Origin of the sequence: Streptomyces sp. NBC_01707, from assembly GCF_041438805.1 — a bacterium.
Taxonomy (GTDB): Bacteria; Actinomycetota; Actinomycetes; order Streptomycetales; family Streptomycetaceae; genus Streptomyces.
Genome location: NZ_CP109190.1, coordinates 3,333,309 through 3,387,088, shown reverse-complemented (window position 1 = coordinate 3,387,088; position 53,780 = coordinate 3,333,309). Strand labels below are relative to the sequence as shown.

At 69.0% G+C, this 53,780-nt stretch carries 66 protein-coding genes and 2 pseudogenes (2 of these 68 cut by a window edge); 48 read left to right on the top strand and 20 right to left on the bottom strand.

Annotated features, from left to right (window positions below):
* Window positions 1–474 carry the 5' portion of a glycerophosphodiester phosphodiesterase gene (locus OG963_RS15155; protein ID WP_093778572.1) on the bottom strand. Its footprint begins 231 nt before the window's first position, so 474 of the gene's 705 nt are visible here — the first part of the coding sequence; it begins with the start codon at window positions 472–474; the stop codon falls past the left edge of the window.
* Between the two features lie 23 nt (window positions 475–497).
* A complete protein-coding gene (locus tag OG963_RS15150) occupies window positions 498–1,532 on the bottom strand; it encodes an adenosine deaminase (RefSeq protein ID WP_030928302.1) in 1,035 nt (344 codons plus the stop codon).
* Between the two features lie 133 nt (window positions 1,533–1,665).
* On the opposite strand from OG963_RS15150, the gene OG963_RS15145 reads away from it, so the two are divergent.
* Window positions 1,666–2,376, top strand: a complete 711-nt coding sequence (locus OG963_RS15145) for a DUF4190 domain-containing protein (protein ID WP_371799142.1) — start codon at window positions 1,666–1,668, stop codon at window positions 2,374–2,376.
* Window positions 2,377–2,484: 108 nt separating this feature from the next.
* On the opposite strand, the gene OG963_RS15140 is transcribed toward OG963_RS15145, so the two are convergent.
* Window positions 2,485–3,024 (bottom strand): NADAR family protein, encoded by a 540-nt coding sequence (locus tag OG963_RS15140; protein WP_037823072.1) that lies wholly within the window; start codon window positions 3,022–3,024, stop codon window positions 2,485–2,487.
* A 215-nt stretch (window positions 3,025–3,239) separates the two neighbouring features.
* Here OG963_RS15140 and OG963_RS15135 point away from each other — a divergent pair, with 215 nt between their 5' ends.
* From OG963_RS15135 to OG963_RS15100, 8 genes are all read left to right on the top strand, one after another.
* Entirely contained in the window at window positions 3,240–4,754 is a 1,515-nt protein-coding gene (locus OG963_RS15135) for a gamma-aminobutyraldehyde dehydrogenase (protein WP_093929320.1), read from the top strand.
* Window positions 4,755–4,796: 42 nt separating this feature from the next.
* A complete protein-coding gene (locus OG963_RS15130; RefSeq protein ID WP_093778568.1) occupies window positions 4,797–6,047 on the top strand; it encodes a spermidine/putrescine ABC transporter substrate-binding protein in 1,251 nt (416 codons plus the stop codon).
* Window positions 6,048–6,105: 58 nt separating this feature from the next.
* Complete coding sequence (locus OG963_RS15125; RefSeq protein WP_093929319.1) at window positions 6,106–7,257, top strand: ABC transporter ATP-binding protein; 1,152 nt, start codon at window positions 6,106–6,108, stop codon at window positions 7,255–7,257.
* Entirely contained in the window at window positions 7,254–8,186 is a 933-nt protein-coding gene (locus tag OG963_RS15120; protein WP_093778564.1) for an ABC transporter permease, read from the top strand. Before OG963_RS15125 ends, OG963_RS15120 begins: the two co-directional genes overlap by 4 nt.
* The gene (locus OG963_RS15115; RefSeq protein WP_030928286.1) at window positions 8,186–8,989 is read left to right on the top strand and encodes an ABC transporter permease; all 804 of its coding nucleotides are present in this window, start codon (window positions 8,186–8,188) and stop codon (window positions 8,987–8,989) included. The genes OG963_RS15120 and OG963_RS15115 overlap by 1 nt, the downstream gene beginning before the upstream one ends.
* 23 nt (window positions 8,990–9,012) lie before the next feature.
* On the top strand, window positions 9,013–10,428 hold the full coding sequence (locus tag OG963_RS15110) for an FAD-binding oxidoreductase (RefSeq protein ID WP_093778562.1): 1,416 nt from the start codon (window positions 9,013–9,015) through the stop codon (window positions 10,426–10,428).
* Window positions 10,429–10,569: 141 nt separating this feature from the next.
* Window positions 10,570–11,073: a hypothetical protein gene (locus tag OG963_RS15105; RefSeq protein WP_093778560.1), complete on the top strand. Its 504-nt coding sequence runs from the start codon at window positions 10,570–10,572 to the stop codon at window positions 11,071–11,073.
* 136 nt (window positions 11,074–11,209) lie between these two features.
* On the top strand, window positions 11,210–13,033 hold the full coding sequence (locus tag OG963_RS15100; protein WP_319738771.1) for a glycoside hydrolase family 18 protein: 1,824 nt from the start codon (window positions 11,210–11,212) through the stop codon (window positions 13,031–13,033).
* Here the strand turns inward: OG963_RS15100 and OG963_RS15095 are convergent.
* Together OG963_RS15095 and gabT are read right to left on the bottom strand one after the other, a co-directional pair.
* Window positions 13,018–13,842, bottom strand: a complete 825-nt coding sequence (locus tag OG963_RS15095; protein WP_371799141.1) for a phosphatase PAP2 family protein — start codon at window positions 13,840–13,842, stop codon at window positions 13,018–13,020. The genes OG963_RS15100 and OG963_RS15095 overlap by 16 nt on opposite strands.
* 123 nt (window positions 13,843–13,965) lie before the next feature.
* Window positions 13,966–15,306, bottom strand: coding sequence for a 4-aminobutyrate--2-oxoglutarate transaminase (gene gabT / locus OG963_RS15090; RefSeq protein WP_030928270.1), 1,341 nt, complete (start codon window positions 15,304–15,306; stop codon window positions 13,966–13,968).
* A gap of 257 nt (window positions 15,307–15,563) precedes the next feature.
* Between gabT and OG963_RS15085 the strand changes: the two genes are divergently transcribed.
* From OG963_RS15085 to OG963_RS15050, 8 genes are all read left to right on the top strand, one after another.
* Window positions 15,564–17,993 (top strand): ATP/GTP-binding protein, encoded by a 2,430-nt coding sequence (locus tag OG963_RS15085; protein ID WP_371799140.1) that lies wholly within the window; start codon window positions 15,564–15,566, stop codon window positions 17,991–17,993.
* A gap of 175 nt (window positions 17,994–18,168) precedes the next feature.
* Window positions 18,169–19,740 carry a PucR family transcriptional regulator gene (locus OG963_RS15080; RefSeq protein ID WP_093929315.1) on the top strand — a complete coding sequence of 524 codons (1,572 nt, stop codon included), beginning with the start codon at window positions 18,169–18,171 and terminating at the stop codon, window positions 19,738–19,740.
* A gap of 196 nt (window positions 19,741–19,936) precedes the next feature.
* Window positions 19,937–21,382, top strand: a complete 1,446-nt coding sequence (locus OG963_RS15075; protein WP_030928257.1) for an aldehyde dehydrogenase family protein — start codon at window positions 19,937–19,939, stop codon at window positions 21,380–21,382.
* A 214-nt stretch (window positions 21,383–21,596) separates the two neighbouring features.
* A complete protein-coding gene (locus OG963_RS15070; protein ID WP_371799139.1) occupies window positions 21,597–23,390 on the top strand; it encodes a tyrosine-type recombinase/integrase in 1,794 nt (597 codons plus the stop codon).
* Between the two features lie 357 nt (window positions 23,391–23,747).
* Complete coding sequence (locus tag OG963_RS15065; RefSeq protein ID WP_371799138.1) at window positions 23,748–24,476, top strand: DUF4328 domain-containing protein; 729 nt, start codon at window positions 23,748–23,750, stop codon at window positions 24,474–24,476.
* Between the two features lie 1,104 nt (window positions 24,477–25,580).
* On the top strand, window positions 25,581–26,201 hold the full coding sequence (locus OG963_RS15060; protein WP_371799137.1) for a hypothetical protein: 621 nt from the start codon (window positions 25,581–25,583) through the stop codon (window positions 26,199–26,201).
* 236 nt (window positions 26,202–26,437) lie between these two features.
* Complete coding sequence (locus OG963_RS15055) at window positions 26,438–26,695, top strand: hypothetical protein (protein ID WP_371799136.1); 258 nt, start codon at window positions 26,438–26,440, stop codon at window positions 26,693–26,695.
* Window positions 26,696–27,404: 709 nt separating this feature from the next.
* The gene (locus OG963_RS15050) at window positions 27,405–28,646 is read left to right on the top strand and encodes an IS701 family transposase (protein ID WP_371800298.1); all 1,242 of its coding nucleotides are present in this window, start codon (window positions 27,405–27,407) and stop codon (window positions 28,644–28,646) included.
* Window positions 28,647–28,725: 79 nt separating this feature from the next.
* Here OG963_RS15050 and OG963_RS15045 read toward each other — a convergent pair whose 3' ends face one another.
* Window positions 28,726–29,454, bottom strand: coding sequence for an SDR family oxidoreductase (locus tag OG963_RS15045; protein WP_371799135.1), 729 nt, complete (start codon window positions 29,452–29,454; stop codon window positions 28,726–28,728).
* Between the two features lie 75 nt (window positions 29,455–29,529).
* Here OG963_RS15045 and OG963_RS15040 point away from each other — a divergent pair, with 75 nt between their 5' ends.
* Window positions 29,530–29,907: a MerR family transcriptional regulator gene (locus OG963_RS15040; RefSeq protein ID WP_326623315.1), complete on the top strand. Its 378-nt coding sequence runs from the start codon at window positions 29,530–29,532 to the stop codon at window positions 29,905–29,907.
* 109 nt (window positions 29,908–30,016) lie between these two features.
* Here the strand turns inward: OG963_RS15040 and OG963_RS15035 are convergent, their stop codons facing one another.
* Together OG963_RS15035 and OG963_RS15030 are read right to left on the bottom strand one after the other, a co-directional pair.
* The gene (locus OG963_RS15035) at window positions 30,017–30,376 is read right to left on the bottom strand and encodes a hypothetical protein (RefSeq protein WP_371799134.1); all 360 of its coding nucleotides are present in this window, start codon (window positions 30,374–30,376) and stop codon (window positions 30,017–30,019) included.
* Between the two features lie 136 nt (window positions 30,377–30,512).
* Window positions 30,513–30,803 carry a hypothetical protein gene (locus OG963_RS15030; protein ID WP_371799133.1) on the bottom strand — a complete coding sequence of 97 codons (291 nt, stop codon included), beginning with the start codon at window positions 30,801–30,803 and terminating at the stop codon, window positions 30,513–30,515.
* Window positions 30,804–30,988: 185 nt separating this feature from the next.
* Between OG963_RS15030 and OG963_RS15025 the strand changes: the two genes are divergently transcribed.
* Window positions 30,989–31,216, top strand: coding sequence for a hypothetical protein (locus OG963_RS15025; protein ID WP_371799132.1), 228 nt, complete (start codon window positions 30,989–30,991; stop codon window positions 31,214–31,216).
* A 536-nt stretch (window positions 31,217–31,752) separates the two neighbouring features.
* Here OG963_RS15025 and OG963_RS15020 read toward each other — a convergent pair.
* Both OG963_RS15020 and OG963_RS15015 read right to left on the bottom strand, forming a co-directional pair.
* Entirely contained in the window at window positions 31,753–32,271 is a 519-nt protein-coding gene (locus OG963_RS15020) for a hypothetical protein (RefSeq protein ID WP_371799131.1), read from the bottom strand.
* A 103-nt stretch (window positions 32,272–32,374) separates the two neighbouring features.
* Window positions 32,375–32,812 (bottom strand): hypothetical protein, encoded by a 438-nt coding sequence (locus OG963_RS15015; RefSeq protein ID WP_371799130.1) that lies wholly within the window; start codon window positions 32,810–32,812, stop codon window positions 32,375–32,377.
* A 112-nt stretch (window positions 32,813–32,924) separates the two neighbouring features.
* Here OG963_RS15015 and OG963_RS15010 point away from each other — a divergent pair.
* Window positions 32,925–33,163 (top strand): annotated as a pseudogene (locus OG963_RS15010) (IS5/IS1182 family transposase); the annotation flags it as partial.
* Window positions 33,164–33,316: 153 nt separating this feature from the next.
* Here the strand turns inward: OG963_RS15010 and OG963_RS15005 are convergent.
* The 4 genes and pseudogenes from OG963_RS15005 to OG963_RS14990 all read right to left on the bottom strand — a co-directional run.
* Window positions 33,317–33,526 (bottom strand): annotated as a pseudogene (locus OG963_RS15005) (HAD family hydrolase); the annotation flags it as partial.
* A gap of 175 nt (window positions 33,527–33,701) precedes the next feature.
* Window positions 33,702–33,848: a hypothetical protein gene (locus tag OG963_RS15000; RefSeq protein ID WP_371799129.1), complete on the bottom strand. Its 147-nt coding sequence runs from the start codon at window positions 33,846–33,848 to the stop codon at window positions 33,702–33,704.
* Window positions 33,849–34,015: 167 nt separating this feature from the next.
* The gene (locus tag OG963_RS14995; protein WP_371799128.1) at window positions 34,016–34,435 is read right to left on the bottom strand and encodes a hypothetical protein; all 420 of its coding nucleotides are present in this window, start codon (window positions 34,433–34,435) and stop codon (window positions 34,016–34,018) included.
* Between the two features lie 141 nt (window positions 34,436–34,576).
* The gene (locus tag OG963_RS14990; protein WP_371799127.1) at window positions 34,577–35,017 is read right to left on the bottom strand and encodes an XRE family transcriptional regulator; all 441 of its coding nucleotides are present in this window, start codon (window positions 35,015–35,017) and stop codon (window positions 34,577–34,579) included.
* A 238-nt stretch (window positions 35,018–35,255) separates the two neighbouring features.
* Between OG963_RS14990 and OG963_RS14985 the strand changes: the two genes are divergently transcribed.
* The 19 genes from OG963_RS14985 (at window position 35,256) to OG963_RS14895 (ending at window position 45,106) form a co-directional block, all read left to right on the top strand.
* Window positions 35,256–35,471, top strand: coding sequence for a helix-turn-helix transcriptional regulator (locus tag OG963_RS14985; RefSeq protein WP_327421890.1), 216 nt, complete (start codon window positions 35,256–35,258; stop codon window positions 35,469–35,471).
* Between the two features lie 52 nt (window positions 35,472–35,523).
* Window positions 35,524–35,847: a hypothetical protein gene (locus OG963_RS14980; RefSeq protein WP_371799126.1), complete on the top strand. Its 324-nt coding sequence runs from the start codon at window positions 35,524–35,526 to the stop codon at window positions 35,845–35,847.
* A gap of 226 nt (window positions 35,848–36,073) precedes the next feature.
* Complete coding sequence (locus tag OG963_RS14975) at window positions 36,074–36,247, top strand: hypothetical protein (protein ID WP_371799125.1); 174 nt, start codon at window positions 36,074–36,076, stop codon at window positions 36,245–36,247.
* Entirely contained in the window at window positions 36,244–37,014 is a 771-nt protein-coding gene (locus OG963_RS14970; RefSeq protein WP_371799124.1) for a hypothetical protein, read from the top strand. The genes OG963_RS14975 and OG963_RS14970 overlap by 4 nt, the downstream gene beginning before the upstream one ends.
* Entirely contained in the window at window positions 37,014–37,304 is a 291-nt protein-coding gene (locus tag OG963_RS14965; protein ID WP_371799123.1) for a hypothetical protein, read from the top strand. The genes OG963_RS14970 and OG963_RS14965 overlap by 1 nt, the downstream gene beginning before the upstream one ends.
* On the top strand, window positions 37,301–38,371 hold the full coding sequence (locus OG963_RS14960) for a YqaJ viral recombinase family protein (RefSeq protein WP_371799122.1): 1,071 nt from the start codon (window positions 37,301–37,303) through the stop codon (window positions 38,369–38,371). The genes OG963_RS14965 and OG963_RS14960 overlap by 4 nt, the downstream gene beginning before the upstream one ends.
* 2 nt (window positions 38,372–38,373) lie before the next feature.
* Window positions 38,374–39,393: a recombinase RecT gene (locus OG963_RS14955; RefSeq protein WP_371799121.1), complete on the top strand. Its 1,020-nt coding sequence runs from the start codon at window positions 38,374–38,376 to the stop codon at window positions 39,391–39,393.
* Entirely contained in the window at window positions 39,390–40,118 is a 729-nt protein-coding gene (locus OG963_RS14950) for an exonuclease domain-containing protein (RefSeq protein WP_371799120.1), read from the top strand. The genes OG963_RS14955 and OG963_RS14950 overlap by 4 nt, the downstream gene beginning before the upstream one ends.
* Window positions 40,115–41,191 (top strand): hypothetical protein, encoded by a 1,077-nt coding sequence (locus OG963_RS14945; RefSeq protein WP_371799119.1) that lies wholly within the window; start codon window positions 40,115–40,117, stop codon window positions 41,189–41,191. Before OG963_RS14950 ends, OG963_RS14945 begins: the two co-directional genes overlap by 4 nt.
* Window positions 41,192–41,210: 19 nt before the next feature.
* Entirely contained in the window at window positions 41,211–41,540 is a 330-nt protein-coding gene (locus OG963_RS14940) for a hypothetical protein (protein ID WP_371799118.1), read from the top strand.
* Window positions 41,540–42,106, top strand: a complete 567-nt coding sequence (locus OG963_RS14935) for a Holliday junction endonuclease (RefSeq protein WP_327421877.1) — start codon at window positions 41,540–41,542, stop codon at window positions 42,104–42,106. The genes OG963_RS14940 and OG963_RS14935 overlap by 1 nt, the downstream gene beginning before the upstream one ends.
* A complete protein-coding gene (locus OG963_RS14930) occupies window positions 42,103–42,777 on the top strand; it encodes a hypothetical protein (RefSeq protein WP_371799117.1) in 675 nt (224 codons plus the stop codon). The genes OG963_RS14935 and OG963_RS14930 overlap by 4 nt, the downstream gene beginning before the upstream one ends.
* Window positions 42,764–43,048, top strand: coding sequence for a hypothetical protein (locus tag OG963_RS14925; RefSeq protein WP_371799116.1), 285 nt, complete (start codon window positions 42,764–42,766; stop codon window positions 43,046–43,048). Before OG963_RS14930 ends, OG963_RS14925 begins: the two co-directional genes overlap by 14 nt.
* Window positions 43,048–43,401 (top strand): WhiB family transcriptional regulator, encoded by a 354-nt coding sequence (locus tag OG963_RS14920; RefSeq protein WP_371799115.1) that lies wholly within the window; start codon window positions 43,048–43,050, stop codon window positions 43,399–43,401. Before OG963_RS14925 ends, OG963_RS14920 begins: the two co-directional genes overlap by 1 nt.
* 220 nt (window positions 43,402–43,621) lie before the next feature.
* Window positions 43,622–43,954, top strand: coding sequence for a hypothetical protein (locus OG963_RS14915; protein WP_371799114.1), 333 nt, complete (start codon window positions 43,622–43,624; stop codon window positions 43,952–43,954).
* Window positions 43,954–44,193, top strand: a complete 240-nt coding sequence (locus OG963_RS14910) for a hypothetical protein (protein WP_371799113.1) — start codon at window positions 43,954–43,956, stop codon at window positions 44,191–44,193. The genes OG963_RS14915 and OG963_RS14910 overlap by 1 nt, the downstream gene beginning before the upstream one ends.
* Before the next feature lie 2 nt (window positions 44,194–44,195).
* Window positions 44,196–44,432 (top strand): helix-turn-helix domain-containing protein, encoded by a 237-nt coding sequence (locus OG963_RS14905; RefSeq protein ID WP_371799112.1) that lies wholly within the window; start codon window positions 44,196–44,198, stop codon window positions 44,430–44,432.
* Window positions 44,429–44,707 carry a hypothetical protein gene (locus tag OG963_RS14900; RefSeq protein ID WP_371799111.1) on the top strand — a complete coding sequence of 93 codons (279 nt, stop codon included), beginning with the start codon at window positions 44,429–44,431 and terminating at the stop codon, window positions 44,705–44,707. The genes OG963_RS14905 and OG963_RS14900 overlap by 4 nt, the downstream gene beginning before the upstream one ends.
* 84 nt (window positions 44,708–44,791) lie before the next feature.
* Entirely contained in the window at window positions 44,792–45,106 is a 315-nt protein-coding gene (locus tag OG963_RS14895; RefSeq protein ID WP_371799110.1) for a hypothetical protein, read from the top strand.
* Between the two features lie 50 nt (window positions 45,107–45,156).
* Here the strand turns inward: OG963_RS14895 and OG963_RS14890 are convergent, their stop codons facing one another.
* Together OG963_RS14890 and OG963_RS14885 are read right to left on the bottom strand one after the other, a co-directional pair.
* Complete coding sequence (locus OG963_RS14890; protein WP_371799109.1) at window positions 45,157–45,615, bottom strand: GIY-YIG nuclease family protein; 459 nt, start codon at window positions 45,613–45,615, stop codon at window positions 45,157–45,159.
* Between the two features lie 15 nt (window positions 45,616–45,630).
* Window positions 45,631–45,828 carry a type II toxin-antitoxin system prevent-host-death family antitoxin gene (locus tag OG963_RS14885; RefSeq protein WP_371799108.1) on the bottom strand — a complete coding sequence of 66 codons (198 nt, stop codon included), beginning with the start codon at window positions 45,826–45,828 and terminating at the stop codon, window positions 45,631–45,633.
* A 124-nt stretch (window positions 45,829–45,952) separates the two neighbouring features.
* On the opposite strand from OG963_RS14885, the gene OG963_RS14880 reads away from it, so the two are divergent.
* The 9 genes from OG963_RS14880 (at window position 45,953) to OG963_RS14840 (ending at window position 50,291) form a co-directional block, all read left to right on the top strand.
* Complete coding sequence (locus tag OG963_RS14880; RefSeq protein WP_371799107.1) at window positions 45,953–47,041, top strand: hypothetical protein; 1,089 nt, start codon at window positions 45,953–45,955, stop codon at window positions 47,039–47,041.
* Window positions 47,038–47,472 carry a hypothetical protein gene (locus tag OG963_RS14875; RefSeq protein WP_371799106.1) on the top strand — a complete coding sequence of 145 codons (435 nt, stop codon included), beginning with the start codon at window positions 47,038–47,040 and terminating at the stop codon, window positions 47,470–47,472. The genes OG963_RS14880 and OG963_RS14875 overlap by 4 nt, the downstream gene beginning before the upstream one ends.
* A complete protein-coding gene (locus OG963_RS14870; protein WP_371799105.1) occupies window positions 47,472–48,014 on the top strand; it encodes a hypothetical protein in 543 nt (180 codons plus the stop codon). Before OG963_RS14875 ends, OG963_RS14870 begins: the two co-directional genes overlap by 1 nt.
* Entirely contained in the window at window positions 48,011–48,331 is a 321-nt protein-coding gene (locus OG963_RS14865) for a hypothetical protein (protein WP_371799104.1), read from the top strand. The genes OG963_RS14870 and OG963_RS14865 overlap by 4 nt, the downstream gene beginning before the upstream one ends.
* Window positions 48,328–48,489 (top strand): hypothetical protein, encoded by a 162-nt coding sequence (locus OG963_RS14860; protein WP_371799103.1) that lies wholly within the window; start codon window positions 48,328–48,330, stop codon window positions 48,487–48,489. Before OG963_RS14865 ends, OG963_RS14860 begins: the two co-directional genes overlap by 4 nt.
* A complete protein-coding gene (locus OG963_RS14855) occupies window positions 48,486–48,818 on the top strand; it encodes a hypothetical protein (protein ID WP_371799102.1) in 333 nt (110 codons plus the stop codon). The genes OG963_RS14860 and OG963_RS14855 overlap by 4 nt, the downstream gene beginning before the upstream one ends.
* A 17-nt stretch (window positions 48,819–48,835) precedes the next feature.
* A complete protein-coding gene (locus OG963_RS14850) occupies window positions 48,836–49,429 on the top strand; it encodes a hypothetical protein (RefSeq protein ID WP_371799101.1) in 594 nt (197 codons plus the stop codon).
* Between the two features lie 313 nt (window positions 49,430–49,742).
* The gene (locus OG963_RS14845) at window positions 49,743–49,949 is read left to right on the top strand and encodes a hypothetical protein (RefSeq protein WP_371799100.1); all 207 of its coding nucleotides are present in this window, start codon (window positions 49,743–49,745) and stop codon (window positions 49,947–49,949) included.
* Between the two features lie 168 nt (window positions 49,950–50,117).
* The gene (locus tag OG963_RS14840; protein WP_371799099.1) at window positions 50,118–50,291 is read left to right on the top strand and encodes a hypothetical protein; all 174 of its coding nucleotides are present in this window, start codon (window positions 50,118–50,120) and stop codon (window positions 50,289–50,291) included.
* Window positions 50,292–50,517: 226 nt separating this feature from the next.
* On the opposite strand, the gene OG963_RS14835 is transcribed toward OG963_RS14840, so the two are convergent.
* The 4 genes from OG963_RS14835 to OG963_RS14820 form a co-directional block, all read right to left on the bottom strand.
* The gene (locus OG963_RS14835; protein ID WP_371799098.1) at window positions 50,518–50,754 is read right to left on the bottom strand and encodes a hypothetical protein; all 237 of its coding nucleotides are present in this window, start codon (window positions 50,752–50,754) and stop codon (window positions 50,518–50,520) included.
* 300 nt (window positions 50,755–51,054) lie between these two features.
* A complete protein-coding gene (locus OG963_RS14830; RefSeq protein WP_371799097.1) occupies window positions 51,055–52,887 on the bottom strand; it encodes a hypothetical protein in 1,833 nt (610 codons plus the stop codon).
* On the bottom strand, window positions 52,880–53,341 hold the full coding sequence (locus tag OG963_RS14825; protein WP_371799096.1) for an ABC-three component system middle component 2: 462 nt from the start codon (window positions 53,339–53,341) through the stop codon (window positions 52,880–52,882). The genes OG963_RS14830 and OG963_RS14825 overlap by 8 nt, the downstream gene beginning before the upstream one ends.
* On the bottom strand, window positions 53,338–53,780 hold the end of the coding sequence (locus OG963_RS14820; RefSeq protein ID WP_371799095.1) for an ABC-three component system protein. It continues 586 nt past the right edge of the window; the window shows 443 of its 1,029 coding nt (coding positions 587–1,029); its start codon lies off the right edge, out of view; its stop codon occupies window positions 53,338–53,340. Before OG963_RS14820 ends, OG963_RS14825 begins: the two co-directional genes overlap by 4 nt.

Genomic DNA, 53,780 nt, shown 5'->3' with positions numbered 1-53,780 from the left:
GGCACGGGGCGGCGCGAGCGTCGTCCAGGTCAGGGCGATCTCGGCGGACGGATCGGCTGCACGCACCCGCAGCATGGCCTCGGGGCCCGCGCAGTAGTACGCCCGCTCCCCGGCTCCGCACTCGCGGACCACACCGACGGTCCTGCGGACCGATTCGTCGGTGGAGCCGGGCAGGTCGACCATGAGGCGATGCGTTCCGGCGGCGAGCAGCGCCTCGCGCAGGGTGGGCACACCACCCGCGGTCGCTTCGGTGAGCTCCTGATGGGTGAGCCCGTCCAGCCTGCGGTCGAGGCCCCACAGCCGTTCCAGCGTGGAGTCGTGCAGCAGGACGGGCACCCCGTCGCGGGTGACCCGGACGTCGATCTCGACCGCGTCCGCCCCCCGTTCGATCGCGGAGCGGATCGACGGGAGGGTGTTCTCGCGAACACGGTACGGATCGCCGCGGTGAGCCACGGCGGTGACAGAGGTGGCCATGGGGCCATTGTCACCGCCTCCGCTCACCGGCCGGTGCCCTCCAGCCAGCTCGTCGTGTACGTGTCGATCTCGGCGGCCAGCGTCCGCTTGCCGGCCGGGTCGAGGTACGAGGCCTCCACCGCGTTCTTCGCGAGTGCGGCGAGGCCGCGCTCGTCCAGGCCGAGGAGACGGGCCGCCACCCCGTACTCGTTGTTGAGGTCCGTGCCGAACATCGGCGGGTCGTCGCTGTTGATGGTGACCAGAACACCGGCGTCCACCATCTCCTTGACCGGGTGCCGGTCGAGGTCGGTGACGGCGCGGGTCGCGATGTTCGAGGTCGGGCAGACCTCGAGCGGAATCCGGTGCTCGGCGAGGTGGTCCAGGAGCCTCGGGTCCTGGGTGGCGCTGGTGCCGTGGCCGATGCGCTCGGCGCGCAGCTCGGTGAGGGCGTCCCAGATGGTCTGCGGCCCCGTGGTCTCCCCGGCGTGCGGGACGGAGTGCAGGCCCTCGGCGATGGCCCGGTCGAAGTAGGGCTTGAACTGCGGGCGGGGCACGCCGATCTCCGGGCCGCCGAGCCCGAACGCGACGAGCCCCTCGGGCCGCAGCCCGACCGCGAGCCGGGTGGTCTCCTCGGCGGCTTCCAGACCGGCCTCGCCGGGGATGTCGAACGTCCAGCGCAGTACGACCCCGAGCTCGGCCTCGGCGGCCTTGCGGGCGTCCTCGATGGCCTCCATGAAGCCCTGCTCCGGGATCCCGCGCCGGGTCGAGCTGAACGGGGTGACGGTCAGCTCCGCGTACCGGATGTTCTGGCGGGCCATGTCACGGGCGACCTCGAAGGTCAGCAGCCGGACGTCCTCCGGGGTGCGGATCAGGTCCACGACGGAGAGATAGACGTCGATGAAATGGGCGAAGTCGGTGAAGGAGAAGTAGTCGGCCAGCGCCTCGGGGTCGGTGGGGACCTTGGAGTCCGGGTGGTGGGCGGCCAGTTCGGCGACGATGCGGGGAGAGGCGGATCCGACATGGTGGACATGCAGTTCGGCCTTGGGCAACCCCGCGATGAAGGGGTGCAGATCGGTCATCGGATCCTCCGGAACGTGAGGTTCGAGCGGTCCGGGCGCATTGCGGCCCGGGGCGGGACGGGGATCATCGTAGGCCGGGCCCGGGCCGGCGGGAGCGGGCCGTAGCATGACGGGACCACGATGGGGGAGGCCCATGTCAGACAACACAGAGCAGCCAGGGGGCGGGGCGGAGCCACGCGACCCGTGGGCTCCGCCGGACAGCAGAGTGCCGCTGGAGAAGCCGTCCGGTGATCCTCGTCCGCCTGCTGTGCACGATCAGCCGACGGTGACGTCGATGCCGGGTGTGGGGGACGGCCCGGCACCTGCCACCGGACCGGGGTTCGGTCCGGCGGATCCGACCGGTCCCGCGCCGGCAGCCGGCCCCGGGGAGGTACCGCCTCCGCCGATCGCACCGAACGGACCGGGCCAGCAGGTCCCTCCGGCCGCGGGGCAGTACGGCTACCCGGCCGCGCCGGGCCCGCAGTACGGGAGCTACCCGGGGTACACCGGCTACGGCCAGACGCCCTGGGGCAGCGCGCCTTCCAACGGCATGGGTACGGCAGCCATGGTGCTCGGCATCCTGGCCGTCTGCCTGTTCTGCATCTACGGGATACCCAGCCTGATCCTGGGCGCACTCGCCCTGATCTTCGGCATCCTGGGCCGTAAGCGGGTGCAGCGCGGCGAGGCGACCAACAGCGGTCAGGCGCTCGCCGGGATCATCATGGGGTCCATCGGCATGGCCCTCGGTGTGGCGATCATCGGCTTCTTCATCTGGCTGTTCGTCGCCCATGCCGACGATTTCGACGACAACACCTACAACGACGACCCGTTCGCCTCGTCCCTGGTCGTCGACGTCACGCGCTAGGCGATGTCGGGCGGCGGTACCGGAATCTTGCGAACCGGTGCCGTATCCCACCTGACGGCCGGGCGGGCCGGGCTCCGGCCCGCCCGGCCGTCGAGCGTCCGGGCCGCCTCATGATGTGCGCAGCTCCGCCCGCGCGTCCATCAGCGCGAACCCCAGCAGATTCAGCCCACGCCAGCTCGCCGGGTCCTCGGCACGCGGATCGTCCGCCGCCAGCCCGATGCCCCAGATCCGGTCCACCGGGCTGGCTTCGACGAGCACCCGGTCCCCGGTGTTCACCAGGAACTCCCGCAGATCGGCGTTCTGGCCGAACTTGTGGATGCTGCCCGCCACCACCAGGGCGAACCGCTCCCGCTCCCACACGGACCCGTCGAAACCGCGGACCAGCCGGCCCGTCTTCTTCGCCGCGGCGGGGCTGCTCGCGGACAGGGCCCGGCGCTCCGCCTCCTCGTCGCCGAAGAGCCGCGCCTTGCCGGCCATCATCCAGTGCTCGGCCGACGCGTAGGCCACGCCGTCGACGGTGAACGGCGACGGCCACCACTGACTGAGACAGCTCGCACCTGTCCGCCCGTCCGGGAGCGGGCGGTGTCCCCAGAACCGCAGGTACTTCACCTTCTCGCCGCGACGGGTCCGCGCCACAAGATCGTTCATGTGTTCCATGGCATGCGAGTGTGGCATCCGCCACTGACACTCCGTACGTGGAATTCCGCACTGACGCGACACATGGTCGACAGATTCCGTTGCGTAACCAAAAGGCAACAACGGAATCACTTGTTGGGCTCGGTGTCCTCTGTCAGGATCGGCACTCAATTCGAGCAGAAGCTACGCCGCCCCGGTCGACGGGGACAGCGGCGGAGGAGAGCGTCATGGGCAACGGCTTCCAGGTGCAGGACCGCTTCGCGGACGGCGCGCAGTACATCGGCGGAAGTCTGCGGTCCGGCACATCGGGACGCAGTCACGCGGTCGTGAATCCGGCGACGGGCGAGACCGTCTACACATACGAACTGGCGGGCACCGCCGATGTCGACGCTGCCGTCGCCGCCGCCCGGGAAGCATTCCCCGGCTGGTCCGGCGCCACCCCGGCCGAGCGGTCCGAGGCGATGCACCGCTTCGCCGCCGTACTCGCCGAGCAGGCCGACGACTTCGCGTACGCCGAGTCGCTCCAGTGCGGCAAGCCGATCAAGCTCTCCACCGAGTTCGACGTGCCGGGCACCATCGACAACACCTCCTTCTTCGCGGGTGCCGCCCGCCATCTCGAGGGCAGGTCCGCGGGTGAGTACGACGGTGACCACACCTCGTACGTACGCCGTGAGGCGATCGGTGTCGTCGGCTCCATCGCCCCATGGAACTACCCGCTCCAGATGGCCGCCTGGAAGATCCTCCCGGCGATCGCGGCAGGCAACACGATCGTGCTGAAGCCCGCCGAGATCACCCCGCTGACCTCGTTGATGTTCGCGCAGGCGGCCACCGAGGCCGGCATCCCGGACGGTGTGATCAACATCGTCACCGGGGCGGGCAAGGACGCGGGCGAGCACCTCGTCGGCCACCCGGACGTCGTGATGACCTCCTTCACCGGCTCCACCGCGGTGGGCAAGCGGGTCGCCGAGATCGCCACCGCCACCGTCAAGCGCCTCCATCTCGAACTCGGCGGCAAGGCCCCGTTCCTGGTCTTCGACGACGCCGACCTCGACGCCGCCGTCAACGGGGCGGTCGCCGGAGCGCTCATCAACACCGGCCAGGACTGCACCGCCGCCACTCGCGCCTACGTCCAGCGCCCGCTCCACGACGCCTTCGTCAATGGGGTCGCCGAGCTGATGGCGACCGTCCGGCTCGGCGACCCCTTCGACCCGTCGACCGACCTCGGCCCGCTGATCAGCCACGCCCAGCGGGACCGGGTCGCCGGATTCGTCGAGCGCGCCCGTGCGTACGCCACCGTCGTCACCGGTGGCGAGGCGCCCGGTGACGACCTCGAGGACGGCGCCTACTACCGGCCGACGCTCGTCGCCGGAGCCGCCCAGGACAGCGAGATCGTCCAGTCGGAGATCTTCGGCCCGGTCCTGGTCGTGCTGCCCTTCGACACCGACGACGAGGGCATCGCTCTTGCCAACGACACCCCGTACGGACTCGCCGCCTCCGCCTGGAGCCGGGACGTGTACCGGGCGGGCCGCGCCACCCGCGAGATCAAGGCGGGCTGCGTCTGGGTCAACGACCACATTCCGATCATCAGCGAGATGCCACACGGCGGATACAAGGCCAGCGGCTTCGGCAAGGACATGTCGGCGTACTCCTTCGAGGAGTACACGCAGGTCAAGCACGTGATGTATGACAACACCGCGGTCGCCCGCAAGGACTGGCACCGCACGATCTTCGGGGACCGATAGCCCGGCCGACAACGGCCATTCCCACCCGAAAGGGCAACGCGCATGGAGCAGTACGAGCCCGAGCACCTCTCTGCGGCGCAGCTGGCCGCGATGCGGCGCAGTCTGACCAGCGGCAGGGGCGCCCTCACCCGGCGTTCGCTCATCCGCGCCTCCGGCATGGGCGCGCTCGCGCTCGGCGGACTGGGGACGCTGAGCGCATGCGGCATCCCGCCGGCGAAGCGGGAAGGGGACGCCGCAGCGGCTTCGGACGACCACTCGGCCAAGGAGAAGCAGATCAACTTCTCCAACTGGACCGAATACATGGACGTCAGTGACGACGAGAAGCACCGGCCCACGCTGGAGGCGTTCACGAAACGCACCGGTATCAAGGTCAAGTACACCGAGGACATCAACGACAACGTCGAATTCTTCGGCAAGATAAAGCCGCAGCTGGCCGCGGGCCAGGACACCGGCCGGGACCTCATCATCGTCACCGACTGGCTGGCCGCGCGGATCATCCGGCTCGGCTGGGCCCAGAAGCTCGACCCGGTGAACCTGCCGCACGCCTTCGCCAACCTCTCGTCCCAGTTCCGCACCCCCGACTGGGACCCGGGCCGCGCCCACTCCTACCCGTGGACGGGCATTCCGACCGTCATCGCCTACAACTCCAAGGCGACCGGCGGGCGCAAGGTCGACTCCATCACGCAGCTGCTCGACGACCCCTCCCTCAAAGGCAGGGTCGGGTTCCTCTCCGAGATGCGTGACTCCGTCGGCATGACCCTGCTCGACATGGGCAAGGACCCCGGGACGTTCACGGACGCCGACTTCGACGCGGCGATCGGCCGGATCCAGAAGGGCGTCGACAAGAAGCAGATCCGCCGCTTCACCGGCAACGACTACACCGCGGACCTCGACAAGGGCGACATCGCCGCCTGCATCGCGTGGGCCGGCGACATCATCCAGCTCCAGTCCGGAAACCCGGACATCAAGTACGCGATCCCGGCCGCCGGATACATCACGTCGAGCGACAACATGCTGGTCCCCGCCAAGGCCCGGCACAAGACCAACGCCGAGAAGCTCATCGACTACTACTACGAGCCGCCGGTCGCCGCCCAGCTCGCCGCGTACATCAACTATGTCTGTCCGGTCGACGGTGTCCGTGAGGAACTCACCAAGATCGACAAGGCGATGGCCGCCAACACACTCATCCTCCCCGACAAGGAGATGGCGGCCCGATCGCACGCCTTCCGCTCGCTGACAAGCAAGGAAGAGACGGCGTACGAGGAGAAGTTCGCCAAGCTCATCGGCGCCTGACCGCGGTGCCTTTTCCCTCTCGCCCGATCTCCCCCTGACACCACTGGGACTGCGACCCATGACACAGCAGCAGACAGAAGGCGGCGACGTCCGCCTCACCGGGATCAGCAAGACGTACGGTTCCTTCGCCGCCGTCCAGCCGCTCGACCTGACCGTCCCCCAGGGCTCCTTCTTCGCCCTGCTCGGAGCCTCCGGCTGTGGCAAGACCACCACCCTGCGGATGATCGCGGGGCTGGAGGAGGCCACCACCGGCTCCATCTCGCTCGGCGGCCGGGACATCACCGACCTGCCCCCGTACAAGCGGCCCGTCAACACCGTCTTCCAGAGTTACGCGCTCTTCCCGCACCTGGACATCACCGAGAACGTCGCCTTCGGTCTGCGCCGGCGCGGCATCAAGTCGGTGAAGAAGCAGGTCGACGACATGCTGGAGCTCGTTCAGCTCGGCGACTTCGCGAAGCGCAAGCCGCACCAGCTCTCCGGCGGCCAGCAGCAGCGCGTCGCCGTCGCCCGCGCCCTGATCAACCACCCGCAGGTGCTCCTGCTCGACGAGCCGCTCGGCGCCCTCGACCTCAAGCTGCGCCGCCAGATGCAGCTCGAGCTCAAGCGCATCCAGACCGAGGTCGGCATCACGTTCATCCATGTCACCCACGACCAGGAGGAGGCCATGACCATGGCCGACACCGTCGCGGTGATGAACGCGGGCCGCGTCGAGCAGCTCGGCGCCCCCGCCGACCTGTACGAGAACCCGAAGACGACCTTCGTCGCCAACTTCCTCGGCACCTCCAACCTGATCGAGGGCGAGATCACCGAGTCCGGCACGGACATCGTCGTCGGCGTGGGCGGCAGCACACTGCGACTGCCCGCCGGGCGGTGCTCGGCCCCCACCGCTCGCGGCGGGAAAATCCTGGTCGGCATCCGCCCGGAGAAGATCGCCCTCGCTTCCGCCGGCGAAGCGGACACCATAGCCGCCGGACGCAACCGGGTGACCGGCCGAATCGTCGACTCCAGCTTCATCGGCGTCTCCACGCAGTACGTGGTGGAGAGCCCGGCCGGCAAGGCACTTCAGGTCTACGAGCAGAACGTCGGGCACCGCGCGGGACTCACCCGCGGCGCCGAGGTCGTCCTGCACTGGGACCCGGAGCACACCTTCGGCCTCGACGCGGCCCAGGACATCGACGCCGGTGTGGAGACGGTGGAGGACGCGACGTGACCGTCACCGAAGCGCCGCCCGCGCCGTCCACGGACCCCGCCGAACTCCCCGTACGCAAGGCCTCCACCCGAAAGCGGCTCGTCCCGTACTGGCTGCTGCTGCCCGGCATCCTCTGGTTGGTCGTCTTCTTCGCCCTGCCGATGGTCTACCAGGCATCGACCTCCGTACAGACCGGATCCCTGGAGAAGGGGTTCGAGGTCACCTGGCACGTCCAGACCTACTGGGACGCGCTGTCCGAGTACTACCCGCAGTTCATCCGGTCCCTGCTGTACGCGGGCACCGCGACGATTCTCTGCCTGCTGCTCGGCTACCCGCTCGCGTATCTCATCGCGTTCAAGGCGGGCCGCTGGCGCAATGTGGTGTTGGTGCTGGTCATCGCGCCTTTCTTCACCAGCTTCCTGATCCGTACCCTCGCCTGGAAGACGATCCTCGCGGACGGCGGCGCGGTCGTCGACGTACTCAACGCCCTGCACGTCCTGGATGTCACCAGCTGGCTCGGCTGGACCGAGAACAACCGGGTGCTGGCCACACCGATGGCCGTGGTCTGCGGTCTGACGTACAACTTCCTGCCGTTCATGATCCTGCCGCTCTACACCTCGCTGGAGCGGATCGACGGCAGGCTGCACGAGGCGGCCGGCGATCTGTACGCGACCCCCGCCACCACCTTCCGCAAGGTGACCTTCCCGCTCTCCATGCCGGGTGTCGTCTCGGGCACGCTGCTGACCTTCATCCCGGCCAGCGGTGACTACGTCAACGCCGAACTGCTGGGCTCCACCGACACCAAGATGGTCGGCAGCGTCATTCAGACCCAGTTCCTGCGCGTCCTCGACTACCCGATGGCGGCCGCGCTCTCCTTCATCCTCATGGCGGTCGTCCTGCTGATGGTGACCGTCTACATCCGCCGCTCCGGGACGGAGGACCTGGTCTGATGCCCGTACTGCGCTGGCTCCGCCGCCATCTGATCGTCATCGCGGGTCTGCTGACCCTCGCCTACATGATCCTTCCGAACATCGTCGTGATGGTGTTCTCCTTCAACAAGCCGAACGGGCGCTTCAACTACGCCTGGCAGCGCTTCTCACTGGACGCCTGGACCGACCCCTGCGGCGTCGCCGACATGTGCGGCTCGCTCTCGCTCTCCCTCCAGATCGCCACCTGGGCGACGATCGGCGCGACCGCGCTCGGCACGATGATCGCCTTCGCGCTGGTCCGCTACCGCTTCCGGGCGCGCGGCGCGATCAACTCGCTGATCTTCCTGCCGATGGCGATGCCCGAGGTCGTCATGGCTGCCTCGCTGCTCACCCTCTTCCTCAACATGGGTGCCCAACTGGGCTTCTGGACGATCCTCATCGCACACATCATGTTCTGTCTGAGCTTCGTCGTGACGGCGGTCAAGGCACGCGTGATGTCGATGGACCCGCGACTGGAGGAGGCGGCCCGCGATCTGTACGCGGGCCCCGTGCAGACATTCGTCCGGGTGACCTTGCCGATCGCCGCCCCCGGAATCGCCGCGGGAGCGCTGCTCGCCTTCGCGCTCTCCTTCGACGATTTCATCATCACCAATTTCAACGCGGGCTCGACCGTGACCTTCCCCATGTACGTCTGGGGTTCGGCGCAACGCGGCACACCCGTGCAGATCAACGTCATCGGCACGGCGATGTTCGTCATCGCCGTTCTGGTGGTCGTCGCCGGCCAGCTCATCTCGAACCGGCGAAAAAACAGCGCACGACCCTGAAAGTCCTGAAGGAGTTGGAAACCATGGCCCCAGCTGCCATGCGTACTGCTGCACAATCACTCTCCGGCGCACGGCCGGTCTCGTTCTGGCTGGACGACCCCGGCAGGCCCGATGCCCTTCCCGCGCTCACCGGCGACGAGCACTGCGATCTGCTCGTCATCGGCGGCGGATACAGCGGACTGTGGACCGCGCTGATCGCCAAGGAACGCGATCCGGAACGGGACGTCGTACTGATCGAGGGGCACGAGGTGGGCTGGGCCGCCTCGGGCCGCAACGGCGGATTCTGCGCCGCCTCCCTCACCCATGGCCTCCCCAACGGCCTGGAACGCTGGCCGGACGAGATCAAGAAGCTGGAAGAACTGGGCGAACAGAACCTCGACGCCATCGAGGCGGCCGTCGCCCGGTACTCCATCGACTGCGCATTCGAGCGCACCGGTGAAATCGATGTCGCCACCGAACCGCATCAGCTGGAAGAGCTGCGGGAATGGCACCAGGAAGCCGAGAAGCTCGGCTTCACCGGAGTGGAATTCCTCGACCAGGAGGCACTGCGCGCGGAAGTCGACTCACCGACCTTCCTCGGCGGACTCCTGGACCGGCGCGGAGTCGCCATGCTGAACCCCGCCAAGCTGGCCTGGGGCCTGAAGCGGGCCTGCCTCGATCTGGGGGTGCGGGTGTACGAGCACACCCGGGGCCTCGAACTGGCCAGGACCGCCACCGGGATGGCGGTCCGCACGCCGTACGGGAAGGTCCTCGCGCACCGGGTCGCACTGGGCACGAACATCTTCCCGTCGCTGGTCAAGCGAGTGCGCCCGTACACCGTCCCGGTCTACGACTACGCGCTGATGACCGAGCCGCTCACCGCCGACCAGCTCGCCTCCATCGGCTGGAAGAACCGGCAGGGACTGGGCGACAGCGCCAATCAGTTCCACTACTTCCGGCTGTCCGAGGACAACCGGATCCTGTGGGGCGGCTATGACGCGATCTATCCGTACGGCGGCCGGCTGAGCGCTGATCTCGACCAGCGGCCGGAGACGTTCCTCAAACTCGCGGGCCAGTTCTTCGAGTGCTTCCCGCAGCTGGCAGGGGTGCGTTTCAGTCACGCCTGGGGCGGCGCGATCGACACCTGTTCCCGCTTCTCCGCCTTCTTCGGCACGGCCCACCGGGGGCGGGTCGCCTATGCCGCCGGATTCACCGGACTCGGCGTCGGAGCCACCCGGTTCGGCGCCGACGTGATGCTGGATCTGCTCTCCGGTGAACGGACCGAGCGGACCGGTCTGGAGATGGTGCGCACCAAGCCGATGCCGTTCCCGCCGGAGCCGTTCGCCTGGGCCGGGATCGAACTCACGAAGAGGTCCCTGGCCAGGGCGGACAGCCAGGGGGGCCGGCGCAATCTGTGGCTGCGCACGATGGACCGGATGGGGCTCGGCTTCGACAGCTGACCCAGGTCCGGGGGACACCGGTCACGGTGTGACTCAATTCACTTCCGGCTGGTGCCCCCGACTCGCGTAATCATCCGGGCCGAACCCCCTCTCTCGCCGTGTGGACGCACTGTCGGTGCGCACGGAAAGGGGGGGCCGGTCATGACTGGCTCGGACGTGAGGGCGGCAGTCGAATGGCTCGCCTCGGTGGCACCGGATCCGGCTGCGTGCCGGTGGGAATGGGAGCGCAACCCCCAGGGGGTTGCGCTCCTTCCCGCAGGCAGGCGGTGGGACGTACTGGTCCTTCCGCGGGAGCTCGGCTATCCGGCGTTCGACGTGCTCACCCGTCTCGTCAGTCGGCCGGGGCCGGTCCTCTCCGGCTTCGGCGACGGCCGCATGGGCTTCTTCGTGCCGCCCGGTACGGTCGCCCGCTGGATCGGAACGGGGGTGCGGGGGGTGGGACTCGGGACCTGGATCCTCGTGCCGTACCCGGGGCGGGCGTCCGGCGGGGTGCGCTGGCTGATACCGCCCGACGGCTCGGACGCGCTGATCGACGCAGCTCTGCTGGAGCTGGCGATGCACGAGGCAGCGGCGACGGCCCGGGGCGGCGGTCTCGGCGGCAGCAGGGACGGGGACGGGGGTGGTTGGTCGGGCGCCGGGGGCTGAAAGGGTGCCGGGGGCGAGGTGGTGGGGTCGACATCCGGTGTGGCGGGCCCGGGACGGCGCCAGAGGTCTTGACAACCTGATTGGTCTGGACCATGTTGTGGCGCCACACTCAATTCCCCCCTGCACGGAGGCCGTTGTGGAACGCACGGGACCCCCCGCCCGATTTTCCGGACTTCTGGCCGCCCTCTCGGCGGCTCTGCTCGTCGCCGGTGGCCTGGCGGCCTCGGCGCCGGCCGCCGCGGCGGCCGACACCGATCTTGCGCGCAACGGCGGATTCGAGGCCGGTCTGGACGGCTGGAGCTGTACGGGCGGCAGCGGAGCCGTCGTCAGCACACCCACCCACGGCGGAACTTCCGCACTCAAGGCGACGCCGGCCGGCAGCGACAACGCCGAGTGCTCGCAGACCGTCACGGTCAAGCCGGACTCCACGTACACACTGAGCGCCTGGGTGCAGGGCAGCTACGTCTACCTCGGCGCGTCCGGGACCGGCACCACCGATGTGTCGACCTGGACGCAGTCCTCTCCCGGCTGGACGCAGCTCACCACCACGTTCAAGACCGGTGCCGCCACGACGTCCGTGAAGATCTACACCCACGGGTGGTACGGCACCCCCACCTACTACGCCGACGACCTCACCCTCGTCGGCCCCGGCGGCGACCCGGTCGCGATCCCCGCGACACCCGCCGGACTGAGGGCCGGCACGACCACCTCCTCCTCCGTCGCCCTCTCCTGGACCGGCTCCACCGGAGCCGCCGGCTACAACGTCTACCGGGGCGGTACGAAGGTCCTCTCCGTCACCGGGACGTCCGCCACCGTGACGGGCCTGGCAGCCTCGACCGCGTACAGCTTCCAGGTCACCGCGACCAACTCCGCCGGTGAGTCCGCCAAGTCCGCAACCGTCACCGCCACCACCGCGGCGGGCGGCGGAGGCGGAGGCTCCGGCCTCCCCACCCACGCGCTCGTCGGCTATCTGCACTCCAGCTTCGCCAACGGCTCCGGCTACACGCGGATGGCGGACGTCCCCGACTCCTGGGACGTCATCGACCTGGCCTTCGGCGAGCCCACCTCCGTCACCTCGGGCGACATCCGTTTCACGCTCTGCCCGGTCACCGAGTGCCCCAACGTCGAGTCCGTGGCCGAGTTCAAGGCGGCCATCAAGGCCAAGCAGGCCGCGGGCAAGAAGGTGCTGATCTCCATCGGCGGCCAGAACGGTCAGGTACAGCTCTCCACCACCGCCGCCCGTGACACCTTCGTCTCCTCGGTCAGCAAGATCATCGACGACTACGGTCTGGACGGTCTCGACATCGACTTCGAGGGCCACTCGCTCTCGCTGAACACCGGCGACACCGACTTCCGCAACCCGACCACCCCGGTCGTCGTCAACCTGATCTCGGCGGTGAAGACCCTCAAGGCCAAGTACGGCGACAAGTTCGTGCTGACCATGGCCCCCGAGACGTTCTTCGTGCAGCTCGGCTACCAGTACTACGGCTCGGGACCCTGGGGCGGCCAGGACCCGCGCGCCGGTGCCTACCTCCCGGTCATCCACGCCCTGCGTGACGACCTCACCCTGCTGCATGTCCAGGACTACAACTCGGGCTCCATCATGGGTCTGGACAACCAGTACCACTCGATGGGTGGCGCCGACTTCCACATCGCCATGACCGACATGCTGCTCACCGGCTTCCCGGTGGCCGGTGACACCACCAAGGTCTTCCCCGCGCTCCGACCCGACCAGGTCTCCATCGGGCTTCCCGCCTCCACCCAGGCGGGCAACGGCTACACCTCGCCCAGCGAGGTCGACAAGGCGCTGAACTGCCTGACGAAGAAGACCGACTGCGGTTCGTACACGACACACGGGACCTGGCCCGGACTGCGCGGACTGATGACGTGGTCGATCAACTGGGACCGCTTCAACAACGGTGAGTTCTCGAAGAACTTCGACGCCTACTTCGGCGGCTGACGTCGCCGTGACCGACCACTCGACCAGCTGAGCGCCATGAGCAACAGCCCGCTCAGGCACCAGCCGGCGAGCACGTCCAGCGGCCAGTGATAGCCGCGCAGCACCAGACCGATGCCCGTCGCCACTGTCAGCAGGACAGCGGCGACGGGCATCATCCATGACCGCTTCGACCGCTCCGCAGGCGTGGTGCGGTACGCGATCAGCAAGGCCGCCGCCCCGTACGCCACCGCGGCCGTCGCCGCGTGGCCCGACGGGTAGTAGCCGGTCTCCTCGGTCAGTGGTCCCGTCCGGGCGGTCCAGTCCTTGAGCGGGACGACCAGTGCGGGCACCGCGGCCATGACGAGAGCGGCGTACAGCGGCAGCCGGCGGGCGCCCCGAGCCAGGGCGTACACGACCGCGCATCCCAGGACCGGGAGAGCGACCTGCATATTGCCGAGATCGGCGAGGAATTCGGTGAGGCTGCCTGGGCCGTGGCCGACGACGCTCCGGCCGATCCGCTCGTCCAGTCTGCGCAGTGGGCCGTCGGCCACGACCTGCCAGGTGAGGAGCGCGAAGACCGCGAGAAGCAGCGGCAGCGGGAAGAGGAGAGGAGCCGGCCGCCCCGGAACAGGGGGGGTGGTTCCGGGGCGGCCGCCGTGATCGGTTTGCCGCGCGCCCCGGGGGGTTTGGGGCGAGCGGCCATCCGATCGGTGAGGAGTTCCGGAGCCGGAGGCTCCAGTGGTGTGCGCGGTGGCACGACCAGGACGGTGCTGGGGATGCTCCGACCCGGTATCACCCGCAGTCCCCTGCGGGCGGGGTGTTTCTCTCATCTGCAGGAACCGTACGGCAGCCGACGGGGGACCGACAGCGGGAACCGCATCCCGCCATCGGCCCCCCACACCTTCTTCACAGGCCCTCACGTGGACCCGGTCGGTATCGGCGCCAGGATCGGATCAGATCTGGGCGAAAGCCTGCTCGATGATGTCGAGGCCCTCGTTGAGCAGGTCCTCGCCGATCACCAGCGGCGGCAGGAAGCGCAGCACGTTGCCGTACGTGCCACAGGTGAGGACGAGCACGCCCTCCGCGTGGCAGGCCTTCGCGAGCGTCGCGGCGGCCTCCGGGTTCGGGTCCTTCGTGCCGGCCTTCACCAGCTCGATCGCGATCATCGCGCCACGGCCACGGATGTCACCGATGACATCGCCGTTCGGCAGCTTCGCCTGCATCTCGGCGAGGCGGCCCTTCATGACCTCCTCGATGCGCTTCGCCTTCCCGTTCAGGTCCAGCTCGCGCATCGTCTCGATGGCGCCGAGCGCACCCGCGCAGGCCACCGGGTTTCCGCCGTACGTACCGCCGAGGCCGCCCGCGTGCGCGGCGTCCATGATCTCGGCGCGGCCCGTCACGGCCGAGAGCGGCAGACCGCCCGCGATGCCCTTGGCGGTGGTGATCAGGTCGGGGACGATGCCCTCGTCCTCACAGGCGAACCACTGGCCGGTGCGGCAGAATCCGGACTGGATCTCGTCCGCGACGAAGACGATGCCGTTGTCCTTGGCGAACTGCGCGATCGCCGGGAGGAAGCCCTTCGCCGGCTCGATGAAGCCACCCTCGCCGAGCACCGGCTCGATGATGATCGCGGCGACGTTGTCGGCGCCGATCTGCTTCGTGATCTGGTCGATGGCCTGGGCGGAAGCCTCGGCACCGGCGTTCTCCGCACCGGTCGGCCAGCGGTAGCCGTACGCCACCGGGACCCGGTACACCTCGGGTGCGAACGGACCGAAGCCCTGCTTGTACGGCATGTTCTTGGCGGTCAGCGCCATCGTCAGGTTCGTCCGGCCGTGGTAGCCGTGGTCGAAGACGACCACCGCGGTGCGCTTGGTGTAGGCGCGGGCGATCTTCACGGCGTTCTCGACGGCCTCGGCGCCCGAGTTGAACAGCGCGGACTTCTTGGCGTGGTCGCCCGGAGTCAGCTCGGCGAGCTGCTCACAGACCTCGACGTACCCCTCGTACGGCGTGACCATGAAACAGGTGTGGGTGAAGTCGGCGAGCTGCGCGGAGGCGCGGCGCACGACGGCCTCGGCGGAGGCGCCGACCGACGTCACGGCGATGCCGGAGCCGAAGTCGATCAGACGGTTGCCGTCCACGTCCTCGATGATGCCGCCGCCTGCGCGGGCGGTGAACACCGGCAGGGTGGAGCCCACACCTGCGGCGACCGTCGCGAGACGGCGGGCCTGCAGCTCCACCGACTTCGGGCCGGGAATGGCAGTGACGACGCGGCGCTCCTGCGGAATTGCGGTCATGAGGGGCTCCTGGGGGTGTTTCGGACGCTTCTCTGTCTGCAGGCTAGGGGTGAGGCCGGGGGTCCGGCATGTTCCGTTCGGGAGAAGTGGCCCGACGCGGTTGTCCGTCACGGACATAGCGACGGCCCGGCGACCGGTCGCGGGACTTCCCGGCCGACAGCGTCTGACGGGGTGCCACTGGGCACTAGATTGAGGGGATCGGGGCGCCTGCGCCCGCGGTTACCGGTCGGCGCTGGTCAGGGGACGAGGGACAGCACATGGACACCGAGGGCACGTACGACTCACGCGGCACCCGCTCCGGTCATTCGGTGCCGCGGCCGGCCGGCCCGCCACCGCCCGTACTGCCGCCCATGCCGGGCCACGCACCGGCCGGCGGCCCCTCCCTCGGGGACTGGCTGCGCATCCCCCGGCCCTTCGCGGAACCGGGCGTCTGGCGGTCCGGACACACCGACCGTCCCGCCGAGGAGGCGGAGCGCACGCCCGACCGCACGCTGGTCGGCGGAGCGGTGATCTCGCTCCTTGCCTGCATCCTCGTCTGGTCGCTCTGGCGCAACGGATACATCCCGTACTGGCGGGTCCCGCTGACCCTCTTCACCCCCGACGAATGGTGGGGACCGTTCGACCACCAGCCGCTGACCCACGGGGCGGTACGCGCGCTCGACATCTACCGTCTGCTGATCATCGGAGCCATCGTCTACGGGTTCGGCCGGTTGGGTAACTGGCCCGCCGCTTTCGAACGCTCGGTCGCCGGCCGAGGACCCGCTGCCCGCGCGGCCGCTGCGGCTGCCGGCGCGCTGCTGGTCTGGATCCTCGTGTGGACGGGGACGGTGCCGGGCATGGAGCTCACCTTCAGCTTCGTGGCCGGCCCGTGGATGGGCACCGACCGCACCCTGACCACCGTGGTCACCTACACGCTGTACGCCCTGATCACGCTGGTGATCGTGTGGCCCTTCGCGAAGCTGGGCCGATGGTCCCGGCTGCGCCGCAGGAACGCCGACGGCTCCCGCCCGCCGCAGCCGCCGACGGCAGGGGCCGGCACTCCGAGCGCGCGTGGAACCGCGGACCGGGGCACCGCCCGCGAGGCGGGCCACGACGCGGAGGGCCGGACAGCGGATGGCGCGGACGATCCGGCCGAGTGGCCCGACCTGCGCGCCGCCGGACAGGACCAGGCCGCAGCGAAGCTCGCCCAGGAGGCCCGGTCGGGCCGGATGAACGACGTCGACTACGCCCGTATCCGACGTGCCTGGACCTCCGTACGCGCCGACAGCACCCGGCTGCCCGCCTTCACCGACACCGTGCTGCGCAACGGCGCCGCCGCCTGCACCCATCCCTCCGGCGCGCGCGATCTCCCGGTCCGCTCCGCCCGGCACGATCTGCTCGTCGACCAGGTCAGGATCGGCACGGTCGACGACAACGAGCGCAACCCGTATGCCCGCCGCGGCAGCGGAATCGCCCTCGACCCCGGACTGCTCGGCACCTCCCTGCTCGCCGTCGGACCGCCGGGGGCGGGCAAGAGCCGCGCACTGATCCGGCCTGTCGTCGAATCCCTCGCCCTTCAGGCACTCGCCGGGCGGGCCGCCGTCGTCGCGGTGTGCGCCACCGGCACCCAGCTCGGAGCCGACAAGGGGTTCGACGTCGTGGTCAAGCTCGGCGACCCGGCCTCCGTACACGACCTCGACCTCTACGGCGGCACCACCGATCCCGACGAAGCCGCGGCGGTCCTGGCCGAGGGGCTCGTCGGGGACCTCCCCGAGGTGGACAGCAGGCGAGCCGCCACCGCCCTCGCCCAGCTCCTCGGCCCCCACCGCGCCGCCCACGGCCGTTTTCCCGCCGTCCCCGAGCTGCGGGAGCTGCTGGACGGTGTCCCGGCCGCGCTCGCGGCCCTGCGCGAGGCCGTCGACACGGCGGGCGCGCAGAGCATGCACCGCGAACTCGACGCACGCGCCCGCCAGTCCGGCGCTCCTGGAGACCCCGGACCCGCACTCGCCGACCGGGTCGCACTGCTCGACCGGCCCGCGTTCGCCGAATTCTTCGACACCACGGGCAAGGCCCGCCCCTTCTCCCTGCGGGCCCTGGAGCATCCGCTCAGGGTCCGCATCGATCTGCCCGAACGCGGTCACGCCGAGGCGTCGCGGATGCTGGCCCGGCTGGTCCTCGCCCAGTTCACGGCGAGCGCGGCCGCCCGCGCCGACCGTTCCCTCTTCGCCTGCCTGGTCCTCGACGACGCGACCCGCACGCTGACCCCCGACACCGTCCGTGGCATCCAGCGACTGCGCTCCGCGCACGCCGGGGCCGTGCTCACGCTGCGCACCCTCGACGACGTCCCGGAGAGCCTGCACACGGCGCTGCTGGGCGCGGTCGGCTGCCGGATGGCGTTCTCCGGGATCACCACGTGGGACGGCAAGCGGTTCGCCGAGGCATGGGGTACGGAATGGGTCGAGACCCGGGACGTCACCCAGCGCACGGTCTTCGCCGACCAGCCGATGACCCGGGCCATCCACGCCTTCCGCAAGCTGGTCACCGGCAAGGCGGTGACCACCGACGCGGTGACCGTGCGCCAGGTCGAACGCGAACGCTGGTCGGCCTCCGAACTGGCCCATCGCGTACCCGCCGGACACGCGGTGCTGTCCCTGACGACGGTACGAGGGGAGCACGCGCCGCCCCTGCTGGTGAACCTGAACGGCTGAACCGGCAACTGGGCGGCCATGACGTGCGGGCCGGGCTCGCCGCAGTGGATCCGGTGGGCCGCGGCGGTACCCGGGTCACCGGGAGTGGTTACGGCCGACCCTGCCGTCCTGGCAGAATCGGGAGGAGCCGTTCGTACGGGACGGCGAAATCGACTCCCGAAGGTCCCGCGGTCCCATGCCCCCCACTCTCGCCTCGCTCGTCCAGCATTCGGCGCTCAAACTCACGGTGCGTGCGGGGGCGGACCGGCTCGACGCGCCGGTGCGCTGGGCGCACGCCAGCGAGCTGGCCGACCCCGTTCCGTACATGGAGGGCGGCGAACTCCTCCTCGTCACCGCCACCAACCTCGACGCCGAGAACCCCGAAGCGATGCGCCGGTACGTGCGCCGGCTGGCAGCCGCCGGAGTCGTCGGGCTCGGCTTCGCGGTGGGCGTCAACTACGACGAGGTGCCGCAGCCACTGATCGACGCCGCCGAGGAAGCGGGACTGCCACTCCTCGAAGTCCCGCGCCGCACCGCCTTCCTCGCCATCGCCAAGGCCGTCTCCTCGGCGATCGCCGCCGACCAGTACCGCGCCGTGACAGCGGGCTTCGAGGCTCAGCGCGATCTCACCAAGGCCGCACTCGCCGGGGAGGGGCCCGGCGAACTTCTCAGCCGGCTCGCCGCCCAGGTCGACGGCTGGGCCGCGCTGTACGACGCGTCCGGCGCCGTCGTGGCCGCCGCCCCCGACTGGGCCGCCCGCAGAGCGGCCCGGCTCACCGCCGATGTGGAACGCCTGCGCGACCGCCCGGCCCCGGCGAGTGTCGTCGTCGGTGACTCCGACGACCGGGTCGAGCTCCAGACCCTGGGCACCGGCCGTCGGGCACGTGGCGCCCTGGCCGTGGGCACCGGGTCGGCTCTGGGTACCGCCGAGCGGTACGCCGTGCACTCGGCCGTCGCCCTGCTGACCCTCACCACCGCCCGCTCCCGCGCCCTTCAGGGCGCCGAACAGCGGCTGGGCGCCGCGGTACTCCGGATGCTCCTCGCCGGCCAGCCGGACCATGCGCGGGCCGTCGCCGGGGACCTGTACGGAGGGCTGCTCGACGCCCCGTTCCGTCTGCTGATCGCGGAGGCGCCCGATCCGGCGACACCGGTCCTGCTCGGCGAGGCGATGGAGTCGGCGGCCGCCCGGTCCGGGGAGGCCCTGCTGATGGTCCCCGAAGGGGAACGGCTCGTCGTCCTCGCCGCGGACGGCGGCGCGGCCGTCGCCGCCTGCGCGGCATACGCGGCGGCCCAGGAGGAGCGAACCCCGCACGACCAGGCGGCGCCGGAGGACACCGAGGTGGTCGTCGGACTGTCCGCACCGGCCGGTCCGACCGCCGTCTCCGCCGCGTACAAGCAGGCCGAACAGGCACTCTCGGTCGCCCGCCGCAGGGGCAGGGCCATGGTCGAGCACGAGGAGCTGGCGGCCGGCTCGGTCCTGCCGCTGCTCGCGGACGACGCGGTCCGGGCCTTCGCCGACGGCATGCTCCGGGCCCTGCGCGAACACGACGCGAAGGGCCGCGGCGACCTGGTCGCCTCGCTGCGCGCCTGGCTCAGCCACCACGGTCAGTGGGATGCGGCCGCGGCCGACCTGGGCGTGCACCGTCACACCCTGCGGTACCGGATGCGGCGGGTGGAGGAGATCCTGGGCCGCTCCCTGGACGACCCGGATGTGCGGATGGAGCTGTGGCTGGCACTGAAGGCCACGAGTTCCCCGACGACGCCGTGAGACGAAGCCCGTCCGGCCCCTGGGCACGCAGCTGCTCGGCGGTCGGTCGCGGTGAACCGTCCCGGTGGGCCGGGTCATCCGACAAACCGGCGCATGCACGCCCGCTTCTGCTCCGCACCGGACAAACGCCAGGCCGCCGGTACGGCCCTACGGTGGGGGACAGGACACCCCACGACTCCGAAGGGCCGGAACCTCCATGACTTCCACCCACGCCTTCTGGCTCGCCGGCCGCCAGGCCACCGGCGAGGACAGCTTCGACGTCACGAACCCCTGGGACGGTCGACTCGTCGGCACGGTCAGCGTGCCGACCGACGCGCAGATCGAGGAGGCCGTCGCCGCCGCGCACGCCGTGCGCGAGGAGTTCGCCGCGACGCCTGCCCATGTCCGCGCCGCCGCGCTCGACCACGTCGTACGGCGTCTCGTGGAGCGCACCGAGGAGATCGCCCAGCTGATCTCCGCCGAGAACGGCAAGCCCATCAAGTGGGCCCGCGGTGAGGTCGGCCGCGCCGTCTCCGTGTTCCGGTTCGCCTCCGAGGAAGCCCGCCGCTTCAACAGCGGTGAGGCCCAGCGCCTCGACACCGACGCCGGTGGCACGGGCCGACTCGGGCTGACCCGTCGCTTCCCGCGCGGCACGATCCTCGGCATCGCGCCCTTCAACTTCCCGCTGAACCTGAGCGCCCACAAGGTGGCCCCGGCCATCGCCGTCGGCGCCCCGATCATCCTGAAGCCCGCCCCGGCCACCCCGATCTCGTCGCTGATCCTCGGTGAGCTGCTGGCCGAGACGGACCTTCCGGCCGGTTCGTGGTCCGTGCTCACGGTGCCCAACGACCGCATGCCCGCCCTCGTGCAGGACGAGCGGCTGCCCGTGATCTCCTTCACCGGGTCGGCCGCGGTCGGCTACTCGATCATGGAGTCGGTGCCGCGCAAGCACTGCACGCTGGAGCTCGGCGGCAACGGCGCTGCGGTCGTCCTCGGCGACTACGCCTCCGACGAGGACCTGGACTGGGCCGCGACCCGCATCGCGACCTTCTCCAACTACCAGGGCGGCCAGTCCTGCATCTCGGTGCAGCGCGTCATCGCGGACGCCGCGGTCTACGACCGGCTCGTCCCGAAGATCGTCGCTGCCGTCGAGGCGCAGGTGACCGGTGACCCGTCCGACGCGGCGACCGATGTCGGCCCGCTGGTCAACGAGGACGCCGCCAAGCGCGTCGAGTCCTGGGTCGACGAGGCCGTGCAGGCCGGCGCCCAGCTGCTCGCCGGCGGCAAGCGGGACGGCGCGACGTACGCGCCCACCGTTCTGACGGAGCTCCCGGCCGGCGTCACCCTCGCTTCCGAGGAGGTGTTCGGACCGGTGCTCAGCATCGAGAAGGTGGCCGGCGAGGCCGAGGCCTTCGCCTCCGTCAACTCGTCCAAGTACGGCCTGCAGGCAGGTGTGTTCACGCACGACCTGCAGACCGCGTTCCGCGCCCACCGCGCCCTCGAGGTCGGCGGCGTCATCATCGGTGACGTCCCCTCCTACCGCGCCGACCAGATGCCGTACGGCGGAGCCAAGCAGTCCGGCGTCGGCCGCGAGGGTGTTCGCTACGCGATGGACGACTACACCTACGAGCGCGTGCTGGTCCTCACCGGCCTCGCCCTGTAGTTCCTGAGCAGGATCGAACCGGTCCACCACAGCCGCCTGTAATCCGCCTGGACAGCACGACAGCAGGCGGCAGACGAACGGCCGGAGCCCACTGTGCGGGGGCTCCGGCCGTTCCTGCGTATCTGCACCTTGAGCTGCTTCGATAGTCGGATCTTGGCCGGTTCAGATGGGGTAATGGGAGCACCGTGGGAGCACGAGCGGTTACCCTCCGCTCATGGCGAACCTTGTTGCGCGTAGGAACAGGGCTGGGGAGGTCTCCAGCTACCAGGTGCGGTGGCGCGAAGGGGGTGTGAGGACTGGTGAGCAACAGACCGAACGCTTCGACGATGAGGACTCGGCGAAGGTCTTTAGGGACGCGGTTGACGAGGCCAGGCAGCACTGGCCCCCTGGCTGGGTGAAGGGCAAGGGCTACATCGACCCGGCAGCTGCGGATGAGCTGCGTTATCGCTTCGACCGCTGGGCAGTTGAGTCCGTCGAGAATCGCACCGCGAGCAAGCGGTACAAGCAACAGCGCATTCGTGCGCTGGAGATGTACATGTTCCCGTCCTTCGGCAACTGCGACATCCGATCTGCCGAGCATTTCAGCAAGGCGACGGTCGGAGCGTGGGTCAACAAGATGCTGAAGACGAAGGTCAAGCGCGGGTCGAAGACAAAGGACATGTCGCCGGAGACGCTGCGGGGTCTGCATGGGCTGCTGTCGTCAGTCCTGAAGGAAGCCGTAGTTGCCGAGCCGCCGCTTCGAGACCGCAACCCGTGTGACCTGACCCGGCTCCCCAGCAATGACGATTGGGGCATCGGCGACGACGAGTCGAGCGACGACATGGAGTTCATGACTCCTGAAGAGATCGCCGGTCTCGTCGAGTGCTTCCCTCGCCCCAGTGATCGGATGCTCGTGCGGACGGCGTACGGGAGCGGACTACGGTGGGGCGAGATCAGCGCGCTCGCGGCGCGGCATGCCCGCAATCCCCGGCCCGGCGAGTACGAGCTGCGCGTCACCCGGGCGTGGAAGCGGGTGCCGGGCGAGGAATGGTGTCTCGGACCGCCGAAGTCGAAGGCGGGGCGACGGACGGTCGAGATCACGGCCGGACTCTGGCAAGAGCTTCTCGACCATGGCGTCGCCGGGCTGGGGAAGGACGACCTGATCTTCCACGACGGCAGCGGCGGCCGGCTCCCTTACTCGACGTTCTACGACCGGTGGATGGCAGGGGTCGCTGAGGCCAAGAAGCGAGGGGTGCTGCCGCAGTGGAAGTTCCCCACAATCCATGACCTGAGGCACTCGCACGTTGCGGCGCTGCTGTCGGACAGGCACAGCTTGACGTACGTGCAGCGGCGCCTGGGGCACGAGTCGATCACGACGACCTCCGACACGTACGGGCACCTGCTGGAGACGGCGCACACGGCCGCCCTGGTGACGATCGATCGGGTCATGGGCTTCACGCCGCCCGCTCGTGCGGCGTCGCAGGAGAACGGCCCCGAGCGTGACGGTGGTCGGGCGGTGCACGTCGCGCACATCGGTGCGCAGCGGATCGGCTTCTGGGATTTGGACGACGCCGAGGGGACGGCTGAGCGCTGGGTGCGCGAGCACGGTGGCTCGGTGCACGTCGAGAGGATGACGAGCGACGGGTGGATCGGCACCTTCGGCGATGGGGCCAGTGCGGACAGCGCGCTGAAGTCCGTGCGTTCGCAGACGCCGCGGCGTGCCTGGGTGTGGGAGGCGGGGCCAGCCGTGTACGCCCCGGACGGGTCCGAGGTCGTCACGAATCCGAGCGCGGCGAAACTGCGCGGCTCGTGGCGCTGGGACTTCGAGGACCTCTACACGGAAGAGCTTTCGCGCCCCGCCGTCGAGCGGCGTATTGGCCCGCAGGCGCAGACAGTTGCTCGAGCCTGGGGGAGGGATGAGGACTCCGTCCGAGAAACGTTCGCCGAGGCCCGCGCGGACGCGCTCCGGATCTGCTCCCTCAACCCTGGGGCAGGGACGGCCCAGGAAGGGTCGCAGCCGGTCTCCTAGGGCCTGTTCGGGGTCGTGATCGATGTTGTCGGGTCGGCTGACCGGCAGCGAAGACCCCAGGGATCCCCAGCGCCCGCCCTGCCGATAGTTCGGTACGAAGAGGCTCTGTGCCCGCCGCGTGCCTGATCCAGCGGGAAGCGGCGGGGAGTCACGGGGCGTGACGGCCACAGTGACGCTAAGGCCCAGGCCAGACGCTCCCGAGCTCAGGCCGCATCCGTGTCACTCGTTTTCCAAACTAGTGCCGTAGCAGGCAACGTTGGCCCTGTTGTGATGTGACGTGCCGTCCGGAGTCCTTGGCGGGAGGCCTGGAGTGGCTAGGGGAGTGACGTCTGGGATGGTGGAGGCGCTGGTCGGACTGTGAACTCGAACTCAACGCACGCGCCCACTTCGCCCGCCTCCTTCGCGGTGCTGCGTTCACCAGTCGGGCTGGGGGTGGCCACTTCCCTTCTGCTCTTCACCGTGATCGTCACGGACATACTGTCTATCGCCTCGGGTGGCTATCTGTACGACCTGCTGCGCGGCATGCCGCGCTCCGCGACGGCCCTGGGGACGTTCCCCGGCGTCGAGAACAGGCAGTTCTACTACGACCTCTCCGGCCTGCTTCAGAGCCTGCTCTACCTTTCCACCGGAATCGTCTACGTGTGCTGGCTCTACCGCCTGCGCGACAACGCCGAAGTCTTCGCACCGGGCACTCACCGACGAGGCCGCAGCTGGACCGGCTGGAGTTGGCTTATCCCGGTCGTCAACTTGTGGTTCCCGCGGCGGATCACCCTCGATATCTGGGACGCGAGCCGTCCCGTGGGACCGTACGCGCCCAACCGGCCGGGGCATGGCCTGATCAACCTCTGGTGGGGCTTCTGGCTCGCCGGGGGCTTCGTCGCCCTGGCCGGCGGCGCGGTCTACGACACGGCCGAATCAATCGGCCAGACGAACGTGGGTCTCGGCCTTGTCATGCTCAGCGACCTCCTCGACGTCGTCTGCGCCGTTCTCGCAGTCCGGCTGGTCCGCACCCTGACGCACATGCAACACGTCAAGGCGCTGAACGGACCGACCGGCCGGGACGCAGAGCCGCACAGCCAGGAGTGACTGAGAGGGCGCTCAGGCTCAGGCTCACAGGTAGGCCAGCACCGCCTTCCCCGTACGACCTAGCCCTCACGCCCGGCAGGGCCTCTGTCAGACGCCGCAGATCATCATCAGTGCGCGCCCAAGCATCCAAGTAGCAGTCGCTCGGCTCGTGCCAGGAAGCGACGGACAGCAACCTGTCGGCGAGGGTCAATGCCTCAGCCAGGTCCGTGGTCCGCAACACGGGCCAGGCACATGTGTTCCCCATATCCGCATCCTGCCAGAGTGATCGTTCTCCCAGGTGTACGCAGCATGCAGAGGCAGTCAACGGAGACAGGACAGCCCCCTGGCGCGGTAAGAGTTTCTCTACTTCATCAAGAGGCTCGCTTCGCTCGCCGGCCCGGGGGCTCGTAGACACACCTCGGAGGCCGACACCGGCTCCGCCTGAAGTGATCACGCCCATGGTGACGCGTGCGCGCCGGCATCACACCGCCGCCGCGATCTGGCCTGGGAGAGGGAAGAGCGCCGGCTGATCTCGCCGGACACAGTGCAGGGCGGAACCCCAGAAACCCCAAGAACCACCAGGACAACGAAGTAGATCCAAGTCCAGAAGGATCAATCCAGAGGATTGAAGGCCGCGCAGAGCAGAGCGCGGCGGCGCCGGTCGGCCGCCGCCGCACGCCCTCCACCATGTCTACGCCAGTGGGGGCGCGCGCCGGCGACCGCCCGCGCCCGCAGAAGGGCGAAAACACGTGATCACAGGGGCATGAGGTGACGCCATACGTGCAGGTCAACGACGCGTTGTGCTTCGACTAAGGCCGGATCGCGGCGACGGTGCAATGTCGACGGACCCGCTTCCACGGTCGTTGCCCATCGGCGGGGGCGGCCGGCTCCACGGCTTTAGGCAGCCACTTTGGGGCGAGCCTCGAAGATCATGGCCCCAACGTCGTGCTTTAACGGGCAGGTCCACAGACTGCCCGACTCGCGATGAGCTTACGGGGCCATGATCACTCGCCCCAAAGCAGCTCCAGCCCAAAGCCGTTCCACCGACCGCGCCGGAACAGTGCCGCTCTCATCCCGGCAGAAAAATCGATCTTCGGCTGCTGATCGTTGTGGCAGGGTGCGCGCATGTCCAATGACGTCGCGTACCCCGTCTTCCGCACTCCCGATCCCGCACTCGCCCTGCGCGTGGCCCGTCAGTTGCTCGGCGTGGGTGACCTGGAGCACGCGAAGGTGGACGTGGATGTTGAGCTCCCCAGAGTTGAAGATGTCCTGCTCATCCTGAGGACAATGCCCGACGCGTGGTTCAGGAAAGAGGACGTCGACGACTGGGTTCGGGATGAAAGCGACCCGACTGGGCTGCACGCTGGGGTTCATGGGCCGCAGTTGTCCGTGGACGCCGCCTTCCTGACCACGCACCTGCCGCTGTGGGCTTCGATGCTTGATCAACCCGTAGGGAGCATTGAGGACACCTTCACAGCGGTCGCCAGCACGTACATGGCAGAGATTCGCTGGTATTTCTTCGGATGGCCGGAAGTTCCAGAGCATGGGCTCTACGCGGATTACAAGCACGCCGAAGTCACCGTGCTGTTCAACGCCGCCACCCGCGAGATGGACGAGTGGTCCGACGGGCACACGGTCCTTGTCCACGTCCGCGACCGGAGCAACAACGGGTATAGCGAGCGGCATGCCTCGTGGTTGGCTAAGCAGGTTGGCCAGACCGTCATCGGCCCACCGCAGTTCTGCTAGTCACCGTGGCCATGCGGTACAACACGGAAGTACAGCAACCATGCCGACCACCACCGACCGTAATAGCACCACCGGCTGCCTGAGCAGCCCAGGAGACCTCAGCGACCGGTCAGCCGGTGTTCGCATCCAGGGGGTCTCCAGGGCTCGGCAAGGATCCCGTGGTGCTTCGCCGTCCTGCTCCCCCGCTCGCAACACCGCAACCGGCCGCAACGGATGGGCGCTGTACGGTGCGTCGCATGGACGCCCACATCGATGCCGACGATCACATAGCCGGCCGGGAAGCCCTCGCCGCCTTCGTGGAGCGTCTTCGCGACGACTATGCGCAGGACGGCGAGGAGTGGGAGAACCCCACGCTGGACGGGTTCCTGGAGGCCCTGGGAGCCTGGATCACGGACTCTCCGGGGTGGTACGCCAACTTCGGGCAGGAGATGCCCCCAGAGGGCGACTGGACGTTCTTCGCCCGGGCGCTTGACGCCGCTCGCATCTACGAGTGACTCGTGCCCTCCGCGTGCCCGATCGGGCAGCTTTCCACGGGCGCCAAAGGGGAACAACGGGGAACAACGGGGAATTGTCCACGGAGTGCCAGGTCAGCGGCCTGCCAGGTCAGCCCCGATCCACATACGCGATCTTCCAAACTGTGCTCCAGGATCCGAGCGCGAGGGTACTTGACTGGGGCATTGAAACTCCCGGCCAAAGTCGCTACAACGCCCGCGCGCTAGGGTGCCGCAGACGAAGGGGCGACATGAAGCGCGAGCCGAAGTGGCAGAACCATCCAGGCTGGCACCTGGTGATACCGATACTGCCGCTCTTGATCTTTGTGACCGTCGAAGACAACGCGATCACCCGGTTTCTCTTGGCCTCGGGGCTCACGTTGTCGGCGACCCGGTACGGGCGAGAAACGGCGCAGCGGGCGAGTGCCAAGACTGCCTCGGACCCTGACATCACCGCGAATCAGACTCCGCCGACCGCATAATCAAATTCACGGCGTGCCACGAGCGTGCCAGAACGAGGGGGGAACAACGGGGAACTCCGGGGGCCTAACGGTTGCTTAGTACTCCAGCCGTAGTTGTGGATCTTGGAGGGTGAGGCGGTGCCGACGGGTGCGGCCACCGGTGATCATCGTGTGTGAAGACAGAAGATCAGACGGTGGCCGCAGGTCACAGCGTAGGCCCTGCCCGTTGGGACGAGGAGTTCGAGGGGCTGATGGAGCGCATAGCCGGGCGGTTCGCCCGTTCTGAACCCCGGCGTCGGGTGGGGAAGTTCGTTCGCGGACTGCTGGCCAATCTGCCCCGCAAGAACTGCTCGACGATCGCTGAGTGGGCCGGTGAGGCCACGCCGGATGGCATGCAGCATCTGTTGGAGCGGGCCAAGTGGGACGCGGACGCAGTCCACGATGATCTGCGCGAGTACGTCGTCGATCACCTCGGCGCCGAGCAGGCCGTCCTCGTCGTCGACGAGACTGGCGACGTGAAGAAGGGGAACGCGACCGTCGGGGTGCAGCGCCAGTACACCGGCACCGCCGGGCGGATCGAGAACTCCCAGGTCGCGGTCTATCTTGTCCATGCCACCCCGCGCGGGCACGCCGCCGTCGACCGTGAGTTGTACCTGCCCAGGGCATGGACCGACGATCCCGAGCGGTGCCGCAGGGCGGGCCTGGACCCCGACGAGGTGCGTTTCGCCACCAAGACGCAGCTCGCCGCCGCGATGCTCGAGAGGTTCTGGGCCGGCGGTCACACGGCCGGCTGGGTCACCGGCGACGAGGGCTACGGCGGCAACCCGGCCCTACTGTCGATGATCGCTACGCACGGGACGGGATACGTCATGGCCGTCTCCTGCCGCACCGAAGTACACACCCCTGCTGGCAAGTTCCGTGTCGACGTGCTGATGCGCAAGGTGCCCCGACGCGGCTGGCAGCAACTGTCCGCAGGCACCGGCGCAAAAGGCCCGCACCGTTACGACTGGGCCACCGTCGGCCTGATCCCCACCCACTCGGCGGGCACCTGCCAGCTGCTGATCCGCCGCAACCACACCACCGGCGAGGTGGCCTACTACCGCTGCTTCAGCCCGCGGCCAGTACCGCTGCCCGCCCTGGCCAGCGTCGCCGGAACCCGCTGGAGGATCGAGGAGACCTTCCAGGCCAGCAAGGGCCTCGCCGGCCTGGACGAGCACCAGGTCCGCCGCCACACCCCCTGGCTGCGCTGGGTGACCCTCGCGATGCTCGCCCACGCCTTCCTGGCCGTCATCCGCGCCGACGAGCATCGCGAACACCCGGCCCCCACCGGACTCATCGCCCTCACCTGCAACGAAATACAGCGACTATTCGCCCTGCCCGCCGCATCGCCGAACGACCAACGCGACCATCGCCTGCGCTGGTCCCTATGGCGTCGCCGCCCCCAGGCGCGCCCCCGCGACTGCCACTACCGCCGACGCGAAGTCACAACATGAAGATCCACAACTGCGGGTGGAGTATCAATTGACCGACCTCAGAAGCAACCGACCGAAGCCAGCGTGGCTCGAGGGCCCCTCAGGTCGCCGTTAGCGCCGCCAGGGCGCGGTCCATCGCGGCGTTGAACTCTTCCGGCGTCCGCGGCAGCCGGGACTTGACGTCCCGACTCCACTGGTCGGCGAGGACCTCGGCGGAGCCCGCCTCGACACCGTCGAGCGCCGCGTCGGCCAGGTCCGACGGAGCGATCTTGTCCACGGGCCAGCCCGCGGACATGTCGGTGTCGGCCAGGCCGAGGTGTACCGCTGTGACGAGCGTGCCCTGCTCGGCGAGCTCCAGGCGGACGCCGTTGGTCATGGCCCAGGCGGCGGCCTTGGTCAGGTGGTAGGCATTGGCGCCCTTAACACCGAACCACGACATGGCGGAGAGGACGTTGACGATCGCGCCCCCGCCGTTCCTGGCGAGTGCCGGCGCGAACTCCCGGATCATTCCCAGGTGGCCGAACATGTTGGTCTCCAGCTCGTGCCGCACCGCGTCCAGCGAACCGGTCACCAGGTCGGTCCCCGTACTGATTCCCGCGTTGTTGATGAGTAGCGAGGCGTCCGGGGCGGCCTCGGCGGCGGCCCTCACGGATGCAGGATCGGCGATGTCGAGGCGCAGCACCTCGACCCCGGGCAGGTCCACGGTCTCCGGTCGGCGGGCCGTCGCGTAGACCTTGCGGGCGCCCCGTTCGAGCAGGCGCTGGGCGAAGGCGCGGCCCAGGCCGCGGTTGGCTCCGGTGACAAGGGCAACTGAGTTGTTGATATCCATGTCCGGTACGCTAAAACCTGACGTTGACGTCAGAGGCAAGTGCTGGTCGTCAGGACCGGGGTGAGAGGAATCACCATGACCGTCACGCAGGCCGCGGCCGAGCGGCTGATCCGCATCGGCGAGGTGGCGCGGGGCGCCGGCGTCTCGGTACGCGCCGTGCGCTACTACGAGCAGCAGGGACTGCTCATCGCGGAGCGCAGCCCATCCGGCCAGCGCCTCTACCGGCAGGACGCCGTCACCCTGGTGCGCTTCTTCCAGCAGATGTTCGCCGCCGGCCTCACCAGCCGAAGGATCACCGAACTCCTTCCGTGCTGGGACTCCGGGCACACCGACGCCGAGCAACGAGCCATGCTGCGCGCCGAGCGCGACCGTATCCAGGCCAAGGTCGACGACCTGCAGGCCGCCCTGGACCGCCTCGATGAGGTCATCGCGATCACGGACACGCACCCGTAGGCGCGGTCGGTCGGCCGGCGCACCAGCGATCTACGGCTGGAGTATTAGGCCAGCTGCGGGCAGGACTGGGATCCTGCAGGTCAGCCGCGGACGCGGACCAACCTCGCTCCTAAAGGGGTGGCTTCCTGGCAACCAGCGGCAGTGGCCAGCTAGCGCAGGCCACGAGTGCGCTGCCGTCCTCGGTGAGGAAGAGCAGGGTGAACCGTGTCCGATTGTCAGGATCGATCAGCGCTGTGCGCACAGGCCGGCCATATTCCCTGATGAGCTGCACTGCTCGCTCCAGGCCAGGAGGTTCGAATCCGCGCATCCGCATGCGCTGAAGTCGGCGACTGAAGACTCCGGCATGCGCACCAGTGGGTCGTACCCGTTCCTCCACCGAGTAGGGGGCGCCGCTGAGGAGGGCGGCCAGAGCTATCACGGACGCCTCGTCATCACCGATCAACAGCGATTCCAGCACATGCCGTTCCATGGTCACCCCGTTTGGATCGTGCGGTGCGGCAGCCAGGTACCGCAACCCTAGTAACCGCCCCCGCACGGTAGCGTCCCTCCGGGCCCGCCCAGCGGCCGGTATGACCCCCGCTGACTCATCGCGCTAGAGCTACGGATCAGAAGGGCCGCGTGATCTCGTGGGCTTCGAGCGCAGCGGTATAACGCTCCAGCTTGGCCCGCAGCTCAGCGTGGAGGAGGCTCGCCGCATTTCGAGCCTCCTCCAGGTCACCGGCGGAGCACAGTTCGGCGAGCTCGGCCACGTCGGCCTGGAGAACGCTAAGTGTGTCGCCCTGGATCAGGACTCCGGGGAAGCGACGCCCCGGGAGGCGGAGCACCGCGTCGTTACCGCCGTCGGTGAACAGCTCGGCCTCTACGCGTTCTATCGGATGCCCCGTCTCAGTCAGCACAGCTCACGCGGGTTCAGGGCAGGCCGGGAGTCGGTACTGGCTTAGTCGCTGACCATACGCGAGCGCAGGTGAACAGCCTCGTATACAGGCCCGTGTGACCTCAAGAGACTTGGAAAGCGTGCGCGGCCAACGTTGGTAGCTCTGGCCTGGTTGACGGAGGCCTGCGCCTTTGATCGACTCTGACCATGACGGCGGAGGCGAGCGAGTACGAGAAGGCCATGCCAGCGGTGTCAGCGTTCCTGAAGAAGATGGAACGAGGCATCGACCGTACGCGGGCGACGCACGCCGGGCAGCCGTACGCAACGGTCCGGCAAGCCTTGGTCCTCGCCTTGGAGGAGGAAGGGGCTAGCCCGATGGTGCCGCAAGTGGTCGACGAGCTGGCCCGGCAGATCTCCGAGGGGACTATTCGCTGAGGCAACCCTTGGCCACATCGAGCGTGCCAGGTAGGACGGGGAACGGCGGTCAACGGCGGGTGCCACGGGGAGCCCCAGAGGTCACCCTGGCACCCATATACGCTGGTCAGACACCTGTGAGCGAGTGGAAGATCGGGGATTCCAAAGCTCAGAGCTTGGCGTCCTCGCGCTCCGTTAAGGTGCGCAGCATGACCGACGCCCCAGCCTGCCCTGAGCGCAGCCAAGCCATGCAGTTCGGCGGATTCGTGCTCTGTGTGCGGGAGGACGACGGTAAACGGACGTGCCGTGCGCTGTGGAAGTGCACCAGTCGCCATGCGTGGGGGAAATGGGCCGACCGAACCGGATGAACCGTTGGAAGTCTGCCCAATGCCGGAGCTGTTCCGCTGACATCCAGCTTTGATATCAACGACTATGGACAGCCGCAGCGTTCAGCGGTCGCGAACGGCCCGGGTGTGCACGGGTGGAGCCCGACAGGCAGCGGGTGGATCGAACTCCTAGTCAGATGCCGCACGGGCACTTGACGGGCTGTTGTCCCGTTAGGGCACGGCGGGGAATGGGTACTCGGGCACCCAGCCCGGGGCATCTTCCAACGGAAGGTGGTCGCGGTAGTACTGCGACTCGAACCACTCCTCCTTCACGAAGAGCGGGCGCGTTAGGAGCGCTTCCCCGACCTGTTGCGAGCGCAGGAGCAGTCCGAGATCGGTCAGGGCGAGCGAACCGTCAGGGGTGTAGAGCACCCAGTTCCCGTTCTCGGCGGCGTGGTCCAGCAGGAACTGGTGGCCCTGCGCTGGATCGCGGCCGGCCAGTGGGAAGCCTGCCAGGAAGAACTGCGGACCGGTGACCGCATCCAGCGCCACGCATACAAGCTTGCCCGCGGCGTAGAACACCTTCACCCCGCCCGGGAAGTCTTCCTGCCCGTAGGGGCCGCCAACCCGAGCCTCCGGCTCGGAGGCCAGCAGTGCCTCGGCGACCTCGGCTGGAGACATGCCGAACCGTATTGGCCCCACGCCGCCTTCGGCCCACATCTCCCAGCGCTCGCGCTCAACTGCGTTCATCCACCCCACCCCACGTTTGAGCGGCCCGTACCCGTGTCCGTTGAATCGATGGACCGTGCCCCGCTGGTTTGGCCTGGCCATAGAGCCTAGCCAGCTTCGTGTGTCAGCGCCCGTAGACGTGGGCGCGTACGAGCGGGTCGTGCTCCAGGATGAAGTCGGATACGTCCCAGAACTCCGACAATCTCGGGTGATGGAGAGCAGCCTCACGATCGAGCTTGGTGCCGAACAGTGGACCGTCGGGGTGCGCGAGCCCGGCAGTCACCAAGGTCGAAGCCGGCGTGTTCTGCCCAGCCACTGGACCGACCCGGCAGGCGAACGAGACGTGATCGCCCCACTGTTCAGCTCCAGCGCCCCAGGTCCCGAAGATCACGTCTATCCACGCATCGTGATCCTTGTCCTTGTGGTGGTAGCAGTTCGCGAAGTAGACGGCGTACGCGGCACCGTCAGCGTGGATGAAGTTCCACGCCCGTTCGATCGGAGCTTGGCAGCAGTCACACTGGAACTCGCGGGTCTGCCGGTCCGGGCCAAAGGTCAGTGACATGCCGGACATCATGCGGCACGATCGATCACCCCCGAGCAGCAGCCCCCGACGCCGTGCCCCATCCGGGCCCGATTGGACGGGAAACCACGGGGAACAGCGGTCGCCGACGGGCGTAGTGATTCCGGAGAAGATCGATCAGGCTGCGAACCGCAGGAAACGAGGAACCGGGGCGGGCGTCCGGTCTCCCATGACGCGGATCTCTACCGAGAGCGCAACACTGTGGAACGGCTGATCAACAAGATGAAGCGTGGCGTGGCCACTCGTTACGACAAGATGCCGGACAGCTACCTGGCCGGGCTTCAGTTGCGGGGTTCGATCATCTGGATCCGCAGCCTTCGCCCCGCCACATGATCGCACCCCGAACAGCCCCTGGGCCGGCGCCGAAGGAGAGGGGCTTCTCAATCGCCGGGTAGAAAGTCCCTTCTGGAGGTCGGCAGGCCCCTGGTAGTGCACGCCGGTCATCCCGAGCGAGACGGCGGTCTCGACGTTCTCCCAGCGGTCGTCCACGAACAGGCACCGGTGGGCGGCGACTCCGGCCCGCTCAGCTGCGATCTCGTAGATCACCTGGTCAGGCTTGGCCACTCCCACTCGGGCACTGCTGACGACGTGGTCCGCGAAATCCGCCAGCCCCATCGACTCAAGGTCACGCTCCAGCTCCAGGGTCGCGTTGGTCACCAGGACCAGGGGCACATGTCCCCGCACCCGGCGCAGCATGGCCACCACCACGTCGTCGGCCCGGAACGGAGCATCGGCAAGCGCCATTCCCAGGTCGCGGGCATGCCTCAGCGGTATCTGGTCGGACAGCGCCGACGCGATGGAGTCCACCCATGCCTCCTTAGTGATCTTGCCGAGGAGGATCGGCAGGTCCACTTCAGGGGCCTAGGCCGGCCTAGGCCACCTCTGCGGTGGTGCCCTCGGCAAGTCCCACGCCGCGTTCCAACTCGGCCAGCGGAGCCATGTCGTAGAAGCGGATCACGTTGTCGAGGTCGCACAGGACCGCGTCGAAGGGCCTGCTGGATGTTTTGGAAGCCGTCACCTGCCCATGAATAGCACAGCGTTCGACCGTTGCTAGATCACCAAGTACAGGACCTAGTGGCCTAAGGCAACGAAAGGGGCCCCGACGTCCGGGGCCCTTTTTGTGTGCGCATGAGGGGAGGGTGCGCCCTACCGAAGGCCGGGCGAATCGATTCACTCAACACGTTGTCAGACGCGGTCGTGGTCCCCGCGGGCTGCCGTGTTCGGGATCCGGGCGCGCTGTCTGGTGGGAGTCTGGGTGTCGCCGCGGGCCTTGGACCGGCGAACGAAGCGGTCGGCGCCGGCCTGCAGCGTCTCCTGGATGAGGAGGTTGTGTTCCTCGGTCAGTTCGCGCAGTTCGCGTTGGACGGCTATGCGCTGGCCTCGTTCGCGGCTCAGTTCGTCGAGGGTGTCGTCCAGTCGTTTCTGGATGCTCTCGATGCGCAGCTGATTGGTCGCGGTCTGCCGTTCGACGAGGCGCGCGGTGTCTTCCACGGCGCGTCGTTCGGTGGCCAGGGTCTCAAGGTCACTGCGCATGGACGCGCTGTGCCGGACCAGCCAGCCGCGGATCAGGAGGACGGCGCTGAAGATGGCCCCGATGGTGAGCACCGTGGTTCCGCCTACGGCGCGGATCCAGTTGCCATGGCGAAGGCCAGAAATCCCGACGCTGCCGCCGTAGATTGACGTCCCCAAAGTGGTCGCAATGACGACGAGTTGGCCGGTGAATCGGCGCCTCTGGACGAGCACGTATTACCCCCTCGATGCAGCGCCCCCCTCGGTCTCAGCCTCCCGTTGCAGGCGGATCGCCTGCTGGATGTTGCTGATGAGCATCTTGCGAATCATGGGGTCAGTGATGCCCCAACTGTCTGCTGCGTCCTCAGGGGTTAGAGATGCCGAGCGTACATGCGGTTCATTCGGATCATTCCAGGATTCACCCGAAATGACGTTGCCTCGGACGAGCATCGTTTGGATATCTACGTTCACCGCCTTCGCGAGCCCTTCCATCTGGGAGGGGCGAGGGAGGGTCTTGCCGTCGAGGGTGCGACTGATGGCGGACGCGCTCATGCCGCTGTCTGCGGCGAGCCGCTTGCGACCGCCCGCACCGGAGGTGACGTCGTAGCCGGCCTTGGCTGCGGCTTCCGTCAGGAAGCGGGCGAAGGCCTGGGCGGCTGCTGAGGCGGGGGTGTCCATGCGGGGGACTTTAGCGTGCATGCAAGCACGCCGATAGGGGCTTGCATGCATGCATTTGCGCAGGTCAACCCAGCTTGGTCTTGATTATGCAGGCCGTTGTGGTGGTGCGCGGGCGTACGTCCACTCTAAAAGCACAAGTGGAACCGGACCTTCGGGGGAGTGCTTGCGCGCATGCAAGTGCTATGGTGCATGCATGCAAGCAAACGTGCATGCATGCACACCGAAGGGAGGTGCTTCTGTGTTGCTCCTTCGAACCGACCTGCTCCTTAAGGCGGCGACGGCGGCCGGACAGAAGACACCCAGCGGCATCGCCCAGCGCATCGGAGTCAAGAACTCGACGATGTGGCGCCTAATCGCCGGCCGCACCACGCCGAGCCTGTCGACGCTGGTTGCTCTGAGCGAGGCGTACGAGATCAGCCTCGACGACCTGGTCCACCAGAGCGAGGCGGCGTGAGCGGCCTCCAGCTCGGCACCGTCGCCCGGGCCCAGCGCACCGAGGTAGCGGCATGACGCGCCGCGCCTACTGCCGCTGCGCGAGCGTCCGGAACTTCGACTACGACCGGGCCGCCGAGAAGTTGGGCTGCAACCGGCGGTGGCTGGAGGACAACATCAGCCGCCTGCCTCACCAGAAGTTCGGGCAGTCCCCGGTGTTCTGCGACTGCGAACTCGCGCTCATCCAGGCCATGTTCACCGTCCTGCCCGTCGGCGTGCTCGAACTCCTCTCGGCCGACGAAGGCCAAGAGATGAGGGCGGAGCCGGAGCCGGAGCGCGTCCGCGCCCTCCGTGGGATTCGGCCCTCGGGGTCGCGTCGCAGCGCCGCTGTCTCGTAGGCGACGCCGCCGGGGCGACGGGCCATACCGGGCCTTAGTCGCCGCCCCCAGCGTCGCCGGAACCTCAACCACTCGAACGAAATCGAGGAACCGTGAGTAGGAACTTTAGCTGTGATCACAACCCGAAGACCTGCCCTCTGTGCGGGCCGCTACGTTACCTGTCCCAGCTGAGGACGCGCAGCGCGCTGGCCACCCTGCCCCGGCAGACCGCCGCCGGGGGTGCCCGATGAGCGAACTCGTCCTGGCAGCCGTGATCGCGGCCGTCGTCCTTTTGCCCGCCTCGATCGTCGCGCACCGCACGGCGACCGCGCCGGTGGAAGAGCCCCACCAGGCGGCCGGCTGCCGCCAGTGCGCCGAGCTCGCCCGGGTGTCCCGGCCGCGTGGAGGTGACCAGTCGTGAAGTCCCGCAGCGTCTACCGGGTGCATCCCGACCACGCCTCGGCTACCGCCCTGGCCCGCGAGGAACGCGGTCATTGGGTGATGGCCGCCCTCTACCCCAGCAGTTCGAGCGCCAAGACCGTCGCGCGTCGGGTCCCGATCGCGGAGATGATGCCCGCCTACGAACCGGCCGGTGCATACGAGGCGTACGCCGCACGGCACACCGACGGCACGGCCCTGTGGGTGCGGTATGTCGCCGGTGACGAGCCGGTCCCCGTCCTGCCGGACCGCATGAGCGTCCGCATCCGCCACGACGGCGACGGCCCCGGATACAGCGGAGTCGGCATCATCACCGTGACCGTCTCCACCCGGTGCCCGCAGTGCGGTGGCCCCCGCGGCTTCGACACCGTCATCCCTCACCGCTTCCACCACGACGGGGACTGGTACGTCGCCGACCGGTGGGCAAACAAATGCGGCCACGTCGACATGTACGAAGCGGTGTTGGAGGAGTCCCGGGAGGTACTCCTCCCGCTCGTCCCGGCGCCCGTCCCGGCTCTCAGCCATCCGGCCAAGGACAGCCCGGCCGGCCTGATCCTCACCGCCGTCAAAAAGTCGCGCGGCATGCACGCCCAGCAGGCCGCGCGAATGCTCGACGTGCACGGCCACAGCGAGGATGCCGATCGCATCCGCGCTGAACTCCGCTCGCGGAACGGCCACATGTCGGCGAAGCAGGCTGCTGACTTCCTGCACGCCCTGTCGGGTCCCGTGGTCGAGGGCGGTGTCCAGTGATGGTCGCCATTCCCAGCACGGCCGACACGGCTTTCCTGCGCGTCGCCTCGTCCGAGAACCCCGACCGGTTCCTGCGGCTCGTGCACTTCCTCGAGGCGGTCGTCACCGACGGCACAGCCGACCTGGAGACCTCCGCGTGGAGCACCGAGGACCCGCTCCTCCTGGCCGCCCAGATCGAGGCCATGGCCGGTGTCCGCCGTAGGACCGCCCTGTCCCACGCCTCTCGCTGCCAGTGCGACGCCTGCCGCGTCCGTACTCGTCTCGCCAAGAACGGAAGTACCGCGCGATGACCACCATGACGCCCGCGCTGACCGATGTCCCCGGCTCGGTCTCGCACCTGGCCGACGCGCCCACCGCGCGCCTGCTGCTGCCCGCCGACGCCTCCCGGGAGGAGTGGCTGGAGGTCCGACGTGCCGGTATCGGCGGTTCGGACGTTGCCGGAATCCTCGGGCTGGGCGGCAAGTACACCGGCCCGCGCCACGTCTTCGAGGAGAAGCACGGCCGGTCGACGTTCAAGGGCAACGAGGCTGCGGAAATCGGCATTGAGATCGAAGACTTTATTGCCCACATGTTCACGAAGCGGTCGGGCGTCGAGACTGCGGAGGCGCCCGGCACTCTAGTGCACGTCGACCGGCCGTGGCAGCGGGTGAATGTCGACCGCTACACGTTCGAGCGGCCGGGCCCGGCCTCTGGCCTGCTGGAATGCAAAAATCGCTCGGAGTATCAGGCGGACCAGTGGGAGGACGGGGCTGTCCCCGACGCCCCCGCGATTCAGTGCCACTGGGGCATGGCTGTCGGCGGCTGGGACCACGGTTTCGTGGCCGCGCTCGTCGGCGGCAACAAGTTGAAGTGGCTCCGCCTGGAGCGCGACGAGGAGATGTGCGAGTACCTCGTCGACTACTGCGGGAAGTGGTTTCAGCGCCACGTCGTCGAGGGGTTCGAGCCCCCGGCTGACGGCCTTGAGGCGACCACCGACCTCCTGGCAAAGCTCTGGTCCGTGAAGGCCGAGACCATCGCCGAGATCGACGCGTCGAAGGCCAAGGAGCTGCGCGCCAGGCACGCCGACGTCAAGGCGCGCGAGAAGGCCATCAAAGACGAACTGCGGCTCGTCGAGAACGAGATGAAGCTGCTCACCGCCGAGAACGAGGTCGCCAAGGCAGGCGGCAAGCCGGCCTGGACGTGGAAGGGCAACGGCACCTTCGCGTCGAAGCAGTTCGCCGAGGCGCACCCCGACCTGGCCGCGAAGTACACGCACATGGCGCCCGCCCTCGACGTCGAACGGTTGAAGGCCGAAGAGCCCGACACGTACGCCGCCTTTCGCGCCCGCCGCCTCCTCGTCCCCGCGAAGGGAATCTGAACATGTCTCTGTCCACCCTGAAGGACCGTGTGCGCGCGGCCACCACCGAGCAGCCGACCGCCGAGGCGACCGTGTTCGGTCTCGCCGAGGATGCGAAGCCGTCGACGCCGGAGCAGCTGCACACGTCGGCGCAGGCCGAGGGCGGCGACATCGCCGACGTCGCACTGAACTGGCTGGAGCGGTACGGCAACGAGTTCACCCGGGCTCTGCCGTCGCACATCGACACCGGGGCGTTCCTGGCCGCTGTGCGGGCCGCCCTGCCGGGCCTGGTCCGCTGCACCCCGGCGTCCCTGTTGCAGGCGCTCCTGACCTGCGCCCGGTTCGGCCTGATCCCGGACGGCCGCCACGCGGTCATCCGGCGCGAGGGCAAGCAAGCCGTGTTCGTGCCGATGGCTCAGGGCTACGTCGAGCTGATGTACCGGTCGGGCCGGGTCGGCTCGGTCCACGTCGGGATGATCCACGAGGGCGACGAGTGGAACTTTGAGCCGACCGCCCCGGCCCCGCTTGATTTCACCCATCGGCCGGCGCTGACCCTCCCGAAGAAGGACCGGGGTGAGGCGATCCTCGCGTACGCGTTCTGCTGGATGGCGTCGGGGGCCCGCTCGCAGGTCGTGATCCTGACGCGGGAGGACGCGGAGGCGATCCGCGACGAGTACAGCCAGGCGTACCAGCGGGCGCAGGAGTCCGGGGCGAACGATTCGTTCTGGCACACGGATTTCGACGCGATGTGGAAGAAGTCGGGGCTGCGCCGCCTGCACAAGGTCGTCCCGATGTCGGCGGAGCTGGTCGCCCTGCTCAAGGCCGACGAGGCCGGGGACGCCGGTCAGGTTCAGGTCGTGCACGCCCCGGTCGAGGAGATGCATCTCCTTGCCGATGCGGAGCGCGCTTCCGAGCACGCCGAGGCGTCCCAGGTGGCGACCGTGAGGCCGCTGCCGGTGAAGCTGGGCACGGCACGGCGTGGCCGGTCCAAGCCGAAGAAGGACCGTGCCGCTGGACGTGCCGCGCGGAGGCGTGCCGCATGAGTTGGCACCGCCGCCCCCTGTGCGGCTTCGATCTCGAAACGACGGGCGTTGATCCAGAGAACGCCCGCATCGTGACCGGCTGCGTCGTCCGCTTCGGCGGGGGCCAGCCGAGCACGGCCCGGTCCTGGCTCTCCGATGCCGGAGGCGTCGAGATCCCGGCCGAGGCCACAGCAGTGCACGGTATCGACACCGAGGCGGCCCGCTCTGCGGGCCGCCCGGCCCCGGTCGTCATTGCGGAGATCACTGACGCGCTGGCTGAGGATGTCGACGCCGGCCTGCCCATCGTCGCGATGAACGCCCAGTTCGACCTGACCCTGTTGGACCGGGAGGCCCGCCGGTACGGCATCCGTCCGCTGTTCGACCGGGCGGCGCCGCGTGTGATCGACCCGAGGGTCCTGGACAAGAAGGTCGACCGGTTCCGGCGCGGTGGCCGGACGTTGACGGACCTGTGCCGCCACTACGTGGTGCAGCTCAATGAGGCGCACACGGCGGAGGCCGACGCGGTCGCCGCCTGCGCGGTGGCGTGGAAGCTCGCCAACCGGCACCCGTGGCTGAAGCGCCTCGACCTCGCCGACCTCCACGAACAGCAGGTGCATTGGGCCCGTGAGCAAGCCGAGGGGCTGCGGGACCACTTCGCCCGGACCGACGGCAAGCAGGAGCTGGCCGCGTCTGTCCGGCTGGACTGGCCGCTCGTCCCTGCACCGCCGGCGGGTGTGTCCCTGTGAGTGACCCGTACCTGATCGGCCTGGGCCTGACGGTGTGCAGTGCCGCGCTGGTGTCGGCTGCGGCTCACCTGATGTCCCCGACCTTCCGGATCTGGCGCAGTGCGCACCACGTGGCGCCCGCCCCGGCCCTGGCCGTTCCGCCCGGGCCCCTGGACGACTTTCCCGACCGTGCGGACTTCGCCGAGCTCGAAGAGCTGGGCGAAGTCGACGCCGTCGACTTCTACCTCTGCCCGAGTGAACAGCGCCACCGGCCTCACGCGATCCACGCGGACGGCTCCCGGACCTGCTGGCACTGCGGCCACAACACCCCTGGAGAACCAGTGACCATGACCGAGTCGTTCGAGCCGGAGCACGTCCGCCCGGCACAGGCGGACTGCCCCGACTGCGGGTGCTGCACGGCCGCCCTGTGCGAGAAGGGCGCAACGGTCATCGTGGAGTGCTTCGGCCTCACCCACGAGGACAGCCGCGACAACGTGCGCGGCTGCCCGTGCTCCTCGGAGACCACGCACGGCACGGCCTCGTGGCGGGCCGGGAAGCTCCGCGTGACGATGCACGCCACCAGCTCTCGCCCGCTGGAAGTGGACGTCGAAGCGGCCCTGCGGGCGGTCGCGGCCGGGGTGGACATGGTCGAGCACAGCGAGCAGCTGGCTCCGCTGATGATGCGCCGGTACGTGGGATTCGTGGAGAACGTCCCGGCCATCACCGAGCTGGGCGCCACGTACCTCGCCGCCCGGGACGAACCGCGGTTCACCACGCCCGTGGAAGTGGAGACGGTCGACGTCAAAGCGCGCACGGCCCGCGTGATCGTCGTCGGGTGGAGCCTGACGGACGGGGTGACGGTGCTCCTGGACCAGCTGACCACCGCGACAAAGCTGACCCCGGAGGAGCTGCCCGGCCGGTTCCTGGAGGCCAAGGCCAACTGCCGTACCAAGCAGGCCGACGACATCGTGCTGACGGAGATCGAGCTCGCCCCGCCGCTGCCGTCGTCCTGGATGGCGCAGGACATCCCGCTGGTCGAGGACCGCGACGAGGCCGAGGCTCCGGCGCCCAGCGTGGAGGCAGCCGATGTCTAGGGGTTGGACCATTGCGCGCGTGATCGCCGTCGACCTGGACGGCGCACGGATGGACTGCTTTGACGACGAGACGGCGCACGTGTGGGTGCGGGTGACCGCCTGGTCGCCGCGCCGTGCGTTCCTGACCGGCGCGCGCCCGTTCCTCGAGGCCTCCGGGATGGCGCCCGCCGAACTGGTCGGCTGGGCGTTCCTCACGGAGCTGGACCTGGACAACCCGCCCGGTAACGAGGACACAAGCGGGGAGCGGCTGGAGTGGCCCGGCCTCAAGCTGGCCATGCCCTTCGACCTGGACCGTTTCCTCGGGCAGCAGGGGCGCGTGGACGGCGCCTCTGTGGGCGGTGATGCGTGATGGAGACGTTCCCGCTGTTTGAGCCGGAGGCCGTGAAGCCGCTGCCGTCCGTGGTGGCCTTCGACCTGTCCCTGACCGCGTCCGGCATCTGCTACCGCGACGGCAGCACTACGACGGTCAAGACCCGGACGTCCGACGGCGACCGGCGCCTCCTGCAGATCGCGGAGGCGGCACGCATGGCGGTCGGCGGTGAACACCTCGGTCTGGGTCCTGCTCCTGACCTGGTCGTGATGGAGGACATTCCGCAGAACAGCTTCGCGGCCAAGCCGATCAGCATGGTTCACGGCGTGGTCCGGGCCGTGCTGATCGAGGCCGGTGCCCCGTATGCCCTTGTGACGGCCGCGACGCTCAAGGCGTACGCGACCGGCAAGGGCAGCGGGGACAAGGTGCCGATGGCCATGGCCGCGTACAAGCGGGCCGGCCGGGAGTTCCTGGACGACAACCAGTGCGACGCCTGGTGGTTGTGGGTGGCCGGACTGGACCACCTTGGCATCTCGACCGTGGAGCTGCCGAAGGCGCAGCGTGACCGGCTGGACAAGGTGAACTGGCCGGAGGTGACCCGGTGATCAGTGCCGATGAGATCGCTGCCGCGCTGGATGGCACTGTGTCCAACCTTGCGGTCGCCCGCGAGTTGGGGGTCGCTCCGGAGCGGGTGCGCCGGGTGCGCGCGAAGGAAGGCGTGCCCGTGTACCCGCGTGGTCGTCGCGGCTCGGGGGATTCGTGGGCGGAGGCGTTCGCCGCCCGCACGCTGGCTGTCGACGACGGGCACCTGGAGTGGTCGGGGCCACTGTCCGAGCATGGCACACCGGTGCTGCGCCTGGGGAGGGCGGCAGAGACCGCGTACCGGTACGCGTTCCGTGTCCACCACGGCCGCGACGCAGAGGGCAAGTCCGGCCCCGTGTGCGGCTACCCCCGGTGTGTGGCCGGTGCCCACCTTGAGGACCGCGTCCTGCGCGAGGAACGGCTCTCGAAGGAAGAGCGCCCGCGAGTGCGGGGCCGGATGGACCCACCGGCCGGTGCCACATGGCACCGGGATGTGGACCTCATCGCCGTGGAGCGGTTCATACGCGGTGCGCTCCCGGTGCCGGAGCTGACCGAGGACGAGCAGCGCTACGCCGCAGTGGCGATGACCCAAGCCGGCGTGGGCGGCGAGGAGATCGCCCTGCGGCTCGGTGTCGCGGCCCGGACGGTCACCCGGTGGCGGCTCGACGCGGGACTGAGTGATGAGCGCCCCTGACCCCTTCCTCGTCGTCGCGGACATGGTGATCACCGCCGTGATCACGGCGCACGCGTGGGGCCCGTGGTTCCTCGGACTGGCCGTAGTCGCCACCTGGTGGCGGCTGCGGCCCACCGGCCGTCATCGGGACGGCCGGACACGGCGGACAACCGCGGACACCGGGCCGGACCCGGCCGCGAACACAGCACTGACCTGCACGGACACGTGTCCGGGCGTGTCCACGGATACCTGCCCGGCGCTGCCCGGACACGACGACGAAGGAGAGCGCTGATGCCTCGTCCTAGCCGTTACTGGCCCGACAACCTGCCCCGCCCTGCGCACTGGGACCGTACGGCCGCGTGCCGCGACGCCGACCCCGTCCTGTTCTTCCCCGAGGGCGACGAGCTCACGGTCGCCCTCCTCACCAAGGAGGCAAAGGACTACTGCCGCAGCTGCCCGGTTTCCACCCGGTGCCAGATCGACGCCCTGGAGCGTGCCGAGCCCTTCGGGGTGTGGGGCGGGCTGGACGAGCGGGAGCGGCGCGCGATCCTGCGCTCCGCCCGTAAGACCACCCCCGCCCGCATGGAATGGCCCAGGCCGGAGGAGGCCACCGGTGCCCCCGCGTCGGCGAGCGCCGCGGCCTGACCCGCCACCGACCGGGCTCCTCAACTGGGGGGCGCCCGCGCACTGGTCGGGTCACCAACTGCCATGCCGCTACTGCGGGGACCTGACGAACCTCCGCGACTCCCAGAGGTCACCCGCACACAAGGTGTGCGCCGAGGACGCCCTACGGCAACAGACGGCCGAGTCCGCTGACGCCTACGAGAACGAACGACTGACGTGACACGAGAACGGAACCCCAGCCATGGCCATCAACCCGCGTGAGATCGCGATCCGCTTCGCCCCGCCGAAGACCGATGACGACCGCATCGCGATAAAGGCCCGGATCTCCAAGGCGGCTGAGGACCTGGCCCTCCTCGTGAACGAGCTGGTGCCCGGCTCCCGTGAAGAGTCGCAGGCGATCAAGGCGTGCGAGATCGCCGTGCAATGGGCCCATGCGGGCATTGACCGCCGGTACGTCGCCGCCGACGAGCGGAAGCCCGCCATGCCCATCCTGCTGGTCTCGGACGAGGCAGAGGCGGCTTGCAGGGCCGCGATGGCGGACGCCGACATCGCCGCCAGGCCGGAGCGTCTGTGATGGCGCTGCTCCTGACCGGCCTCGGCCACGACGACGTCGCCGAGATCGTCGAATGCCTGCTCCTCGGCTCGGCACACGCCGCCCAAGACGCCCCGGGGCTCGCAGGCCGCCGTCGAGAGCTCGCCGACACGATCGGCGACGCCCTCGACGCACTGCCCCCGGTGCACGTCGACGACGAGCCGACGCGACCGACGAACGGCCGCCGGACCCCCACCGCCCCGCCCCAGAAGAGGACTTGAAGTTGAGCAGCAACACCCCCCGCATCGAGACGAAGTACCGGCCCCGCCTCAAGGACAAGGAGCGCAGCAGGAAGCGGCGCGACCTCGCCGAGGCGTACCGGGCCGGCGCATCGATCCGGGCCCTGGCCACGTGGATGGACATGTCCTACGGCACCGCCCGCACCCTGCTGCTGGAAGCCAACGTGAAGCTGCGCGGGCGCGGCGGTTCCCGCGTGACCCCCAAGGCGGCCGACCAGTGAACGACGAGCGGCACCGCATCTTCTCGGCCGTCGTCGCCTCGCTGATCGCGGCGGCGGTCGCCGCGATGCTCCTCGCCTCCTGCGGGACGTCGACCGACGACGACGGCGACGGATGCGACTGGTTCGCCCTCGCCGCCGCCCCGGCCGCCACGAAGAAGCCACGCACCAGCAACCCGGCACCGACCCGGACATCCCGGCCGGCGTGGCAGAAGCCGACACCGACGCCGACCAAGACGCGCCGCCACCGAGACATCGACACCGATCTGTGCGACTGACCCCTCGTCTCGTCGCCTCGCCGCCCCACCACACCGGTAGGGGCGGCGAAGCCGTGTCACGAACACCCATGGAAGGAGGGGCAGATGCGCAGGACCTCCATCTGCGCCGACTGCCACCGCGAAGTGCTGTGGACGGTCACGGAGAGCGGGAAACGCCTCGCCGTCGACCCCGACCCCGACCCGGCGGGCAACGCCGCCGTCTACCGCGACGGCCTCGGCGCGTACCGCTCACGCCGTCCCTCGGAGGACCTGCCGCTCATGGGGTACGAACGCCTCTACGTCCCGCACGTCGCAACGTGCCCGGCGCGGCGGCAGACGTCCCCAACTCGGCTCGGGCTGCTGCCGCCAGGTGTGTCCGATCTGGCCGCGTACCGGCTCAAGTCCCGGCGGCGGCCGTGACATGCCGAACAGGCCGCCCCGGTTGGGGACGGCCTGCGGTTCAGCGGGGGTCAGGCGGGCACCGCGGTCTCTCCGAGGGCGGCGAGGGCTCGGCGGTAGAAGTCGGCGGAGACGATGGCGCCGATGCGCTCCCGTCGCTTGGTGCCGTCGACCACGAACAGAGGCTGGTCGCAGGTCATGAAACCGCGCTCAATCGCGAACATGACGTGCTTGCCCTGGCCGATGGTGATCTCGCGGTCTTCCAGCTCCCTGGGTTGGCCCGCCCCCGGTTTGCCGTTCACGTTGTGCTTGGGCGACTCCGCGCGGATGGCCTGGAGCTCGTGAGCCAGGGCGACCGGTCGGCTGTCGTGCCACTGGACTTCGGTCCTCGTGACGTCCGGCCACCACGGCTTGTCATAGCGGTGGGCGACCATCCGCTGGTCGACGTCAGCGGTGATGCCGACATAGAGCAGCGCGCCTCCCTCGTCGTAGAGGCGATAGAGGGCGGTGCGGCAGTCGTCGAGCCACATGGGCGTGCTCCTCGGTCAGGCCGAGGGCTCTTCCCCCGGCTGCTGTGCGGCCTCAGCGGCCTCCGCGACATCGACCGGAACGATCGCTGCCACTCGTCGGCCTCGGCTGGTCACGTAGGTGATCCGGCCTCGGACGGTGCTCTCGTGCAGCACGTCGGACAGCTGGGTTCGCAGGTCGCGGACGCCGATCTCGGCGCTTGTGTTCGCAGGCATACGCAGAGGCTAGCTTATGTACGCGTATGAGCGCGAAGGTACGCTAGTGTACACATGACGGATCTTGATCCCCCGGGATCGATGACGTCCACCCCTATGCCCGTCCCTGGCCCCGAGAGGCGCGATGAGCACCACCGACCCCGAACGCAAGCAGGCCCCTCGCACCGCGTGGATCAACGCGCTGCGGGGCGAGCTGCTGCGTGTAGGGAAGCGGATTCCCGAGTTGGCCCGGGTCGTCCACGTCGGCGTCTGGATTGCCACGTACGCCGACGCTGATGGCTCGCACTCTTTCCCCGGTCGGGACACGTTGGCGTGCCTGGCCGGTTGTTCCGAGGAGACCGTGACGCGGGCGGTGAAGGTCCTCATGGACGTTGGAGCGCTCCAGAGGAAGCGCCGACCGAATGCCTCGTCGATGTATCAGCTGGTCACGCTGCTGCCTGGGCCGCTCCCGTGGGAGGAGCACATGCACCACATGACCGACACCCGGCAGCGTAAGGCGTACGCGAAGAAGAAGGCTGAGGCTGTCGCGGATGTGGTTCGGAAGGCGTCCACGGTCGCGGTCCAGGATGAGGCGGCCGAAGAGTCGGACAGCGTCCGTGGCTGCGTTCCGGACAGCGTCCACGGCGGGGGTTCCGAATCTCCCTCCGAGGACCCGGACAGCGTCCATGGACGCCCCCGGACAACGTCCACGGACGCGTTCCGGACAGCGTCCACGGCGGGGGTCTACAAAGTCACCCCTACCTCCGGTAGGGACCCACGCACAGACAAAGAACTGGTTGGCCTTTCACCTCAGGTGCAGCAGCGCGCGGGCGTGCGAGGCGAAGACGATTTCCGTCGGCAGCAGGACGAGGCCGGGGCCGCTGCGCAGCCCGGCGCGGAGGACGAGATCGTTGCTCGCCGTTGCGCCTGCGGTCAGGGGCACATCGTGCGGGCCGACCGTGATCTGTGCGGAGGCTGCCTCAAGGACGCCAGGAAGCCCCAGAAGCCTGTGCAGGGCGCGTTCCTGGTCTCACTGGACGGCGGGGGGCAGGGAATCCCGCAGGGCCGTCGTGAGCCCGGTCCGTGGCCGAAGGAGGACCCGGCGGCCCCGCTGCTGGTCTGCGGCTGTGGGCGTGAGCACCGGCTGCGCGGCTCCGACCGCTGTCCGGCCTGCGTGGTCGCTGCCGCTGCCGAGGAGCAGCGGCTCGAACTGGAAGCGGTGAGCAACGCGTGAACCCGGACTTCCTGCCCGCTTTGCAGGCCGCCTTGCGGGCGTTGGGCGAGTTCGCCGCCCGGCACGACGTGAACGACTCGACCCTCACGGAGATCGCCACCGAACTGGATCGCGCCCGGTCGCTGGTCGCTTCGGCCCGGGGCAACGCGAGGGCGAACCACTGCCTGCGGCACCCGGGCGGCCCGGTTGACCCGACGGTGCCGAACGGGTGCCTGCTGTGCGGCACCGGCCAGCGGCGGCCAGCCCGCCCGATTCCCGAGGGGGTCCGACCCGTTGAGGTGCTGACGTTCCTCGAGGAGCACGGCCAGGACGCGGCCACTGACCGGTACGGGGCGCAGGCAGTGACCCGTGCGCTGGCTCTCGGCGACCGCCATCCCTCCACCCAGCGGCCTGGCATTCCGGCCGAGCCACACGACGACGGGGAGATCTGATGACCCTCGTTACCTGCGACCCGGACACCGGCTTGCGCCGTGGCCCGGTCCGCTTCCCCGACGGGAACCCGCCGCCGCCGTTCGGTTGCCGCAAGTGCGGCATGGAGGCGGCACGCCACTACGCCGACGTTCACCGCTGGGAGCGGCCGACCGACGCCCAGATCCTGGCCCGCATGAAGGCCCGCGCGTGCCAAGGAGAAGCGCATGGCCCGGATCTACGTCACGTTCTGCGCGGCGGCCGGCCTGTTCGACAGGCCCGAGCGGAAGAGGTCGGCCCGATGACGAAGGACCTCGACACCGTCGGCGAGGTGCGGGAGTTCCTGCGGCTGTGCCTGAACCCCAGCCCGAAGCGGGCCGGGCGCACCGTCGCGCAGCTCGCCAATGTCCTGCCGGACTGGCTCGCGGAACGGCTGACCGTGCACGCCCCGCACGTCACTGAACTCCGTGAGGCAGCCGTCCGGGCGGACGCCGAAGCCGCCCGGGCGCGCAAGGCTTACGCCGACGCCCTCGGCGCCTGGATCGCCGAGGAGACGACACGGTGACCGTCGTCGCCCGGGCACTGTCCTTCGTCCACGGCGTCACGTGCGTGTTCCTCGCGTACGCCGCCACCGTGTCTCTGGAACAGGGTTCCTGGTCCTTCGCCGCCGCGTTCTTCGGCGCGGCTGTCCTCTCCGGGGTCGCTGGCTGTCTCGGATACGCCCCCGAGACCCGAACAACGCACACAGACCTCCGCCCCTGCGCCCCGGTCGAGGACCTGGCGGTGTTTGCCCCCACGTGCACGTGCGATCGCTGGTGGACCTCCTTCGGCACCGACCACGACGTGTGGTGCCCCAACCAGTCCTGGAGCAGCAGCACATGACCACCCACACCCCGCCCGCCCCCCGGCCCGTGCGTGACTCCGAGCTGCGCCGCCTCCTGGCCGCCGTCGTCGACACCGACCGGGACGAGTCGCCGTTCGGCTGGTCCGAGCTGCCGCCGGCCCGCCCCCAGGACACCGTGACGAGGTGCCCGCAGTGACCACACACCCGTACGGCGACCCCCGCCGGTGGGACGAGGCAGTCGTGAGCGCCCTCACCGGCTACGGCTGGACCGGCACCCACGCCACCGAGCACACCATCGTCGTACCGCTCGACGACCACCCCCGAGGCCTGCCCGAACCGGCCGCCCGGGGAGAGCACCTGTACGCAGTGGGGGCGGCGCCCGGCCCGAATGGTCCTGGGGGCACCGCCCACCCCAACGCTCCTGCAGGCGGGCGCCTCACCCCGCTCCTCGCCCCGCTCGATGACCCGCAGACGATCACCGCGCAGATCATCCGCGTGCTGCGCACCGGCCGCACCCTGCCCTGACACCCGAAAGGCACCCGATGAACCAGACCGACACGGCCAGCACCTCCGAGCAGGCCGTCGAGCCCCTGCCGCCGTACTCCGGCGAAGAGGCCGTATGCGTGAAGTGCGCGAACCCGGAGGCGTACACCCGGTACCGGCCGGCGTGCTCGCGCGGCATGGAGGAGCACAACGGCCGCCTGCGGCGCGGGCCGCTGCCGGAGCGGCTGGAACGCTGCTGCCAGCGCTGCGACTACACGTGGGACGAGGCCCTGCAACCGGCCCCCGGCGTCCGCCCCGCGACCCTCGCCGAGCTGGCGTGGGCGCTCGGGCAGGCCCACCGCCCGTACGCGCTCGACCTGTCACCGGGGTGCGCCGAGCACATGGCCCACCGGCTCCTGGAGATGACGCACGTCCTCGTCCGGGCCGACCACCCGGCCTGGCAGCCGACGAAGCCGCTCCTCGTCCCGCCCGCGCAGGTCCCGGAGCCGGACGCGCACCTGACGTCGGGGGTGGCGATCGTCCCCCACGAGCAGCCGCTCATCCCCGCGGAGCAGCCGCTCCCGCTCGTCCACACCGCGCCGCCCGCCCCGGCCGGCCGGACGGGATTCGCGGCGCCGGGCGTCGCGTCGTGATCGTGCCCGGACAGCGTCCGGACATGTCCACGGACACGCTGCCCGCCCGGGGCGGGGTTGTCCGGGCGCCCCGGCTGACTGGCGCGGACACCGTCCGGACAGCCCCGGACACGGACGGCCCGGACACGTCCGGACACCCGCAGGAAGGACCCGAGCCCATGACGCCCGAGGAGGCCAGCGCACGCGCCGCGCTGCTGCTGATCGCTCGCCTCGTCGAGCGCCACGAGATGACCCCACAGGAGGCGTCCGTCGCCGTTGAACAGGCCCGGCGGAAAGAGACCGGCCCCACACGCACCTCGTCACCCTGGAAGCGATGCAGGTCCTTCGCGAAGCGACCGCCCCGATCCGCGCGACGCTCGAAGCGCTCCACCCCGTCGTGGAGGCCGCCGCCGCGGCGATGGCAGAACTCGCCCGCGCGCTCCAGCCCGTCGCCCAGCAGACCGCCACGGCGCGCCGCGACCGCCCGGCCTGGGCCCCTCCTACCGGGCCTGTGGTTAACCCGAACGCCAACACCGTGTAGGCCGGGCGGGCGAGACGTCCTCCATTCGGCTCGTAGTGGTTGCTGTGGTGTGGAGGTGGGGGTGGGCTGTGAGTGCGCCTAGCGATGGTCACGGGCGCAAGGAGGGGCGTCCCCCGCCGAACGAGCGGGGCCAGCCTCCCACCGACTCACAGGAGACTTGGAGAGTTCATGACGTACAACCAGGGACAGCGCGTGGAGTACCGGAACCAGCAAGGCGAGAAGGCGCAGGGCACGATCCAGGCGGCCCAGGGCAGCGGGCAGCAGACTCGCTACACCGTCAAGAACGAGAACAGCCTGCGAGAAGAGCAGGTCCAGGAAAAGCAGATCGAGCGGGAGCTGTAGTAACGGCCCTGCCACCGCAGCTGGGTCCCGGCCACGGGCCTCCAGCTTCGCGTGATTGGGTCACCCCGTTCGGGCCGCCGCCGCGCCGTCGAGAACGGACAACACCCCTGAACAGCCCGGACACTGTCCGGACACGACGACGGCCGATACGCTGACCCGCAGAACGCCGCGAGGCCCTTCCCGTAGTTCGAGCACGGGAAGGGCCTCGTTACGTTTCAGACCGCAGTCACAGACCGCGAGCCCTGTTCCAACGGCTCACGTGCAGCGCGTAGAAGACGTTGCCAATACCCGCGGTGAACATGAACAGCCAGAAGTGCGCCCAGAACGACTGTCGCCGACGCCCCAGCCGGCCATATCCCCCGACGACCGCCGAGGCCGATGCCGCAGCCGAAGAACTGTTGTTGATGGTGATGGTCGGCGGCTGCCCCACCTGAACAGGCTGCTGATCCGGTGCTGTCGTCAAGACGCGTCGACCCCTCTGTGTGGTGTGCAAGAGCGGACCGCACCATAGAGGCACATACCTGATCGCCGAGGCCGAATCCGTCACAGGTCACCCGTACGTGGGCGCGGCGACCACGAGGGCAACGCCTGCACGCTCCCGCGCGACATGCGGGCGTGAGATCCCGGGCCGGGCGGCCGTCCGCGCCGCCCGGCCGCCCTACCCCCCGGCCGCAGCCAACTGGCGCCGCATCACCTTGACCGCATCGGCGAAGAGGTCGGTGGCCTCCATGAACTCGATCTCGGCCCGCATGCCCGCCGAGCGTCAGCGCATGGCCACGGGGAAGAAGGCTGCTCGGCTGCCCCCACCTCCTGTGAAGTGATAGGTGGTGGCCTCCGAGAGCACTTTGATGGGCGGGTCGTCGTTCTCTACCACGATGGCTTGGCCGGGAAAGGAGAGCATGTCCTTGTAGAAGCGGTCGACGACCGTGGAGGTGATTTCGACGTCTGGGATCTCCTCGGGTTCCGGGTCGCGGTAGGTGACCACGGGCGAGTCCAGGACCACGAAGCCGAGATGATGAAGATCCCGGTCCATGCAGAAACGGGCCAGGGCGGTAGTGAAGGCCGAGTGCAGGACGGACCGCACCCCCTTACCGCGTCCTGCCCTGGGGCGGCTGCCAGCACGGATCTCGGCATGGTACTGATCGTATTCCGCGTGCTCGACAGCTGGCACCTGCCATGTATCCAGGGTCTGTTGCAGGACGGAGTCGAAATCACTCACGATCCCGTTCGGGATGTACTGGTTGGGCCGCGTGAGAGGAACAGCCCCCTCGCCGACCAGGCGGGATTTTCGCTCGTCCAATTCCGCGATGCGGTCGTGCAACTCCAGATCTCGCTCGACTCTGGAGCGCTCTTCCAGCAGGTCCTCAATGTCCGAACGCAAGGGGGCGATCGTTCGCTCCAACTCGGCAATCATCTCGTCCCAGGTGACAATGTCAGACTGTGCACGATTTCTGTGGCGGACGAGTTCTGCCTGTTCGCCGTCGAGGTCTTCGATGGTCGGCAGCAAGTCACCGAGCAGAGTGGTGGTCTTGGCGGCCTCGGCCTCTACAGCGGCGTGGAGCTGGGTGGTCTCCTCCTCGCCATGGCCAGGCCGTTGGTGCTCGGGGTCCGCGCCGCAAAATACGCACGTTCCGATCTTGAAGTACCCCAAGACGCTACCCACTTCATTGACCATGGCCAAGCGGTCGAGGTCCGAACGGTATTGCGCCTCCAGCAGACGGAAACGGCCCAATAGATCACTGACCTCGGTCAGTCGTTCATCGAGGGTGGCCAGGTCCCGGGCGGTGGACATGCGGATGTCGACGGCCTCGCGGTGGGATTCGTTGATGCGGCGAAGGGGGGCGGAATCTGTCTCCAGTGTGCTGCGGATTCGGATGAGTCTGTCGCGCAGTTCGCGAGCATTCTCTTGAGTGGAGAGCTTCGACGACAGGTCCAGTACGAGCCGGTCCAGCAGCTGGATCTGTCCCTTGTGGACGCGGCGCTGCCCGGCATTGGGCCCGGTGTCAACCGCCGGATCGCCCTCACCGGTGAGAAGGAAGCGCATGACCGACAGCTCTGCGGTACGGGTGGCGGTTGTACCGGTGCGCAGCGCCGGAGGGACCTCGCCGACCATGCGGTTCTCGGTGACCAGTGACAGGTGCACCAGGTCGGTCAGTGCCAGATGACGGGTTCCGCCGGCTTCGTTTTTGCGGATCAGGACCTCGTCCAGGCCAAGCTCCCGCATCAGACGAATCGAGAGGCTGTTCTTACTGCGGGCGTTGTGGACTGCGGTCACAGTCGCGTCAGGCGCCCGGACCACCAGATCACGCAGATCAGAGCGATGGAGGAAGATGCTGTTGCTCTCGGGAGCGCGGACAAGGGTGAGCGGGCTGCCGTCGGGCAAGAGCAACCCCAGAAGAATCTGGGTGTAACCCTCTGCCTCCGGCACCATAGTTAAGTCGGTGCCTCCCAGCATGTACTCGATCGACTTGACGATGAAGGACTTCCCCGTGTCTGAAGTGCCGTAGATGACGGTCAGCTCCGGACCGAAGACGATCCTGGCCGGGGGTAAACCGGAGCCGGCATAGGTGAGATGCACCAACTGGAGTTCAGTCACGGCGACCCTCGGAAGTCAGATGCGAATATGTGGGGCCGTTGAGGAAAGCTGCCGTGGCAGTGCGCACATCGGTTTCCGGAGCCCAGTGGTGAACCGCCCACTCGGCCCGCTCACGCAGACGCTCCACATAAGGAGCCTCAAGGATGTCGACGAACGCTGGCCCCCTCTCGGTGGCCCGGTACACCAGTCCGGTGGCGTTCGCCTCGACACCCGCCAGTCCCGCACGGATCAGCACCAGCAAGGCCTGTTCCAGCACCGTGCGCTTCATGCCTAGTTCGCCGGAATGCCCAGGCAGGGATGGATGCAGGCTGGGCGGGCCGTTCAGCTCACCGCTGTGCAGAACCGCATGGTCCAGCACGGCCAGCTGAGCCAGGTCCAGGGCTTGGGGGTGGCTTTCGGCTAGCAACACCAGAGCGCGCACCCCGATCTCCAGCGGACTGTTCAGCGGGTTCATATTCCTCCTTCCTCGCACCATGTCAGACGGTTATCGTTTGCTAAGTGATGGCATACCCCAACCCGGTCCAGAGGCCTCACATAGCGGCTGAGAACTGTTTCCGTCAGGCCGGCGGCTCCGGCCGCCGCGGCGAGAACAGCCTGCAGACGGTCCCAGCCCAGCTCGAAGCGACGGTCGGACACCTCCACTGCGACGACGTGGACATCGTCGAGAACCGCATCGAAGTGGCCGTCAGGATAGGCGTCGCGGGCGAAGCGCCGCAGTGACTCGGCGCTGTAAAACGCCACCCGCTGCCGATGCATGTGCTCGCCAGCTTTCGAGTGCTGGGCGATTCGATCCAGGGTGTCGGCAGTGTCTCCCCAACGCTCGGCATAGACCTGCATCAGCTGCTGCACATAGCGGGCCTCGCCCGGATCGTGCTGTTCAGGAGGCTGCATGA

Bases quoted from the DNA above. Each gene is read 5' to 3' on its own strand.
- OG963_RS15150 (WP_030928302.1), bottom strand. From the start codon at position 1,532: ATGACCGATCTGCACCCCTTCATCGCGGGGTTGCCCAAGGCCGAACTG.
- OG963_RS15145 (WP_371799142.1), top strand. From the start codon at position 1,666: ATGTCAGACAACACAGAGCAGCCAGGGGGCGGGGCGGAGCCACGCGAC.
- OG963_RS15140 (WP_037823072.1), bottom strand. From the start codon at position 3,024: ATGAACGATCTTGTGGCGCGGACCCGTCGCGGCGAGAAGGTGAAGTAC.
- OG963_RS15135 (WP_093929320.1), top strand. From the start codon at position 3,240: ATGGGCAACGGCTTCCAGGTGCAGGACCGCTTCGCGGACGGCGCGCAG.
- OG963_RS15130 (WP_093778568.1), top strand. From the start codon at position 4,797: ATGGAGCAGTACGAGCCCGAGCACCTCTCTGCGGCGCAGCTGGCCGCG.
- OG963_RS15125 (WP_093929319.1), top strand. From the start codon at position 6,106: ATGACACAGCAGCAGACAGAAGGCGGCGACGTCCGCCTCACCGGGATC.
- OG963_RS15115 (WP_030928286.1), top strand. From the start codon at position 8,186: ATGCCCGTACTGCGCTGGCTCCGCCGCCATCTGATCGTCATCGCGGGT.
- OG963_RS15110 (WP_093778562.1), top strand. From the start codon at position 9,013: ATGGCCCCAGCTGCCATGCGTACTGCTGCACAATCACTCTCCGGCGCA.
- OG963_RS15105 (WP_093778560.1), top strand. From the start codon at position 10,570: ATGACTGGCTCGGACGTGAGGGCGGCAGTCGAATGGCTCGCCTCGGTG.
- OG963_RS15095 (WP_371799141.1), bottom strand. From the start codon at position 13,842: ATGAGAGAAACACCCCGCCCGCAGGGGACTGCGGGTGATACCGGGTCG.
- gabT (WP_030928270.1), bottom strand. From the start codon at position 15,306: ATGACCGCAATTCCGCAGGAGCGCCGCGTCGTCACTGCCATTCCCGGC.
- OG963_RS15085 (WP_371799140.1), top strand. From the start codon at position 15,564: ATGGACACCGAGGGCACGTACGACTCACGCGGCACCCGCTCCGGTCAT.
- OG963_RS15080 (WP_093929315.1), top strand. From the start codon at position 18,169: ATGCCCCCCACTCTCGCCTCGCTCGTCCAGCATTCGGCGCTCAAACTC.
- OG963_RS15075 (WP_030928257.1), top strand. From the start codon at position 19,937: ATGACTTCCACCCACGCCTTCTGGCTCGCCGGCCGCCAGGCCACCGGC.
- OG963_RS15070 (WP_371799139.1), top strand. From the start codon at position 21,597: ATGGCGAACCTTGTTGCGCGTAGGAACAGGGCTGGGGAGGTCTCCAGC.
- OG963_RS15060 (WP_371799137.1), top strand. From the start codon at position 25,581: ATGTCCAATGACGTCGCGTACCCCGTCTTCCGCACTCCCGATCCCGCA.
- OG963_RS15055 (WP_371799136.1), top strand. From the start codon at position 26,438: ATGGACGCCCACATCGATGCCGACGATCACATAGCCGGCCGGGAAGCC.
- OG963_RS15050 (WP_371800298.1), top strand. From the start codon at position 27,405: ATGGAGCGCATAGCCGGGCGGTTCGCCCGTTCTGAACCCCGGCGTCGG.
- OG963_RS15045 (WP_371799135.1), bottom strand. From the start codon at position 29,454: ATGGATATCAACAACTCAGTTGCCCTTGTCACCGGAGCCAACCGCGGC.
- OG963_RS15040 (WP_326623315.1), top strand. From the start codon at position 29,530: ATGACCGTCACGCAGGCCGCGGCCGAGCGGCTGATCCGCATCGGCGAG.
- OG963_RS15035 (WP_371799134.1), bottom strand. From the start codon at position 30,376: ATGGAACGGCATGTGCTGGAATCGCTGTTGATCGGTGATGACGAGGCG.
- OG963_RS15025 (WP_371799132.1), top strand. From the start codon at position 30,989: ATGACGGCGGAGGCGAGCGAGTACGAGAAGGCCATGCCAGCGGTGTCA.
- OG963_RS15020 (WP_371799131.1), bottom strand. From the start codon at position 32,271: ATGAACGCAGTTGAGCGCGAGCGCTGGGAGATGTGGGCCGAAGGCGGC.
- OG963_RS15015 (WP_371799130.1), bottom strand. From the start codon at position 32,812: ATGTCACTGACCTTTGGCCCGGACCGGCAGACCCGCGAGTTCCAGTGT.
- OG963_RS14990 (WP_371799127.1), bottom strand. From the start codon at position 35,017: ATGGACACCCCCGCCTCAGCAGCCGCCCAGGCCTTCGCCCGCTTCCTG.
- OG963_RS14980 (WP_371799126.1), top strand. From the start codon at position 35,524: ATGACGCGCCGCGCCTACTGCCGCTGCGCGAGCGTCCGGAACTTCGAC.
- OG963_RS14975 (WP_371799125.1), top strand. From the start codon at position 36,074: ATGAGCGAACTCGTCCTGGCAGCCGTGATCGCGGCCGTCGTCCTTTTG.
- OG963_RS14965 (WP_371799123.1), top strand. From the start codon at position 37,014: ATGGTCGCCATTCCCAGCACGGCCGACACGGCTTTCCTGCGCGTCGCC.
- OG963_RS14960 (WP_371799122.1), top strand. From the start codon at position 37,301: ATGACCACCATGACGCCCGCGCTGACCGATGTCCCCGGCTCGGTCTCG.
- OG963_RS14955 (WP_371799121.1), top strand. From the start codon at position 38,374: ATGTCTCTGTCCACCCTGAAGGACCGTGTGCGCGCGGCCACCACCGAG.
- OG963_RS14950 (WP_371799120.1), top strand. From the start codon at position 39,390: ATGAGTTGGCACCGCCGCCCCCTGTGCGGCTTCGATCTCGAAACGACG.
- OG963_RS14935 (WP_327421877.1), top strand. From the start codon at position 41,540: ATGGAGACGTTCCCGCTGTTTGAGCCGGAGGCCGTGAAGCCGCTGCCG.
- OG963_RS14925 (WP_371799116.1), top strand. From the start codon at position 42,764: ATGAGCGCCCCTGACCCCTTCCTCGTCGTCGCGGACATGGTGATCACC.
- OG963_RS14920 (WP_371799115.1), top strand. From the start codon at position 43,048: ATGCCTCGTCCTAGCCGTTACTGGCCCGACAACCTGCCCCGCCCTGCG.
- OG963_RS14915 (WP_371799114.1), top strand. From the start codon at position 43,622: ATGGCCATCAACCCGCGTGAGATCGCGATCCGCTTCGCCCCGCCGAAG.
- OG963_RS14910 (WP_371799113.1), top strand. From the start codon at position 43,954: ATGGCGCTGCTCCTGACCGGCCTCGGCCACGACGACGTCGCCGAGATC.
- OG963_RS14895 (WP_371799110.1), top strand. From the start codon at position 44,792: ATGCGCAGGACCTCCATCTGCGCCGACTGCCACCGCGAAGTGCTGTGG.
- OG963_RS14890 (WP_371799109.1), bottom strand. From the start codon at position 45,615: ATGTGGCTCGACGACTGCCGCACCGCCCTCTATCGCCTCTACGACGAG.
- OG963_RS14885 (WP_371799108.1), bottom strand. From the start codon at position 45,828: ATGCCTGCGAACACAAGCGCCGAGATCGGCGTCCGCGACCTGCGAACC.
- OG963_RS14880 (WP_371799107.1), top strand. From the start codon at position 45,953: ATGAGCACCACCGACCCCGAACGCAAGCAGGCCCCTCGCACCGCGTGG.
- OG963_RS14870 (WP_371799105.1), top strand. From the start codon at position 47,472: ATGACCCTCGTTACCTGCGACCCGGACACCGGCTTGCGCCGTGGCCCG.
- OG963_RS14860 (WP_371799103.1), top strand. From the start codon at position 48,328: ATGACCACCCACACCCCGCCCGCCCCCCGGCCCGTGCGTGACTCCGAG.
- OG963_RS14850 (WP_371799101.1), top strand. From the start codon at position 48,836: ATGAACCAGACCGACACGGCCAGCACCTCCGAGCAGGCCGTCGAGCCC.
- OG963_RS14845 (WP_371799100.1), top strand. From the start codon at position 49,743: ATGCAGGTCCTTCGCGAAGCGACCGCCCCGATCCGCGCGACGCTCGAA.
- OG963_RS14840 (WP_371799099.1), top strand. From the start codon at position 50,118: ATGACGTACAACCAGGGACAGCGCGTGGAGTACCGGAACCAGCAAGGC.
- OG963_RS14825 (WP_371799096.1), bottom strand. From the start codon at position 53,341: ATGAACCCGCTGAACAGTCCGCTGGAGATCGGGGTGCGCGCTCTGGTG.